43 protein-coding genes (1 of these 43 running past the window's edge) are annotated in these 57,671 nt (G+C 65.0%); 24 read left to right on the forward strand and 19 right to left on the reverse strand.

The features are described from left to right. The 7 genes from R2834_17990 to R2834_18020 form a co-directional block, all read left to right on the forward strand. Nucleotides 1-322, forward strand: a 322-nt coding sequence (locus R2834_17990) for a hypothetical protein (GenBank protein ID MEZ4702230.1), incomplete at its 5' end; no start/stop codon positions are given. A gap of 92 nt (nt 323-414) precedes the next feature. Beyond that, nucleotides 415-1,461 carry a hypothetical protein gene (locus R2834_17995; GenBank protein ID MEZ4702231.1) on the forward strand — a complete coding sequence of 349 codons (1,047 nt, stop codon included), beginning with the start codon at nt 415-417 and terminating at the stop codon, nt 1,459-1,461. Nucleotides 1,462-1,609: 148 nt separating this feature from the next. Next, nucleotides 1,610-3,130, forward strand: coding sequence for a magnesium chelatase (locus R2834_18000; protein MEZ4702232.1), 1,521 nt, complete (start codon nt 1,610-1,612; stop codon nt 3,128-3,130). Nucleotides 3,131-3,292: 162 nt separating this feature from the next. Then, nucleotides 3,293-3,790 (forward strand): GNAT family N-acetyltransferase, encoded by a 498-nt coding sequence (locus R2834_18005; protein MEZ4702233.1) that lies wholly within the window; start codon nt 3,293-3,295, stop codon nt 3,788-3,790. Next, nucleotides 3,783-4,526 carry a glycosyltransferase family 2 protein gene (locus R2834_18010; protein ID MEZ4702234.1) on the forward strand — a complete coding sequence of 248 codons (744 nt, stop codon included), beginning with the start codon at nt 3,783-3,785 and terminating at the stop codon, nt 4,524-4,526. Before R2834_18005 ends, R2834_18010 begins: the two co-directional genes overlap by 8 nt. A gap of 141 nt (nt 4,527-4,667) precedes the next feature. Beyond that, on the forward strand, nt 4,668-5,591 hold the full coding sequence (locus R2834_18015; protein ID MEZ4702235.1) for a branched-chain amino acid transaminase: 924 nt from the start codon (nt 4,668-4,670) through the stop codon (nt 5,589-5,591). A gap of 175 nt (nt 5,592-5,766) precedes the next feature. Further along, nucleotides 5,767-5,949, forward strand: a complete 183-nt coding sequence (locus tag R2834_18020; protein ID MEZ4702236.1) for a hypothetical protein — start codon at nt 5,767-5,769, stop codon at nt 5,947-5,949. A 419-nt stretch (nt 5,950-6,368) separates the two neighbouring features. Here the strand turns inward: R2834_18020 and R2834_18025 are convergent, their stop codons facing one another. From R2834_18025 to R2834_18035, 3 genes are all read right to left on the reverse strand, one after another. Further along, on the reverse strand, nt 6,369-7,103 hold the full coding sequence (locus tag R2834_18025; GenBank protein MEZ4702237.1) for a queuosine precursor transporter: 735 nt from the start codon (nt 7,101-7,103) through the stop codon (nt 6,369-6,371). A 69-nt stretch (nt 7,104-7,172) separates the two neighbouring features. After that, nucleotides 7,173-8,291, reverse strand: coding sequence for an ATP-binding protein (locus R2834_18030; GenBank protein ID MEZ4702238.1), 1,119 nt, complete (start codon nt 8,289-8,291; stop codon nt 7,173-7,175). Next, nucleotides 8,269-8,982: a response regulator transcription factor gene (locus tag R2834_18035; GenBank protein ID MEZ4702239.1), complete on the reverse strand. Its 714-nt coding sequence runs from the start codon at nt 8,980-8,982 to the stop codon at nt 8,269-8,271. The genes R2834_18030 and R2834_18035 overlap by 23 nt, the downstream gene beginning before the upstream one ends. A 258-nt stretch (nt 8,983-9,240) precedes the next feature. Here R2834_18035 and R2834_18040 point away from each other — a divergent pair, with 258 nt between their 5' ends. Together R2834_18040 and R2834_18045 are read left to right on the forward strand one after the other, a co-directional pair. Next, complete coding sequence (locus tag R2834_18040; protein MEZ4702240.1) at nt 9,241-9,576, forward strand: hypothetical protein; 336 nt, start codon at nt 9,241-9,243, stop codon at nt 9,574-9,576. 269 nt (nt 9,577-9,845) lie between these two features. Continuing rightward, on the forward strand, nt 9,846-11,882 hold the full coding sequence (locus R2834_18045) for a serine/threonine-protein kinase (protein ID MEZ4702241.1): 2,037 nt from the start codon (nt 9,846-9,848) through the stop codon (nt 11,880-11,882). A 5-nt stretch (nt 11,883-11,887) separates the two neighbouring features. Here the strand turns inward: R2834_18045 and R2834_18050 are convergent, their stop codons facing one another. Next, entirely contained in the window at nt 11,888-13,339 is a 1,452-nt protein-coding gene (locus tag R2834_18050; protein ID MEZ4702242.1) for a DUF1501 domain-containing protein, read from the reverse strand. Between the two features lie 13 nt (nt 13,340-13,352). Next, nucleotides 13,353-16,376 (reverse strand): PSD1 and planctomycete cytochrome C domain-containing protein, encoded by a 3,024-nt coding sequence (locus R2834_18055; protein ID MEZ4702243.1) that lies wholly within the window; start codon nt 16,374-16,376, stop codon nt 13,353-13,355. Between the two features lie 506 nt (nt 16,377-16,882). Between R2834_18055 and R2834_18060 the strand changes: the two genes are divergently transcribed. After that, nucleotides 16,883-19,951: a PKD domain-containing protein gene (locus R2834_18060; GenBank protein MEZ4702244.1), complete on the forward strand. Its 3,069-nt coding sequence runs from the start codon at nt 16,883-16,885 to the stop codon at nt 19,949-19,951. A gap of 132 nt (nt 19,952-20,083) precedes the next feature. On the opposite strand, the gene R2834_18065 is transcribed toward R2834_18060, so the two are convergent. Both R2834_18065 and R2834_18070 read right to left on the reverse strand, forming a co-directional pair. Next, on the reverse strand, nt 20,084-20,764 hold the full coding sequence (locus R2834_18065; protein MEZ4702245.1) for a hypothetical protein: 681 nt from the start codon (nt 20,762-20,764) through the stop codon (nt 20,084-20,086). Nucleotides 20,765-20,811: 47 nt separating this feature from the next. Next, nucleotides 20,812-21,018: a hypothetical protein gene (locus R2834_18070; GenBank protein MEZ4702246.1), complete on the reverse strand. Its 207-nt coding sequence runs from the start codon at nt 21,016-21,018 to the stop codon at nt 20,812-20,814. A 344-nt stretch (nt 21,019-21,362) separates the two neighbouring features. On the opposite strand from R2834_18070, the gene R2834_18075 reads away from it, so the two are divergent. After that, nucleotides 21,363-24,692, forward strand: coding sequence for a carboxypeptidase regulatory-like domain-containing protein (locus tag R2834_18075; protein ID MEZ4702247.1), 3,330 nt, complete (start codon nt 21,363-21,365; stop codon nt 24,690-24,692). Nucleotides 24,693-25,103: 411 nt separating this feature from the next. On the opposite strand, the gene R2834_18080 is transcribed toward R2834_18075, so the two are convergent. From R2834_18080 to cmoA, 3 genes are all read right to left on the reverse strand, one after another. After that, nucleotides 25,104-25,394 carry a GIY-YIG nuclease family protein gene (locus R2834_18080; protein MEZ4702248.1) on the reverse strand — a complete coding sequence of 97 codons (291 nt, stop codon included), beginning with the start codon at nt 25,392-25,394 and terminating at the stop codon, nt 25,104-25,106. A 542-nt stretch (nt 25,395-25,936) separates the two neighbouring features. Further along, nucleotides 25,937-26,914: a tRNA 5-methoxyuridine(34)/uridine 5-oxyacetic acid(34) synthase CmoB gene (gene cmoB / locus R2834_18085; protein ID MEZ4702249.1), complete on the reverse strand. Its 978-nt coding sequence runs from the start codon at nt 26,912-26,914 to the stop codon at nt 25,937-25,939. Next, on the reverse strand, nt 26,911-27,648 hold the full coding sequence (gene cmoA, locus R2834_18090; protein MEZ4702250.1) for a carboxy-S-adenosyl-L-methionine synthase CmoA: 738 nt from the start codon (nt 27,646-27,648) through the stop codon (nt 26,911-26,913). The genes cmoB and cmoA overlap by 4 nt, the downstream gene beginning before the upstream one ends. Before the next feature lie 190 nt (nt 27,649-27,838). On the opposite strand from cmoA, the gene R2834_18095 reads away from it, so the two are divergent. Next, complete coding sequence (locus R2834_18095; GenBank protein ID MEZ4702251.1) at nt 27,839-29,461, forward strand: sodium:solute symporter; 1,623 nt, start codon at nt 27,839-27,841, stop codon at nt 29,459-29,461. 13 nt (nt 29,462-29,474) lie between these two features. Here the strand turns inward: R2834_18095 and R2834_18100 are convergent, their stop codons facing one another. Genes R2834_18100 through R2834_18115 form a run of 4 tightly spaced genes read right to left on the reverse strand, consistent with a single transcriptional unit; the run spans nt 29,475 to nt 34,709 of the window. Then, nucleotides 29,475-30,425 carry a FecR domain-containing protein gene (locus R2834_18100; protein ID MEZ4702252.1) on the reverse strand — a complete coding sequence of 317 codons (951 nt, stop codon included), beginning with the start codon at nt 30,423-30,425 and terminating at the stop codon, nt 29,475-29,477. Next, nucleotides 30,422-30,946: an RNA polymerase sigma-70 factor gene (locus tag R2834_18105; protein ID MEZ4702253.1), complete on the reverse strand. Its 525-nt coding sequence runs from the start codon at nt 30,944-30,946 to the stop codon at nt 30,422-30,424. The genes R2834_18100 and R2834_18105 overlap by 4 nt, the downstream gene beginning before the upstream one ends. Continuing rightward, the gene (locus R2834_18110; GenBank protein MEZ4702254.1) at nt 30,946-31,977 is read right to left on the reverse strand and encodes a DUF4249 domain-containing protein; all 1,032 of its coding nucleotides are present in this window, start codon (nt 31,975-31,977) and stop codon (nt 30,946-30,948) included. Before R2834_18110 ends, R2834_18105 begins: the two co-directional genes overlap by 1 nt. After that, the gene (locus R2834_18115) at nt 31,977-34,709 is read right to left on the reverse strand and encodes a TonB-dependent receptor (protein ID MEZ4702255.1); all 2,733 of its coding nucleotides are present in this window, start codon (nt 34,707-34,709) and stop codon (nt 31,977-31,979) included. Before R2834_18115 ends, R2834_18110 begins: the two co-directional genes overlap by 1 nt. 111 nt (nt 34,710-34,820) lie before the next feature. Here R2834_18115 and R2834_18120 point away from each other — a divergent pair, with 111 nt between their 5' ends. The 3 genes from R2834_18120 (at nt 34,821) to R2834_18130 (ending at nt 38,223) form a co-directional block, all read left to right on the forward strand. After that, complete coding sequence (locus tag R2834_18120) at nt 34,821-37,097, forward strand: hypothetical protein (GenBank protein MEZ4702256.1); 2,277 nt, start codon at nt 34,821-34,823, stop codon at nt 37,095-37,097. A 48-nt stretch (nt 37,098-37,145) separates the two neighbouring features. Continuing rightward, nucleotides 37,146-37,640, forward strand: a complete 495-nt coding sequence (locus tag R2834_18125; GenBank protein MEZ4702257.1) for a hypothetical protein — start codon at nt 37,146-37,148, stop codon at nt 37,638-37,640. An 85-nt stretch (nt 37,641-37,725) separates the two neighbouring features. Beyond that, complete coding sequence (locus R2834_18130; GenBank protein MEZ4702258.1) at nt 37,726-38,223, forward strand: hypothetical protein; 498 nt, start codon at nt 37,726-37,728, stop codon at nt 38,221-38,223. 117 nt (nt 38,224-38,340) lie between these two features. On the opposite strand, the gene R2834_18135 is transcribed toward R2834_18130, so the two are convergent. Next, nucleotides 38,341-39,750: a sulfatase gene (locus tag R2834_18135; protein MEZ4702259.1), complete on the reverse strand. Its 1,410-nt coding sequence runs from the start codon at nt 39,748-39,750 to the stop codon at nt 38,341-38,343. A 74-nt stretch (nt 39,751-39,824) separates the two neighbouring features. Continuing rightward, on the reverse strand, nt 39,825-40,628 hold the full coding sequence (locus R2834_18140) for an SDR family oxidoreductase (GenBank protein MEZ4702260.1): 804 nt from the start codon (nt 40,626-40,628) through the stop codon (nt 39,825-39,827). A gap of 351 nt (nt 40,629-40,979) precedes the next feature. On the opposite strand from R2834_18140, the gene R2834_18145 reads away from it, so the two are divergent. The 7 genes from R2834_18145 (at nt 40,980) to R2834_18175 (ending at nt 50,786) form a co-directional block, all read left to right on the forward strand. Continuing rightward, the gene (locus R2834_18145) at nt 40,980-41,411 is read left to right on the forward strand and encodes a response regulator (protein MEZ4702261.1); all 432 of its coding nucleotides are present in this window, start codon (nt 40,980-40,982) and stop codon (nt 41,409-41,411) included. Nucleotides 41,412-41,604: 193 nt separating this feature from the next. Further along, complete coding sequence (locus tag R2834_18150; protein MEZ4702262.1) at nt 41,605-42,621, forward strand: Gfo/Idh/MocA family oxidoreductase; 1,017 nt, start codon at nt 41,605-41,607, stop codon at nt 42,619-42,621. 138 nt (nt 42,622-42,759) lie between these two features. After that, nucleotides 42,760-44,349 (forward strand): acyl CoA:acetate/3-ketoacid CoA transferase, encoded by a 1,590-nt coding sequence (locus R2834_18155; protein ID MEZ4702263.1) that lies wholly within the window; start codon nt 42,760-42,762, stop codon nt 44,347-44,349. 211 nt (nt 44,350-44,560) lie between these two features. Continuing rightward, nucleotides 44,561-45,328, forward strand: a complete 768-nt coding sequence (locus R2834_18160) for an enoyl-CoA hydratase-related protein (protein MEZ4702264.1) — start codon at nt 44,561-44,563, stop codon at nt 45,326-45,328. A gap of 594 nt (nt 45,329-45,922) precedes the next feature. After that, complete coding sequence (locus tag R2834_18165; GenBank protein ID MEZ4702265.1) at nt 45,923-46,237, forward strand: hypothetical protein; 315 nt, start codon at nt 45,923-45,925, stop codon at nt 46,235-46,237. A 67-nt stretch (nt 46,238-46,304) separates the two neighbouring features. Then, on the forward strand, nt 46,305-47,795 hold the full coding sequence (locus R2834_18170; protein MEZ4702266.1) for an aldehyde dehydrogenase family protein: 1,491 nt from the start codon (nt 46,305-46,307) through the stop codon (nt 47,793-47,795). A 120-nt stretch (nt 47,796-47,915) separates the two neighbouring features. Then, a complete protein-coding gene (locus R2834_18175) occupies nt 47,916-50,786 on the forward strand; it encodes a hypothetical protein (GenBank protein MEZ4702267.1) in 2,871 nt (956 codons plus the stop codon). Here the strand turns inward: R2834_18175 and R2834_18180 are convergent. Both R2834_18180 and R2834_18185 read right to left on the reverse strand, forming a co-directional pair. Further along, nucleotides 50,783-51,439: a TrkA family potassium uptake protein gene (locus R2834_18180; GenBank protein MEZ4702268.1), complete on the reverse strand. Its 657-nt coding sequence runs from the start codon at nt 51,437-51,439 to the stop codon at nt 50,783-50,785. The two genes, R2834_18175 and R2834_18180, sit on opposite strands and share 4 nt — an antisense overlap. A 36-nt stretch (nt 51,440-51,475) precedes the next feature. Beyond that, nucleotides 51,476-52,867 carry a TrkH family potassium uptake protein gene (locus R2834_18185; GenBank protein ID MEZ4702269.1) on the reverse strand — a complete coding sequence of 464 codons (1,392 nt, stop codon included), beginning with the start codon at nt 52,865-52,867 and terminating at the stop codon, nt 51,476-51,478. Between the two features lie 159 nt (nt 52,868-53,026). Here R2834_18185 and R2834_18190 point away from each other — a divergent pair, with 159 nt between their 5' ends. Together R2834_18190 and R2834_18195 are read left to right on the forward strand one after the other, a co-directional pair. Next, the gene (locus R2834_18190; GenBank protein MEZ4702270.1) at nt 53,027-54,757 is read left to right on the forward strand and encodes a GMC family oxidoreductase; all 1,731 of its coding nucleotides are present in this window, start codon (nt 53,027-53,029) and stop codon (nt 54,755-54,757) included. Between the two features lie 49 nt (nt 54,758-54,806). Further along, nucleotides 54,807-56,318, forward strand: coding sequence for a GMC family oxidoreductase (locus tag R2834_18195; protein ID MEZ4702271.1), 1,512 nt, complete (start codon nt 54,807-54,809; stop codon nt 56,316-56,318). Between the two features lie 177 nt (nt 56,319-56,495). Here the strand turns inward: R2834_18195 and R2834_18200 are convergent, their stop codons facing one another. Continuing rightward, nucleotides 56,496-57,671, reverse strand: the 3' portion of a protein-coding gene (locus R2834_18200; GenBank protein MEZ4702272.1) for a serine hydrolase domain-containing protein. Its footprint extends 102 nt past the window's final position; 1,176 of the gene's 1,278 nt are visible here — the last part of the coding sequence; the start codon falls outside the window, past its right edge — the gene reads right to left on this strand; it ends in the stop codon at nt 56,496-56,498.

A 57,671-nucleotide genomic window follows, 5' to 3' on the forward strand; every position in this document is an offset into this window, starting at 1 on the left:
GATCGACAGGCAAACGCCGGCGGGCGCGAGCGACGAGCTTCCCCGGCACATCGCGGTCCATAGCGCGATGACTTTCCTTTATTTTTTGTTGTTCGCCGCGCTTTTCATCTTCGGGATGCAAGAGGTCCTGCAGCACTATATCCTTCGGCGGATGCTCAGTAAAAAAGGGATGCTCCCGTTCAGGCTGGTCGCCTTCCTGGACTATGCCGCGTCCGAACTGAACTTCCTCCAGAAAGTCGGGGGCGGCTATATCTTTCTGCATCGCTACCTGCTCGAATACTTCGCCGAGATCGAGGACGACACCCTCGAGCCCCAGCCGTAACCTGTTCGAGGGGCCGGCGGGCGGCGGGAACGAACCCTCCCTCCAACCTTACAAGGGCCGATTCAATCGATCACTCCGGCGATCACCCCGGCATGGCCCGCTCTTCCGCGCACTCTACGTTCTTCTTCCTCGTTACCACGCTGACCCTGGCCGGCTGCCTGCCGTCGTCGTGCAATCGCACCGAAAGCCGGGCGCTGTTTCCGTCGGACTCCCTCTCGCGCGCCATCGCCGAGGCCACGCCGGTCGACACCCTCGTGCAGGTCTGGGACACCGGCGGCCCCGAGGCCCGGCCGTTCGAATACCCGCGCACGGTTTTTTTCGACGCCGCCGGCCGGCTGTTCCTGTCGGACGCCGAGGCCAACACCATCCATGCCTTCGACGACGGGGGCCAGCCGCTGTACCAGGTCACCGACGACGAATTCCCGGTCCCCTTCCTGGCCGGCATCGCCGGCGACACCCTCGCAGTATTCAGCCCCTCCAGGCGGGAAGTCCGCCTGATGGTGGGCGAGCGCGTTGTGGCCACGGTGCCCACGCCGGCCGACGCCTCGAGCCGCCAGCAGCTGCAGTATGCGGCTTATGGTCCGGGCGGGGTGTATGTCAAGATTCTGGGGGAGTCGTTCGACAATTTCGCGGGCCGGCTCGACGAGACCGGCCGTGTGACCGAGCGCTGGCCGCTCGAGGGGCCGATCTGGCGGTATGCGGGCAAGATGCTCGCGCAGGGCGACACCCTCCTCAGTGCCTGCGGCTATCGGCCGGTGATGGACCGTTTCCTGCCGGCGGCGCGTCGCGACACCCTCGCGCTGGTGGGATTCGATTCGCCTATGCTCGCCCGGAGCCGCTTGTTCATGCTGGGCGACCAGTACGACCCGCCGCTCCTGACGGCGTCGTTCGCCGTCGCCGGCGACCGGCTGTTCGTCCTCAACATCCGGCCGGGCTGGCTGTGGATCGACGCGTACGACCGCACCGGCCGGCTCGAGCGGCAGCTCGTCCAGCCTTCGCCCTCCTTTGCCAAATCGTTTTATCCCGTCGATCTCGCCGTCCGTCCGGATGGCGACGACTATGAGATAGCCGTCGCCTTCGTCGAGCCGCAACCCCGGCTCGCCCTGTATCGGTGGCGCAACGCGCCGCCGCCGCAGTAAAGCCGATCCGGGGGGAACTGTGCTCGAACGCTTCGCGTGCTAGATGGCCAGGTTTAAAGGGTTCAGGTTCTCCGTTCGATGCGCCGCGGTCGCGGCCACCCGACGCCTCCTGTATCCTTGAGCCGTGAACCTTGAACCCGACTCCATCATGACCCTGTCTCGCCTCACCGATATCCATACGCTCGGACAACTCAAGACATCCGGTTACCGGGTGCTGGGGGTTAAGGACGAGCTGCGCAAAAACCTCATCGAGAAGCTGCGCAAAAAAGAGCGGGTGTTCACGGGTATCATCGGCTACGAAAGCACGGTCATTCCCCAGATCCAGAACGCCATCCTGGGCCGGCACGACCTCATCCTGCTGGGGCTTCGCGGGCAGGCCAAGAGCCGCATCATCCGCATGCTCCCGCAGCTGCTCGACGAATACATCCCCATCGTCAAGGGCAGCGAGATCAACGACAACCCGTTCGACCCGATCTCCAAATACGCCCGCAACCTCATCGCCGCCAAGGGGGACGACACCCCCATCGCGTGGCTGCACCGCAACGAGCGGTACAACGAAAAGCTCGCCACGCCCGACACGACGATCGCCGACCTGATCGGTGACATCGACCCGATCAAGGCGGCCAACCTGCGGCTGACGTATGCCGACGAGGAAGTGATCCACTTCGGCATCATCCCGCGCACCAACCGGGGCCTCTTCGCCATCAACGAGTTGCCCGACCTCCAGCCGCGCATCCAGGTGGGGCTGCTCAACATCATGGAAGAGCAGGACATCCAGATCCGCGGGTTCAACATCCGGTTTCCGCTGGATGTCATGATGATCTTCTCGGCCAACCCCGAGGACTACACCAACCGCGGCAGCATCATCACACCGCTGAAGGACCGCATCGACAGCCAGATCATCACGCACTACCCGAAGACGATCGACATCGGCGTTCAGATCACGCGGCAGGAAGCGTGGCAGGATCGGGGCGAGGGCGTAAAGGTGCACGTGCCGGCGTATTTCAGGGAGATCATCGAACAGATCGCGTTCGAGGCCCGCGCCAGCGAGTACGTCGACCAGAAATCCGGCGTCTCCGTCCGCCTCACCCGCGCCGCGCTGGAGGATCTCATCTCGGCCGCCGAGCGCCGGGCGCTGGTGCATGGCGAGACCGAAACGACCGTGCGCATCAGCGACTTCGTTTCGGTGGAGCCGGCGATCACGGGGAAGGTCGAACTCGTCTACGAAGGCGAACAGGAAGGCGCGCAAAACGTGGCCCGGCTGCTGATCGGGCGCGCGATCAAGTCGATCTTCAACGTCTATTTCCCCGACCCGTCGGATAAAAAGACGGGCCGTTCGCCCTACCAGCTGCTCCTGACCTGGTTCACGCAGGGCAACAACCTCGTGCTCGGGCAGGACATGCCGTTCGAGGCGTTCCAGCAGGCGCTGTGCGGGGTCGCCGGCCTGCAGGAGATCGTCGCGCGCCAGATGAAGCCGGCGACGCCGGGCGAGGCCGCCTCGGCCATGGAATTCGTCCTCGAAGCCCTCCACCAGAACTCCCTCATCGGGAAGGATTTCGCCGACTCCGCGACATCGTACAGCGACATGATGGGCTCCATGTTATCCTCCCTCGGTTCGATCGAGGACGACGACATCGACCCGGACGATGACGATCTGTACCGTCGATGACGATGCGGCTGGTGCTACGTCTGCACCTCCCCGAGGCGATGTCGATGGCTCGACGCCAGATCCTGCCCCTGCTCCCGAAGCGGGGCCTGGCATCCATCGGAACCGCCTAGATCCATCTACAGGGCGGTACCGGTATCCACTTTACGATTTGCGAGATACATTTTGCCATCCGCCTTCACCATCCGCCCCGCCACGCCGGCCGACGCCGAGCGGCTCGTCGACCTGATCATCGGGCTGGCCGAGTACGAGCGGCTGCGCCACGAGGCCGAGCCGGACGCCGCGGCGCTCCGCCGGCACCTCGCCCCGGACGCGTCGCCGCGCTGCGAAGCCTTCATCGCCGAAGACGCGGACGGCCGCGCGCTCGGCATGGCGCTGTATTTCTATAACTACTCCACCTTCCTCACCGCCTGGGGCATCTATCTGGAAGACCTGTTTGTGCTGCCCGACTACCGGGGGCATGGGGTCGGCATCGGGCTGTTTCGGGCCGTGGCCCGGCGCGCGGTGGAACAGGGCTGCCGCCGGCTCGACTGGAACGTGCTCGACTGGAACGCGCCGGCCATCGACTTCTACCACCGCCTCGGCGCCCGGCACATGAAGGAGTGGAACACGATGCGGCTCACCGGCGAGGCCCTCGCCGCACTTGGACACGTCGATGGGTGACCGCCGGCTCCGGGTGATGGTCATCATCCCCGCCTTCAACGAGGCCCGTTCGATCGGACTCGTCGTGGGCGACCTGCCCGGGCACGTCGTTGAGGAGGTCGTGGTGGTCAACAACGCATCGACGGACGAGACCGAGGCCAATGCCCGCGCCGCCGGCGCGACGGTGCTTCGCGAGGGCCGGCAGGGCTACGGCTGGGCCTGTCTGCGCGGGATCGCCTACGCGAAGGAGAAAAATCCCGATGTGGTCGTCTTCCTCGACGGCGACTACAGCGACCATCCCGAGGAGATCGTCCGCCTCCTCGCGCCCATCGAGCACGGCGAGGCCGACTTCGTCATCGGGTCGCGGATGCGCGGAGAGCGGGAGCCGGGGGCGATGCTGCCGCAGGCGCTGTTCGGCAACCGACTGGCCTGCGGCCTGATGCGCCTGATCTGGGGGGCGAGATACACCGATCTGGGGCCGTTTCGGGCGATCCGGTTCAGCGCCTTGCTGGCGCTGGGGATGCAGGACACCACGTACGGGTGGACGGTCGAGATGCAGATCAAGGCGGTGCGCGCCGGCCTGCGGTATACCGAGGTGCCCGTGTCCTACCGCCGGCGGGTGGGGGTGTCGAAAATCACCGGCACCCTTGCCGGGACGGTCAAGGCGTCGTACAAGATCCTGTACATGATCGGGAAATACGCGCTGCAGCGGGAGCCGGCGAGGGCAGCCCGATCGGCCCCAGAAAGTTCACGCTAAACGACGAACCTTTCGCGATTCGGGCCGTTTTTGGTACTTCTTCCAACCGCGGGTGTGCTGCTGCCCGGCCGTCGCCGACACCGATCCGGCGCGTCGCGCTGCGCCCGCGTTCTCATATCGATCCCTAGCTCGGGCCCTGTTATGCATCACGACATCTGGTTCAACGGAAAACTCGTTCCCTACGAAAAAGCGACCATCCACGTCCTTTCGCACGTCGTACACTACGGCTCTTCGGTATTCGAAGGCATTCGCTGCTACAACACGGACCAGGGCTCCGGCGTATTCCGGCTACGCGAGCACATGCGCCGGCTGTATGACTCCGCCCGCATCTACCGGATGGAGATTCCCTACACCATCGAGGAGATTGAAGCCGCCACGATGGAGACGATCGCCAACAGTGGCCTGAAGTCCTGCTACATCCGCCCCGTCGTCTTCCGCGGCATGGGCAGCCTGGGCGTCAACCCGATCAAGAACGACGTCGAGACCGTCATCGCCGTGTGGGAATGGGGCGCGTACCTCGGGCCGGAGGCGCTGGAGAGCGGCGTCGACGTCCACGTCGCGTCCTGGAGCCGCATGGCGCCGAACACCTTCCCCGCGATGGCGAAGGCCGGCGGCAACTACCTCAACGCTTCCCTCGTGAAGATGGACGCCGTGCTCAACGGCTACAACGAGGGCATCATGCTCAACAAGGAAGGCTATGTGGCCGAGGGCAGCGGAGAGAACCTGTTCGTCATCCGCGACGGCGTGCTCTACACCGCCCCGCAGAGCCTCTCGATCCTGCCCGGCATCACGCGCGACGCCGTAATCACCCTCGCGAAAGGCCTCGGCTATACCGTCGAGGAGCGGCTGATCCCGCGCGAGGCGCTGTACATCTGCGACGAGCTGTTTTTCACCGGCACCGCAGCGGAGGTCACGCCGATCCGGTCGGTCGACAAACACGTGATCGGCACCGGCAAGCGGGGTCCGATCACGACCGAGATCCAGAATGCCTTCTTCGACGTCATCAAGAAAGGCGACGACCCGCACGGCTGGCTGACGCCCGTGCCGGCGACGGCGACGGTGTGACGAGATTCGATCCTCGTTTTGTTGAAAGCCTCCCGACGGGTGACCGTCGGGAGGCTTTTTTGTACGTGAACAATGCATGATCTGATGGAGTGTTCTCTTTTCCCCGCATGAACCAAATCCCCGCCGGCCCCGTATCGCGAACCATCGACCTGCTCATTCACACCGACGACAGATCATGACGGGAAAACGAAACAAGGCCAGGGGCCAGTCCATCGGGGTCGGCATCGCCCTCGGCGTAGCGCTTGGCGCCGCGTTCGGCAATATCGGCCTCGGACTGGCGCTGGGTATCGCCATAGGCGCGGGTTACGATCAGGTACGCAGCCGGCAAACGACCGACGAGGCCGGCGAGGAGGATTGAGGTCTGGCGGGAAGGTCTGACCGCCGGCTACCCCCCACGCTTCAGCGTGGGGAGCACTCTTTACGCATCGCCATGAAAGGCTCACGCGTGGCTTGGATTCCCGCTTTCGCGGGAATGACGTGGGCGCGGGAATGACGCGTCCCCGTTCATCGTGCCGTTCCCCCACGCTTCAGCGTGGGGAGCACTCTTTACGTACGCATCGCCGTGAAAGGCTCACGCGTGGCTTGGATTCCCGCTTTCGCGAGGATGGCATATGCGGGCGTGGGGAGCAACTTGACGCATCGCCGTGAAAGGCTCAGGCGTGGCTTGGATTCCCGCTTTCGCGGGAATGACGTGGGCGCGGGACTGACGCGTCCCCGTTCATCGTGCCGTTCCCCCACGCTTCAGCGTGGGGCATCGATCAACCGCACAACGATCCGTCACCCCATCTCCTCCGCCTGGTGGATCAGTGCTTCGGACGTCTCGCGGCCCAGGTACATATCCATCAGCCAGTGCGCGAGGTAGATGACGGGCGTGATCACGATGGCGATGATGAATTTGTAGATGTAGTTGAAGAGCGTGATCGCGAGGATCTCCTGGAACGAGAGCTGGCCGGCGAAAGCGACCATCAGCACGATAAACGTATCCAGGAACTGCGATCCGAACGTAGAGCCCGTCGCGCGGAGCCAGAGGTGCCGGCCCTCGGTGAGTTTGCGCAGCCAGTGGAATAGCGTGATATCCGCGAGCTGACCGACGAGATAGGCGATGAGGCTCCCGAAGATCACCCGCCCCGTCGCGCCGAAGACCATGTTGAACGCCTCGCCGCTGACCGGGGAGATGGAGGCGGTGGGCACGGCCATGGCGATCTGGACGAGCAGGAACTCGAACAGGATCATCAGCATCCCGATCACGGTGACAAACGCGATGCCCCGCCGGCCGAAGTATTCATTCATCAGGTCCGTCACGATAAACGTGACCGGGAACGCGATGACGCCGGCCGTCATCACCACCGTCGTGAACTGCTGCCCCAGGATGCGGATCGTGAACGGCAGGTCGAACGCCGTAAAAAACTTGCTCGCCGTGGCCTCGGCGACGACGAGCGCGGTCAGAAAGATAGCGGTGCAGACCACAAAGAGTTTTTGCGGCCGGCTCAAAACGTAGGCGTCCTGGATCATGCTGGGAGATGGAGGTTGCAGCGACCGGCGTAATCTCCAACCGGCCGGCGCGAATAGCAAGCCCTCACCCTATTTTGAAGTGGGCGCCGGCGCGGCGGGACCCTTCACGGTCTTGAGCAAAAAGCCGAACGTCGATCCTTTGTCGGGTTTGCTCTCGATCATCATCTGCGTGTCGTGGGCGCCCAGGATGTGCTTTACGATGGCCAGACCGAGCCCGGTGCCGCCCTGCAGCCGCGAGCGGCTTTTGTCCACCCGATAAAACCGCTCGGTGATGCGGGGGATGTGCTGCGGGGCGATGCCGATGCCGTTGTCCACCACCGACACCTTGACGTGCCCGGAGGGCAGCGGCCGGCATACGACTTCCACAAAACCACTCGGATTGCTGTATTTGATGGCGTTATCCACCAGGTTGATCAGCACCTGGCGCATGCGTTCGCGATCGCCCTTGACGCGGGGAAGCGGCTCGGCGATGCGGGATCGCAACGTAACCGACTTGCTCTCGGCGATGTCCTCCAGCCCTTCGATCACTTCGTTGACGACTTCGCTAAGGCTGAAGTCGCTCATCATCATCTGCAATTCGCCCGTCTCGATGCGTGAGATCTCGGACAGGTCGTTGGTGAGGTTGCGCAGCCGCGTGGCGTTGTTGAGGATTTTTTTGACGAACGACTGGTTGACGCGCCGATCCTCCAGCGCGCCATTCAGCAGCGTCTCGGCGAAACCCTGGATCGCGAAGATGGGCGTTTTGAGTTCATGGGACACGTCGCCGAGGAACTCGCGCCGGTAGTTTTCCACCTTCTTCAGCCCCTGGATCTCCTTTTCAAGCACCTGGCCGGCGCGATAGACCTGCCAGACCAGCGCATTGAGTTCGTCGCCGCGCGGCAGATGGGCGGCTTCCAGGTTCTCGAAACGATGCTTGCGAACCTGTTTTAGCGTCGTCCGCGCCAGATGCAGACGATGGGCCAGCAGGGCGTAGGCCGTGAAATAGGCCGCGACGAGGATAAAAAGCGGCAGCCCCAGGAGCACGCCGAGCGGAAACGGAGAGATCGTGTAGTGGAGGCCCCCCATGACCGCGAGGAGCATGCCGGCAATCGGCAGCGCAATCTTCAGGGAGAGCCGGCTGAAGCGGACCGGCATCCGCCGGGCGACGGCCGCGCCTGACTCCGGCTCAGGCTTTGAATTTGTAGCCAATCCCCTTTACCGTTTCGATGATATCGTTACCCAGCTTTTCGCGGATCTTACGAATATGCACATCAACGGTTCGGTCAACGACGTACACGTCATGACCCCATACTTTGTCCAGCACGTCCTGGCGTGAGAAGACCTTGCCGGGATAGGAGGCCAGGAAATAGAGCAGTTCGAACTCCTTGCGGGGCAGCCGGTGCTCGATGGTTTCGCCGTTCGACTTCTGGAAGACGAGGTAGCGATCGCGGTCGATCTCGAGATCATCCAGCGAAAGAAACGCCGGCTGCTTTTCGGTGCGATGGGCCGTCCGGACGAGCGCCTTGATCTGGCTGATCAGCACCGGGATGGAGACCGGCTTGGGCAGGTAGATGTCCGCCCCGATGTCGAGACTTTGCACCTGCGCCTCCTCTTCGGTCCGGGCGGTCAGCATGAGGATCGGCGTGTTGCGGAGTAGGGCATCGCTGCGGAGCCGGCGGCACACCTCGATGCCGTCGAGCCCTGGCATCATGATGTCCAGCACGATAAGATCCGGTTTCTCCCGGCGCGCGACGTCGATGCCCTCCAAGCCATTCGGGGCCAGCAACACGCGAAATCCCTCTTTTTCGAGGTTGTACTGGAGCAGTTCGAGCAAATCCTCCTCGTCGTCCACAACGAGGATGGTCAGGAGTTCGGCCTCAGGGCGCGTCCGCGATGGCATAGCAGATAGGATAATAACGGCAGGCACCCGGGGGCACGATCAGGGGCCTCAACGAGCTTTTTGGATGCGCAAAGTATACGGCGCATCCCGTGAAGCTTCGGACAAGCCGGTGTTATGTCATTATTAAATGATGCCCGGAGCGCCGGCGTGTGCGCACTCAGATCGTCGGGTTTACGGTTAAGAATCGGCCCGTCTGACCGATCGTTAAAGTGGGGACTCTCCCCTGGTGTACTCGATTAACCAGAAAACACACTCGCAATGACGCATTACGAGCGCTGGTTCAAACGCAACGCAATTGCGGAACAGAAAGAAAGCGAAGGCAAGTTCGAAGATGCCATTCGCATCTATGAGAGCAACGTGGATGAGGATGCGGACACCATGTTTCCTTACGAGCGTCTCGCCATTCTCTACAAACGCAAGAACGATCGGGCGAACGAAAAGCGCATCCTGCAGAAGGGTCTGCAACTGCTCAAGATGCGCTCCGAGCAGGGACGGCTCGATACGAACCAGGAAAGCATGATCAAGGAATTCGAAGACCGCCTGGAGAAGATCACGGGGCGGAAACGGAAGAAGTCCTGGTTCAGCCGCGCCTGACCCCACGCGCGGCGCATCAATATGCGCCAAAAGCCTATAGCCAAGAAGCACTTAACGGTATGCGTTTTGCCAGACGTTTCCCGTTATTTGGTGCATTCGTAAGCAAAGCGTGAATTCCAGACTTCGACCCACGCCGGCTTCTTCGCGCCTCACCGTATCGCTCGAGACGCGGCCGGCGAACCACACGTTACGCTGAGCCCTGGCTGTGCCATTCATCATGAGCCCCCCACACTCGCGGCATGCATCCGTCGCGAGTTCAAGGGATTCGTATGAGCCTGCAACCCGGTCTGGCAAGAGGGTATGAGATCGACGGCCACCGCATCGAGGAGGCGCTGGATCAGGATGTCCTGGGCACCCTGTATCTGGCGACCGACATCGGCGTGCAACGCCCCGTCGCACTTCGCGTGATCAATCCGATCCTCGCGCAGGATCCCATTTTCGTCCAGCAGTTCCAGATCGAAGCCAGCCGGCTCGCTCAGCTCAGCCATCCCAATATCGTCACCATCTACGATATCCGGGACACGAACCAGGCGACCTACATCTCCATGGAATATGTGGAGAGCGAAACCCTCTCGGCTTACCTGGATCAGGTGAAGGGGCCGCGCTGGCGTCTCGGGGTCCCCCTCCTCCAGCAGGTGCTCGAGGCGCTCGACTACGCGCACCGCCTGGGCATCCTCCACGAATCGCTCAAGCCGGATCGCATCCTCGTCACGGAAGACGGCCGCGTCAAGCTCAAGGATTTCGGGATCTCGCGGATGCTCAAGAAGGTGAGCCTGCTGCCGCTCTCCTACAACGATTCGGACATCCGAGGCTATCCTTCCCCCGAACAGCTCGACTCGCAGGCCCGCGTCGACGAGCGGTCGGACGTGTACAGTATCGGACTCATCCTGTACGAGATCCTCACCGGCACGCTTCCGTTCGATAAGCTGGCGCCCGATTTTGTCGTTCGCAATACGCTGAACGACGCCATGATCCAGAATCCCGCGCGGCTCAACCCGAACGTGCCGCGCCGGCTTGCCCAGATCACGATGAAGGCCCTGCGCAAGCAGCCGGGCGATCGGTATCAGACGGTGCGGGAGATGCTGCAGGATCTGACCGAGGCGGATCGCAGCCATAGCCAGCCGACCCGCCCACCGAGGCACAACCGGCTGCGGTCTACCCTGCGCCGGATGGTCACCCCGGTGGCCGCCGCCTACACCTTCGTCGGACTCCTCTTCGCCACCGGATCGCTCTACGCGTTTCAACAGCCGGACGCCGATCCGTTCAAGATATTGAGCGTCGACGGGCCGGCCATGGCGGCCGCCGCCGTGCCGCGCCCGCTGCCGCCGCCCGAGCGTCCGCCCCGGACCGCCGTCGTCGACCCGGCGCAGGGCCCCGTCCTGCCCTTCGATCCCCCGGCCGATCCAATCCCGCCCGACCCGGTCCCGGCCAACCTGCCCGCGATGGATCCGCAGGCGACGACGGCGCCGACCGCCCCCGTCGTGGCACCGGTGGCACCGCCGCCGGCCGATCCGGTCGTCGCCCCGCTTCCTGCCGGCAACCCGGTCGCCCTGGCCTCGCCGGCCGACCCGGTTCCCGCCGACCCCAGGCCGGTCAACCCGGCCCCCGCCGCCGCCGCGCAGCCGCGCAAACCCGCCGTGGGCTGGCTCGCAATCACCTCGCGCCCCGCAGGGGCCGTGGTCCTCATCAACGGTAAGCTATCGGGCAAGACGCCGAAAAATGGGGCGGCGCTGCCGCCGGGGCCGGCAACCGTCGCGCTCACGCTGGAGGGTTATGAAGCCGTCACAACCGACATCGACATCAGCGCCGGGCAGACGCTGCCGATCGACCAAACGCTGAAACCTCGCGACGGAGCGATCAAACTGCACATCACGCCGCGCGGCGATGTGTACCTGGACGACGAGCTGGTCATCCCGAGAGCGGAGGGGCTGCACACGCTCATGGCATCGCCGGACTCCCATCTGGTCACCGTACAGCATCCCGCCTTCGGCAAATGGCAGCGCATGCTGCTGCCCCGCTACAATGAGGACCAGCATTTCACCATCGACTTCACCAGGGACGCCACGGTCGACATCAATTCGTTCGACGAAGACGGCTCGTTCGTGATCGGCGAGATCTGGATCGATGGCAAGGCGACGGGGCAATACACCCCGATGACGATCCAAACCCCGGTCGGGGTACGCTCGATCGACGTCCGCGCGGACGGCTACCGGATGCTGCGGCCGATGCGCGTCAATGTCGACGGCACCGGCCAGGACGTTGTCGAAATCATTCTGGAGCGGGTGTCCGCCGCCGACGTGCACTGAAGGGATCAGGCGGAGAGGATGTCGTGCACGACATGGCCGTGCACGTCCGTCAGGCGGATGTCGCGCCCGCCGAAGCGGTAGGTCAGCTTTTCGTGATCGAGGCCGAGGAGATAGAGCATCGTGGCGTGGAGGTCGTGAATGGTCGTCGGCTTGTCGACCACGCGGTACCCGTACTCATCCGTTTCGCCATAGATGGTGCCGCCCCGCACGCCGGCCCCGGCCAGCCAGATGCTGAAGGCCGACGGGTTGTGATCCCGCCCGTCCGACCCCTGCGCAAACGGCGTGCGCCCGAACTCGCCGGCCCACACGACGAGCGTCTGATCGAACAGCCCCCTCGCCTTCAGGTCCCTCAGCAGTCCGGCGATGGGCTGGTCGACGGCGTGGGCGTTCAGTTCGTGCCCTTTTTTCAGGCTCGCATGTTGATCCCAGCGGTCGGCGTCGACGCGGGGGCAGGTGAGTTCGATGAAGCGGACGCCACGCTCGACGAGCCGGCGGGCCAGGAGGCACTGCATCCCGTAGCTGCGGGTATGCGGATCGTCCGAATAGAGCCCGTACAGCCGGCGCGTCGCCGCCGATTCGCCCGAGAGATCGGTTAGCTCCGGCACCGAGGCCTGCATCCGAAACGCCAGCTCGTAATTCGCGATAGACGACTCGATGGGGTCCGCCGGCCCGAGTTTGCCCAGCAGCGCATCGTCCATTCGCCGCATCAGCGCGCGCTTGCTCGCCTGGATGCGCGGGTCCTCCTCCAGCGGGCGGACGTTCGCCAGCGGCGTCTCGCCAGCCTTGAACACCGACCCCTGGAACGCAGCCGGCAGGAACCCGCTGTTGAAGTTGTCGAGTCCGCCTGGGGGCACCAGTCCGCCATCGATCACCACATACCCAGGCAGGTTCTGGTTCTCGCTGCCCAGCCCGTACGTCACCCACGCCCCCATGCTGGGCCGGCCCTGGATGCCGATGCCGGTGTGCAGAAAATAGTTGGCGTTCGTGTGTTCGGGAAACTGGGACACCATCGAACGAACGAGCGCCAGGTCGTCGACGCAGGTGGCGATGTGCGGAAACAGATCGCTCACCGGCATCCCGCTCTCGCCGTACTGACGGAACCGCCAGGGACTTTTCAGGATGGTGCCCACGTCGTCGAACTGGGTGTTGTCGACCTTGAACTTGGCGTACGGGCTCTGGCCATGTTCGCGGTCGAGGCGCGGTTTGGGGTCGAACGAGTCGACCTGCGAGACGCCGCCATCCATGTAGAGAAAGATGACGCTGCGGGCTTGCGGGATGGCGTCGGGCCGGCGGGGCGTCATAGGCATGGTCGCGCCGGCCGGACCGCCGCTGGTCACCTGGCAGCCGAACGCCGCGCTGCCGAGCAGCGACGTCAGGGCGACGGATCCGAACCCGTTGCGGCACAGCGCGAGCATTTCGCGGCGGGACAGATGGCGGCAGGGTCGATGCGGCTTCATACGCGGCGGCGGGTCAGACGAGGTGGATGAATTCCTTGAGGTTGAACAGGGCATGCGCGTAGTCGCGCCAGACGCGCGGGTCGTTCAGCGCGGCGCTTTCGTCCAGTTCGTACAGCGCGGCCTGCGCCGCGATGAAATCGAGCGCGGCGTGCAGCTCTTCTTCCGCCGGCGCGCGCGCCAGCGCCATCCGGTACATGCTCCGCACGCGCTGCGGCGCGTCCAGCTCACGGAGCGCCACCATCCGGCGGCCCCAGGCCTCGGCCTGCTGCGCGACGAAGGGGTCGTTGAGCAACGCCAGGGACTGGGCCGGGACGTTGGAGGCGTTCCTGCTCCCGAACGTGGAGAACGGGATCGGCATATCGAACACCAGCATCAGCGGCGACAGAAAATTGCGCCGCACGGCCTGATAGATGCTGCGCCGGCCGTCGCCATCGAGCGGTCCGGACTCGCCCGGTCGACCGCGACCGGTCATGAAGTCGGACAGGTACACCGGCACGGGGGGGCCGTACATCGCAAGATCAAGCTCGCCCGACGCCGCGAGCATGGCGTCGCGGATGGCTTCGGACTCGAGCCGGCGCACGGGATATTGGTGCCATAACCGGTTGTCGGGGTCGCGCTCCTGGGCGCGCCGATCCGGCGTGGTGGCGCGCTGGAACGCCTCGGACGTCACCATCAGGCGAATCATCGCCTTCATCGACCATCCTTCCTCGACGAACCGCACGGCCAGATAGTCCAGCAGCTCCGGATGGGTGGGCCGGCTTCCCTGGAGGCCGAAGTTATCGACCGTATCGACGAGCCCGCGTCCGAAGACGTGGTGCCAGATGCGGTTGACCATGACGCGGGCCGTGAGCGGGTTGGCGGGGTCGACGACCGCCTCGGCGAAGGCGAGCCGGCCGCTGCCGGCCTCCTCGAACGGCGCGTCGCCACGCTGGAGGGCATGCATGAAACGCCGCGGCACCCGCTCGGGCGACGGCATGCCCACGCTGCCGCGCACGAATACCGGTTGATCCTCACCGTCGCCATCCAGGATGGCCATCATGAGCACCGGTTCCGGCAGCGACGCCTCCCGCTCGGCGCGACGTCCCTGCTCCGCCGCCAGGTCGATCCCTTCGGAGGACAGATAGCCGGCTTCGATGGCGCCGTTCAACAGGGCGACCTCGGTATAGTCCGCCAGCCCATCCACCCAGCGACGCACGGCGTCGGAGAGCGCAGCGCGCAGCGCGGCCCCTGCCAGGGGCGCCGGCGAGGTTGTTGCGCGCTCAAGGGGTGCATCGTGCATCCAGGCCCCTTCGGCTTCGATATACGCGCCGGCTTCGCGCACCGGCGTTTGCTGCTTGAAATACCCGGGAAACAGCTCGATATACGCCGGCCGGCCTTTCCAGCGGGCGACATCGAACGTGTAGTTCTGCATCGCGGCGCTGTCGGGCGCCTGTTCGAGCCCCCCGTAAATGGGGTACTGGATCAGCTGGAAATTGTCGATGATGAGCCGCACACGGGACGCCCTGCCGGCGGCGCGCACGGTGATATGGTCGGCGTCGATCACGAAAGTCGGCGAACGCAGCGTGCCGAAGATTTTCGTGGAGATCGCTGCGCTGGACGCGCGGGGCGACTTCAGGGTGAGCAGCCGTTCCCCCTCGAAAACCGGAGCACCGGCCACGGGCTTCGTGCCGAAGGCGAGGCCATCGACGCGCCACCCATCGAAACCCCGGCCCGCGCTAAAGTCGCCAAGCGACCGGGCCAGCGAATCGGCCGGCTGGAAGGCCTCCCCGGGGGCGAGCGGCGGCAGCGCATCGCCCACGGCGACCAGCTCATCCATCCACCGACGGCCGAGCGCGGCGCGCACATCATGATCCAGCGCGGCAATTTCCGTGGTCTCGTCCTCCAGCGCCGGCGTCTCGTGGGCATCGCGCAGCGCGAAACGCGAACTCTTGACGATGCCGTAGAGGCTGTAGTAGTCCGTCGTCGGGATCGGGTCGAATTTGTGATCGTGGCAACGGGCGCAGGCGACCGTCAGCCCCATGAAGGTCTTTCCCGTCACATCGATGATGTTGTCGATCCGGATCGACTCGTCGATCTGCAGATCCACCGGGCTGTGGGTCCCCTCGCCGAGCGTAAAAAACATCGTCCCGATGGCCGATTCGCTGTACCCCTCGTCGGGATGGCGCCGCGGTTGGTCCAGGAGGTCGCCGGCGAGCTGTTCCAGCACGAACCGGTCATAAGGCAGGTCCTGGTTGAACGCGCGGATGAGATAATCCCGGTACGTCCATGCGCCTATGACGGGGTAATCGAACTCGTGCCCCTTGGTGTCGGCGTATCGAACGACGTCCATCCAGTGCCGGGCCCATCGCTCCCCGAATTGGGGCGAGGCGAGCAGGCGGTCGACGAGGCGCTCGTAGGCCTCGGGCGACGCGTCCGCAAGAAACGCATCGATGCCCTCGGGCGTCGGCGGCAACCCGGTCAGTACAAACGAGAGCCGGCGCATCAGGCTCTCGCGGGACGCCGGGGGCCCCGGACGCACGCCGGCGGCGGTGAGGCGGGCTTCCAGAAAGCGGTCGATCGGGTTTTCGGGCGCGACGAGCCGGCGGACGAACGGCGGCTCCTGTCTTTCGGGCGGCACGAGCGCCCAGTGGGGACGGTATTCCGCGCCCTGTTCGATCCAGCGTTCGATCAAGGCCCGCTCGCGGGGAGATAACACCTTTTTCGCTTCGGGCGGCGGCATACGCTCCTCGGGATCCTCCGAACGGATGCGTTTGATCAGCTCGCTAGCGTGGGGATCGCCCGGCACGATGGCGGTTGTTCCACCCTTCAACACGACAAGGGCCGAATCCCGAAGATCGAGACGGAGGCCTGCCTCCCGCGTGCTGACATCGGGGCCGTGGCAGACATAGCAGTTGTTCGACAGGATCGGCTGGATGTCTGCGTCGAAATCGACCACGTCCGGCAGGTCCGATTCTCCCGGCGCGCGACACGCCGCATAACAGAGCATCACCATGATCCACACGGCGCAACGGATAGGTAGAGCGGCGGCTACGGACATGTCGGTCACATTTCGCTGGGCGTCGACGATATACGTAGTGTACCAAAACCCGGGCACAGAGAAAAGATCGACGCCCAGATGCCTGGTGAAGTGACGTTTTGCGCCCGGGATGCGATGGGGGACGGATCTCTGCTGCAACATGGGACGCGCATGAGGTCCGTAAAGAAAAGCGCGCCGCGCATGATCCCATGCCGGCCAAAAATCGGTCTATAGCTGTGTACCCGCTTCATTGACAGCACACGAACAAGCCCGCGGGCTTCCCAGGCACACCTAGCGGACCCTCTCTCCTCGTCCGCCCAGCATCTCCTCGTGCCCACCGCGTTGTTCAGTTTGATCAGTCGCCTGCAACGGGTCTCCCCTCAAATCACAGCTACTTATGACCTTTAATGTGAGGAGACATCATGTATCCGAAAAATTTCCACCCGTCCGCGGTGCCAGACCGCTGCCGCCGCGCATCCCATCCTGACGCCAACGCATTACTGCGATGGATCGGCGGCCTGTTTGGGATGTTTCTGCTGCTGAGCCCGCCGGCCAACGGCCAGACCCTGGATTATTTCGCCCGTATGGGCAGTAGCAGTTACGACGCCGGCGAAGACCTCGTGCTGGACGCCGCGGGTAACACGTACCTGACCGGGCGTTTTATGAACACGGTAGACTTCGACCCCGGCCCGGGCATTTTTAACCTGACCAGCGCCGGCGGAGAGGACGTCTTCGTGGCCTCCTACGACGCGTCGGGCGGTTTCCGCTGGGCCCTCGGGTTCGGCGACACCGGCGCCGACCTGGGCCATGGGATCGCGCTCGATGCCGCCGGCAACGTCTACGTCATGGGCCGCTTCACCGGCACGGCGGATCTCGACCCCGACGGAGTTCATACGATCACCAGCAACGGCGAACTCGACACGTTTGTCGCCAAATACACCAACGACGGGCACTTCGTGTGGGGCTTCTCGTTCGGCGGCGAGATCGACGATGCCGGCGAGGACATCGCCGTCGATCCGTCTGGCCAGGTTTACCTGACCGGCGGCATCCAGGGAACCGTCGACTTCGACCCGGGCCCCGGCGTCGCCGAATTCACGAGCACGGGGGATCTGGACATCTTCCGCGTCAAGTACTCCACGGACGGCGAATACCTCTGGGCCTACGTCGCCCCGGATGCGCAAATCGACAACCAGCGGGGCTTCCGGATGGTGGTGGACGACGCCGGGTACAGCTATGTCACCGGGTGGTTCAAACGCAACCCCGTCGTCGGCACGACGGGCGGCGAGCAGATCCACAGCAACGGCGAATCCGATGCCTGGATCGGCAAGTTCGATCCGGACGGTCAATACCTCTGGGCGTTCAACCTCGGCGCCACGGCGCGCGACCTCGGAACCGCCATCGCGGTAGACCGGGCCGGCAACACCATTGGAGCCGGCTTCATCAAGAACACGGTCGACTTCGATCCGGGGCCCGGTGTCTATAACCTCCCGGGCAACGCCCTGAACAATGGCTATCTCGCGAAATACGATCCGGACGGCAACCTGGTGTGGGCCTTCCTTCTCGAAAACGTGAGCACGAAGGCTTCGACCCAGATTTTCAACATCGGCGTCGACGACGACAACAATTACTACGCAGCCGGCTTCCTACAGGGCACGGTCGACTTCGACCCCAACGGAACGTTTGAGTTGACGGGAAACGGCCCGTACGATGCCTTTCTGGCCAAGTACGACGCCGGCGGCAACCTCATCTGGGCGTTTAAGGTCGGCGGCACCAACAACGACTTCGGCCAGGGCGTCGACAACACGGCGGACGGATCGATCATCGTGATGACCGGGCGATTCCGGGGCACGGCAGACCTGTCGGTCGCCGGCGACGGCTCCGCCACGGTCGCCAGCGCCGGGCTGGACGACATCTTCCTGGCGCGCTACAACCAGGAGGTCGGCAACGCAACACCCATTGCAAGCTTCACCGCAACCCCTGGAGCCGGCGCGCTGGACCTCGACCTGGATGGCTCGGCCTCCTTCGACCCCGACGGAGCGATCGTCCTCTGGGAATGGGATTTCGGCGACGGCCAGACCGGAGCCGGCGCGTCGACGTCGCATACTTATGCGTCGATCGACCTGTACACGATCACGCTGACCGTGACCGACAACCAGGGCAAAACCGCCTCCTCCGTACAGACGATCCTGGTGGGCAATCCCCCTCCGGTGGCCTCGTTCGTCGCCGCGAACGTGGCCGGCACGCGGGACATCGACGTCGACGCGAGCGCCTCGACGGACAACGGGACGATCGTTTCCTGGGACTGGGACTTTGGCGACGGGAGCACGGGGACGGGCGAAACCGCCAGCCATAGCTATCTCGCCGACGGCACCTACCAGGTCACCCTGAGCGTCACCGACGATGGGGGCGCCACGGACCAGGACACGCAGGACATTACCGTCGTGGCCGGCGCTCTGCCGCCGACGGCGAGCTTCACGGCAACCCAGACGGCCGGCACGCTGGAAGCGAGCTTCGACGCGTCAGCATCGAGCGATAGCGACGGAGCCATCGTGGCCTGGAGCTGGGACTTCGGCGACGGCGCTTCCGGTTCCGGTGAAACGACGACGCACACCTACGCAGCCGCCGGCGCCTACACGGTCGTCCTCACCGTCACCGACGACGACGGCCTGACCGACACCGACACCCAATCCCTCGTCGTGGTTGAGCCCGGCGGCGACGGCGCGTTCATCGAATCGGGCGGTCTGGTCGTCTTCGAAGCGGAGCACTTCCACACGCGCATCGCGCGGAGCGGCCACGAGTGGATCGAAAACACGGCGCATGCCGGCTACAGCGGGGCGAGCGCGATGGAGGCCTACCCCGACGACGGCAGCCAGATCAAGAATAACGCCGAGACGACCAGCCCCGAGATCGCCTTCAACGCGACGTTTACGACCACGGGCGACTATTACGTCTGGGGACGGCTCTGGGCGCCGGACAAAAACGGCAATTCGGTCTATGTCGGTTTCGACGGCACACTGGGGGGGAAATACGACATCTTCCAGACCAACCTTTACGGTTCCTGGGAGTGGGTCGTCTTCCAGAGCAACAGCGTCACGACGCCGTACGCCATCGCGTCCGCCGGCCTGCACACGATCCATTTCTGGCTGCGCAAGGACGGCTTGATTCTGGACAGGGTCGTGATGACCACCGATGCCGGGTATGTCCCCTCCGGAACAGGTCCTGACGAAAGCCCGCGCGGCGCCTCGGCGCCTGTGTTTGCCGCGCGGGGCGCGCAGGGCGATGCGCCCGCGTTCGTCCTGCTCGACGATCGCCTGCCCGACAGCTACGCGCTGGAAGGCGCCTATCCCAATCCCTTCAACCCGACCACCACGCTGCGCTTCGCGCTGCCGGCCGATTCGCCTGTTCGACTGATCGTGTACGACGCGATGGGCCGGCACGTATCGACCCTGATCGACGGCGAGCGCGGGGCCGGGCTTCATGAAGCCGTCTGGGACGGAACCACGGACGCCGGCGGCACCGTCGCCAGCGGCGTGTATCTGATCCGCATGCAGGCCGGCGCGTTCGTGGCGACGCGCAACGTCCTGCTGCTGAAGTAAGCGCTTCCCCGGGGAGCGACTCGAGGAACTAACCGTTGTGGAGGAGAGCAGCGGTTAGCACAGGCCGCCGGCGTCGTTACAGCGACGCCGGCGGTTTTTTGCATCCGCGCGCGGTGCGGGGATGCCGGCACGTTACAGCGTGCTCATCGCCTTGAGCTGATCCAGAGCGTGCTCGATCTGCATCAGAAAGACATCTTCGCCGGCCTGGACCTTCGCGTTGATCGCAGGACTGTGCTGCTTATCGGCGCAATCAGGACAGGTGCGTCTGGCGAGGAATGCCTCAATCCCGACCATACCACCCTGGGCAGCATCGGCAATCTGTTCTGGCGTCCAGTATCCCTTGAGCGTCTGAAGCGCCTGCACCAGAAGCGCCCCTTCCGGAGACCGATTCTTTGACAGCAGCTCGGTGTATTGTGCGATCGCGGCCATCGCGTCCGCGTCCCGCTCAGGACCGGACAGGATGAGCTGAAGCATGCGTACACTCACGATCTGCTCGCGGAGATAGGACGGCGACTCGGTGTCCGCGCGAAGATAGAGTTGTAGCGCAGCATGGGCTTCGCGCCAATTCGACGCGTTTGCAATGGTCCTGTGGATAAGGACCGTCGCATTCAGTCCGGTCTCCGCCAATTGGCTGCGTTCTTCCGGTGTCAATTTTCGACCCTCCAGCATCGCAGGAGTCATGGAGTGAGCGGTCGCATCGATGACACTCATCACCGGCATCTCTGGCGATTCGCTGACTGGCGATGGGGATTGGGCACAGGAATTAAAAACCAACGCAAACACGAGCGTTAGCTGGGTACAAATCCTCTTCATAGGATCCTCCTTGATCGAATCAGTTTGCAGGTGCGGGGCTTGAGCAATCAGACGCCACAGATACCGGGAATGGTGTTTCCACCGATGGCGCCGAGAAAAACACCACCATCTTCGCAAGCGGAGGTCCAGTAGGTCTTGTTCTCGCTCGGATAGTAGGTGGCCATCACATCGCAGTCACCTTCCTTGTTATAGCAGAAGTTGACAGCAAAGACGGCGGTCAGCACGAGTGCGGACAGATAAGACAGTACATGCATAGGGGAGCTCGTTTGGATTGCAAGGCCGAGCACACCCACTGTCAGCACCATAGAAAGCAAAAAGACCGGCCAGAGAGGCACGAACGTTGCCGATCTTCGATCGTACTGATTGTACTAGATCGACTCACGATACAAAACGCGAACCGGGCCTGGCAAGGGGCGCTGCAGGGTCTGTGCTCTTTTCCTTACTAGACAGGCCGGCTTGCCTCCGCATAACGTCAGACCGGCCCCTATCCCGTAACGAACATGTAACGAAGGAATAGCACTCCCGCAGGCGGGGTCTAAAAATCGCCTTTCGACGCCGGCCTATGCCGCGTTCTCATCGGATCAAAACCCACATCGCCATGCGACATCTAGCCCTTGCTCTTCTTTTCCTGGCACTGCTCGGCGGCCGGGAAGCCTCGGCGCAATCCACGCCGTCAATTGACCCCGCACAACGGCAGGAGGCCATGCGCGCCCTGCACGTCATCCGAGCGGAACTTGCCGGCATGCCGGCCGCCAACGACGCCGCCAAACAGGCCGCAGACGACTCGGTAGGCGTCGGCGTCGTCGCCGGCATCGTGCAGGGGCCGGCCGACCCGGCCAGCGCCTGGGTGCTGGTGGTGGCGGCGCGGTTGCTGGACAACCCGACCGCCTGGCAGCTCGTGCCGGTAGACGCGGACGGGGCGTACCGCGCCATGAACCTGTCGCCCGGCGAATATTACCTCATGGCCGGCGCCGACGGATACCAGGCCCAGTTCTTCCGCCAGTCCTACGACCTCTTCAACGCCGAGCAGATTCCCGTAGGGCCCGACCTCGTGATGGAAGGCATCGACTTCTTCCTCGAGCCGCTCCAGGTGGGCTCGGGCGCCATCGAAGGGACCGTCTTCGCCGCCGACGGAGCAACGCCGCTTGCGCGCGCCGAGGTCGTCGTCTATCCGCGCGATCAGCCCTATCGGGGGACGACGGTCACGACCGACGCCGACGGCACGTACCGCATCGACAACCTGTACGCCGGCAACTACATCGTGGAAGCCTGGGCGGCCGGCTATTTTCACCAGTTCTACGACGGCGTCGAGCGCATGGACCTCGCCACCGCCGTGCCCGTTGGATCCGACGCGACGGTCTCGGGCATCGATTTTCGGCTCGAACGCAGCGGGTCCATCTCGGGCACCGTCTCTTCCCCGGACGGCAGCCCCATTCCCAACGCCTCGATCTACGTACAGACCGACTTCACGATGCCGCCGGACTCGATGTATATCGATCCCATTTACTGGGCCGGCACGGACGAGGAGGGACGCTTCACGGTGACCGGCCTGAGTGCCGGCCAGTACCTGGTGCAGGCGCAGGCATACGGCCAGTGGTTCACTGTCTATGCCTGGTATGACGGCGTGACGCGGATCGAGGACGCCACGCCGGTCGCCGTCGAGAACGGACGCGATACGCCCGGCATCGACTTCGAGCTCGACCTCGTGGGCACCACGGGTAGCATCTCCGGCACGGTGACCACCGCCGACGGCGAGCCGGCGCGCGAAGCGTATCTGCGCCTCGAACCGTTCAGCGACGTGCCCATCTACCTCTCCGCCTTCGCCCGCACCGACGAAAACGGCACCTATACGTTCGAGAACATCCCCGTCGGCTCCTATCGCGTAGCGCTCGATTACTGGACCGACGTGTTTTACACGACGATCTGGTATGATCAGGTCTACCGCTGGGAAGAAGCCACGCCGGTCGACGTGCAGGAGAATGAGACGACCGCCGGCATCGACTTCACGCTGCCCCGCGCCGACGGCGTCATCGAGGGGCGAGTCGTGGATCAGGATGGCCATCCGGTCGCGGGCGCCTACGTCTTCTCATCGCCCGGAAGCTACGTCTATCCCATGGATATCGGATTCGGGATGGCCTTCGGGATGACGGACAGCGACGGCCGGTACACCATTCAGCGGCTGATCGATGGCGAATATTATGTCTGGACCTCATCCTGCCTGTTCTGGCAGTGCATCGAACGATGGTGGCCGGACTCGCCGTCGTTCGTGGGCGCGGAACCGGTCGTTTTGAAGGACGGGATGTCCGACCCGGCGGAGGTCGACTTCAAGCTGCCCCTCACCCAGGGCGCGGCGTCGATCTCGGGCACCGTGCACCATGTGGACGGCCGCGCGCTGGCCGGCGCCTACGTGACGGTCTCCTGGGCCAGCGACGCGGCGCGTCCGGACGATCCGGTCTGGTATGCCGAACAGCAAACGCAGACGGACAGCCTGGGCGCCTACCGGTTCGACTACCTCCCGGCTGGCACCTACACCGTCAATGCCTCCTACTGGGAGGAAGGCGGCTATGCGGCGCAATGGTTTGACGGCGCGGACACGCCGGCCGACGCCACGCCGATCGAACTGGCCGACGGCGATGTACGCGACGAGATAAACTTCAAGCTCGACGTGCGTTCGATCTACGGCACGCTGGCCGGCGTCGTCACCTTCGACGACAACACCCCGGCCGGCGGCGCCTATGTCGAGGTATCTCCCTACTACTGGGACTACGCCGCGTGGCCCATAAACCCCGTTCCGTATTACACGCTTACGCTCGACTCGGGCGAGTTCGAGATTGCCGGCCTGCCGAACGGGACGTACTTCGTGAATGTGTTCGCGCAGGGCGGGCGGATGATCGAAAACATCGACCCCGCCGGCGTATCGGGGTACATCGTCGAGATCGTGGGCGGTGAGACGACCCGTGCAGCCCTCGCGCTGATGCGGGTGGAAGAGGGTGAAGGCGCCATCGCCGGGCAGGTCACGACGCAGGACAGCGTCGCCCTCGACTTCGCCATCGTCCAGGCCATGGTGGATGACGACCCGAACCGCATCTTTACGGCGATCGCCGACACGCGGGGCGCCTATGAGTTCGCCGCGCTACCGGAGGGCGAGTACGTCGTCTGGAGCTTCGCCCCATACCATGCCCTCGAATACTTCGACGACACCTACGAGCCGTCCGACGCGACGCGGCTTTCCGTGCGCAACGGCGCGCAGCTTGCCGGCATCGACTTCGACCTGATGCCGGTCTATTACCGCGCATCGCCTGAAGACGATGGCGCGAGCCCGGAAAACAGCAGCTACATTTTCGGCCAGGTGACGGACGCGAGTGGTGACGCGATCGACGGCGCGACGGTTTACGCGCTTAATGCGTCGGGCGATGTGCTGAGTTCCGTCCGCACCCATGCCGACGGGATGTACGAGATCGCCGGCGTTACACCGGGCGCGGGTATCCGCCTCAAGGCCGCGCATCCCGGCTACGCCAGCCGATTCCACGACGGCGCCGCCACCCTCGACGCGGCGGCCAACCTGGAACTGAGCGCGGGGCGCTTCGAGATCAACTTCGCGCTCGTCGCGGGCACCAGCGTGGGGGTTGACCGCGATCCCGAGCTTCCGGCCGGCATCGCGTTGCGAGGCAACTACCCGAACCCGTTCAACCCGGAAACGCAAATCGCCTTCTCGGTCGCCGAGCCGATGACCGTCACCGTCACGATCTACGACGCGCTGGGCCGCCGCGTAACCGAACTATTCCGCGGCGCGGTCTCCGCCGGCGACACGCAACTCCGCTGGGATGCAACCGGCTCCGCCGGCGAGGCCATGCCGAGCGGGATCTACTTCTACCGGATAGAAGCCCAGGGCAGCGCACAGACCGGCACCATGACCCTGCTGCGCTAGCGTTGGCCCCCTCCCGTCATCCCGAGCAGCGCGAGCGCGCAGCGAGCACTTGACAAGGGACCTCCCGGCATGGCAACACGCTGTGCTTCGCCGGGAGGTCCCTCGGGTTTCCGCGCCCCCGTCATCCCGAGCAGCGCGAGCGCGCAGCGAGCGCTTGACGAGGGACCGCCCGGCATGGCAACACGCTGTGCAAGGCCGGGGGGTCCCTCGGGTTTCCGCGATTCCATCGCGGCTCGGGATGACTGGGTTTTTTACCGCACCCCGTCATCCCGAGCAGCGCGAGCGCGCAGCGAGCGCTTGACGAGGGACCGCACGGACTGGCAACACGTGTGAAAGGCTGGGGGGTCCCTCGGAATTCCGCGATTGCATCGCGGCTCGGGATGACGGGGTTTAAGAGGAGGCATCGGTCGCTCAAATCAGGTCCCCCTTTAAATCATTCATGTGGGGGTTTTCCTTCAGTATCAATGCGAGCTTTTTCTCTCGCCGCCATGACTTGATCTGTTTCTCCCGTGCGATGGCTTCACTCGGATTCTCGAATGCCTCGGCGTAGACCAGGTCTGTCGCCCGGTATTTGGATGTAAAAGCACTTCCTTTTCCCGAGAGATGTCTCTGCAGCCGGTATGCCAGATTGTTGGTGATACCGGTGTATAGCACCGTGCGCCGGCGATTGCTCAGGATGTACACATAAAAGCTGCGGGCCATGTCTTTACCAGGGTTTTTGCACCTGCTAGACACAAAAATGACCGCCCGCGTACCGTGTGCATTAAAAATGCGAGGCTTTGCAAGGCCGGGGAGTCCCTCGGATTGCCGCGCCCCGTCATCCCGAGCAGCGCGAGCGGATAGCGAGCGCTTGACGAGGGACCTCCCGGCATGGCAACACGCTGTGCAAGGCCGGGGGGTCCCTCGGATTGCCGCGCCCCGTCATCCCGAGCAGCGCGAGCGGATAGCGAGCGCTTGACGAGGGACCGCACGGCATGGCAACACGCTGTGCAAGGCCGGGAGGTCCCTCGGATCTCCGCGATTTCATCGCGGCTCGGGATGACTGGGTTTTTTACCGCCTCCCGTCATCGCGAGCGGATAGCGAGCGCTTGACGAGGGACCGCCCGGCCTTGAATTCGGTCTGGCGGGACGCTGTGCAAGGCCGGGAGGTCCCTCGGATTTCCGCGATTCCATCGCGACTCGGGATGACTGGGTTTTTTACCGCCTCCCGTCATTGCGAGCGGATAGCGAGCGCTTGACGGGGGTTATGATGGGGTTTCGGCTAGCAGTACGGCGCGGATGGGGGCGGGGTGGCCATCGATGGTTCGCGTCGCGTCGTGGGGATCGAGGGCTTCGGCGAGGGAATCGAAGCGCATCCAGGCTGTGCGGCGTTGCTCTTCGGTGCGCGTCGGGGCGACATCGACTACGCGAACGTGGCGATACCCGCAGCGCCGCAGCCAGCCGGCCAGCGTCTGCGGCGTGGGCAGGAACCAGATGTTGCGCATCCGCGCATACCGGTCCACCGGCACCAGCGTGGCGCCGTTGGGCCCTTCGATGACCAGCGTCTCCAGCACCAGCTCGCCACCCGGCCGCAGCAGCGACTTGAGTTGCAGCAGGTGATCCATGGGCGAGCGGCGGTGGTGCAGGACGCCCATCGAAAACACCGTATCGAACCCGGTCAACCCCGGGGGCAGCTCCTCGATGCCCAGCGGCAGCACGTGAACGGGAGGTTCCGGCGCATACCGCCGCATCGCGGCAAACTGGGCGACAAACACCAGGTACGGATCGATCCCCACGACGAGATCCGCGCCTGCGCCGGCCATCCGCCACGCGTGATACCCGTTGCCGCAGCCGACATCCAGGATGCGCCGCCCCCGCAGCGGCGCGACATGCGGCGCGAGGCGATCCCACTTCCAGTCGGACCTCCACTCGGTGTCGATCCGCACGCCGAACAGGTCGAACGGCCCTTTGCGCCACGGATGCAGTACCTGCAACCCGTCGACGAGGCGGCGCCGGCCTTCGTCGTCCAGATCGTCCGCCCCGCCGATGCGGACGCTCGCCGACGTCAGATCGATCGACGAGGGCCGGGCCCGCGGCAGCGCGTCGAGCGCGGCGATCCAGCCGGCCAGGTCGCCATGCCGCTCTTCCGCCAGGCGCTCTCCGACCTGCGCACGAAGCGTATCCAGCCAGCCGGCCATCGGCGTGGTCATTAGCCGTTCGTAGAGCGGGGCGTAGTCGATCATGGCAGCGCGAGCATCGAGACGAAGTTGAGCGCCTGGTGCCAGACAAAGCTGGCCGAGAACCCGGCGCGCGCGAGGCGTTCCCGGTGCGTGTCGATCGTCTCGGGAATCAGCACCCGCTCCAGCGCGGCGCGTTTCTGGCTGATCTCGAGGTCGCTGTAGCCGTTGGCGCGCTTGAAGTCGTGATGGAGCGCCGTCATGATCTCCTGCTGCCGGGCGTCGGCGAAGGCGACTTTTTCAGAGAGCACCAGCGCGCCGCCGGGCACCATGCCGGCCCGGATGCGCCGCAGCAGCGGCTCCCTCCGATCGAGGGGAATGAACTGCAGGGTGAAGTTCATCACCACCAGCGAGGCCTGTTCGATCGCGACGTCTTCGATGTCGGCGCAGCGCACCTCGACCGGCACCCCGCGCTCCGCCTCGACGGCCTTCCGGCAGCCGGCCGCCATCGACTCGGCGTTATCCACCGCCACGATCCGGCACGCCGCGTGGGCGATGCCCCGGCGCATCGCCAGCGTGGAGGCGCCGAGCGAACATCCGAGGTCGTAGCAGACCGACGCCGGCAGCGCATGACGCCGCGCCAGCAGCGAGAGCATGGACAGGATGCCGGCGTAGCCAGGCACCGAGCGCGCGATCATATCCGGAAAGACGGCCGCGACGGACGCATCGAAGACGAAATCCGGCACCTGCCCGAGAGGGGCGGCGTAGATGCGATCCGGTTCGGACGCGGGCGAAGTCATGTCGATCTTGCGTTGTTTCGGTAAACGTTCGGGCCGGCGACGCCGGGGGATGCTCTACCAATCTTCACCGGCCGTGATCCGCTAAAACGTAGACTTACTGGCTAATAATCTGTAAGATAGAGGCGCTTCAAGCCCCCCTAGCGTTACGAACCGCGCATCCCGATCCACCCGGTGCGCTTCTGAGATCATCATGGAGATCATTAGCACCCTGGACTGGGTGATCATCGCCGCCTACTTCGTGGCCGTGTTCGCCGTGGCCTTTGGCGTAGGCCGCAAAGAGAAGCAAGGCGAACAGACCTCCGCCGGCTACTTCCTCGCCGGTCGCAACGCCGGCTGGTTCGTCATCGGCGCCTCCCTGTTCGCCTCCAACATCGGCGCCGAGCACATCATCGGGCTCGCCGGCACGGGCGCCGCAAGCGGCGTGGCCGTCGGACAGTTTGAGATTCTCGCCTCCATCATCCTCCTGTTGCTCGGCTGGGTTTTCGTCCCCTTCTACCTCAAGAGCGGCGTGTTCACCATGCCCGAGTTTCTGGAGCGCCGGTACGACAAGTGGTCGCGCGGGTACCTCGCCGGCATCTCGATCGTCGGGTATATCCTCACCAAGATCTCGATCACCATCGCCGCCGGCGGCATCGTCTTCGAGGCGCTGATGGGCATCGACATGTGGACCGGCGCCATCCTGATCACACTCTTCACCGGCATCTACACCGTGTTCGGCGGGCTGCGTGCGGTGTTGTATACGGACATGCTGCAGATGTTCGTCCTGATCGGCGGCGCCCTCACCGTCACCGTCGTGGGCCTGAACGAGATCGGCGGCTGGGACAACATGTACGCCGCCGCCGGCACCGGCTTCTTCAGCGTCTGGAAGCCGATGACGGACCCCGACTTCCCCTGGACGGGCATCGTCTTCGGCGCGCCCATCCTCGGCGTCTGGTACTGGTGTACCGACCAGTTCATCGTGCAGCGTGTCCTCTCGGCGCAGAATGTCGACAACGCGCGGCGCGGCACCATCTTCGGCGGCCTGCTGAAGCAGTTGCCCCTGTTCATCTTCGTGGTCCCGGGCATCATCGCCTACGTGCTGGCGCAATCGGGCGAGATCCAGCTGGAGCGTTCCGACGCCGCCCTGCCGACGCTGATCGGCGTCCTCCTCCCCGCCGGCTTGCGGGGTCTGGTCGTGGCCGGCCTGCTCGCCGCCCTGATGAGTTCCCTGTCCTCGGTCTTCAACTCGTGCTCGACGCTCATCGCGTGGGATATCTACAAGAAGTGGAAACCCGAAACGCCGGATCACGCCCTGGTGCGCGTCGGCCAGGTCGCGACGGTGCTGATGGTGATCCTGGGGATGGCGTGGATTCCGTTCATGGGCAAGATCTCGGGGCAGATCTTTGTGTACCTGCAGAGCGTGCAGGGCTATATCGCCCCGCCCATCGCCGCCGTCTTTCTGATGGGGATCCTGTGGAAGCGCGTCAACGCCAGAGGGGCGATGGCGTCGCTGCTGACGGGGTTTGTGCTGGGGATGGGCCGGCTCGTCGCCGAGCTGTCCAAGGATAGCCTCGACGGATTCCTGTTCACCTTCGCGGACATCAACTTCCTCCACTTCGCGGCCTTCCTGTTCGTCATCTGCGTGGCCGTGCTCGTGGGCGTCAGCCTGATGACCGATCCGCCGCCGGCCGACAAGGTGCACGACCTCACCTTCGCCACCGTCGACCACACGACGGCGCTGCCGTCGGACGAAGGCTGGCGCCGGCGCGACCTCGGGTTCACGATGGTGCTCGCCGTCATCGTTATCGCGGTATGGACCTACTTCACGGGCTGAGAGCGGCTGATCGTCAGGGGGTCCTGGTGAGGATGTAGCCGGCCGGTGTCGATTCTACCGCGCAGCCGCTAAACCGGCACAGGTCGTCCAGCACGATCGCCGGCGACGTGGCCTCCGGCAGGAGCAGCGTGATCCGCAGGCTGTCTGCCGCGAGTGGCGGAGTCAGCTCGATCGCCACGCCAAACCGCCGCGCGAGGGCGCCGGTGATCTCCGCCAGCGTGGCGCGGTCGAAGGCGATGCCGCCGGTCCGCCACGCAAACGCCATCGCCGCGTTGAAGGACGCCGGCTCCGACGGCGGCCCCTCGCCAGCGACGCGCGTCGATCGGCCGGGCGTCAGATCCACGGACCCGCCCCCCGACCGCACGCGGACGGCGCCTTCCTCCAGCATCACCTCCGTCATCGCCTCTTCCGCCCCCCACGACGACACGCCGAAGGCAGTGCCCATCACCTCGATTTCGGCGTTGGCGGTCGTCACGGCGAACGGGCGGCCGTCGTGCGTCACGTCGAAATAGGCCTCCCCGTCGAGCGCGACCCGGCGGACGCCGCCGAGCAGGCCGCGCCGGTAGCGCAGCGTCGAGCCGCCGTTGAGTTCGGCCCGGGAGCCGTCGGCCAGGGTGACGCGCAGGCGCTCGCCCGCCGGCGCGACCAGCGTGTGCGGCCGAACAAAGAACCAGAGCGCCAGGAGGACGCAGGCGACGAGCATTACGCTCCAGCCGGCGAGGCGGACGCCGCGACGCCGGGTCGCGGGAGGCCGATCCGCCGGAGACGACGTGCGTTCGAGTTCCTGCCGGAAGCGGGCTGTCGCCGCGGCGACCTGGGCCTCGGAGGGGGGAGGCTCCTCCGCCAGGCTCGCGAGTGCCCAGGCCTGTTCGAGCTCGCCCCGTTCGGCGGGAGCCAGTTCGCGGAGCCAGACGTCCATGTCGGGCGGGATCGAGGCGTCGGGGCGTTCGTCGGTTGCTTTCATGTGCGGAGCAGGTGAGGATCGAACTGGTGCAGGCGGTCGCGCAGATGCTGGAGCGCGAGGCGGATATGGTTTTCCACCGTCTTCTTCGAGACGCCCATGATGCCGGCAATTTCGTCGTAGCTGAGTCCGTAGAACCGGCTGAGCTCGAAGGCCTCGCGCCGGCGTTCCGGCAGCTCGCCGATCCAGCCGCGCATCCGGTCGCCAATGAGTCCGGCGCCGGCGGCCGCGTCGGGCATGGGCGCGTGTCCGTTCGGTTGCATGTCCTTGAGGAGGTCGCGATGAAGGGCCGCGTCGCGGGCCTCGTTCAGCACGAGGTTGCGGACGGCGCGGTAGAGGAGCGAGCGCACCGAGCGCTCGGGGTCGATCGTTTCACGCCGTTTCCAGAGCCGCAGGAAGGCATCCTGCACGGCATCCTCTGCTCCCCCGGCATCGCCCGCGATGCTCCGCGCATAGCGCACGAGATCCGGGTAGTGCTGCGAGAACAGCGCGGTGCAGGCGTCGATATCGAACAGGTTCGGCATCAGGGATGGGAATCGGCCCGGCCGAATTCGCGGTCGAACGAAAAAGGAGTCAGTTCGAGCCGCTCATCAAAAACGGTATGGAAGCCGGCGAACAGACCGAGTCCGTCCCGAACATTGGTAAAGATCGGGACCGGCTCCGAAAACGGGTTGTCGCGCTGCTGATCCTGCAGGTCGCGCGAACGCTCGGCGCGGTAATCCGCCTCCGTGATCGTGTCGACCAGCAGCCGGACGAATCCGGGGGAGCGGGAGCCTTCGTCCCCGGCGAACGAGAGGCCGAACAGATCGGTCGTAAAGAAGCGTACCTGCAGCTCGTACGTCTGTCCATCGAAAAAAGCATCGTCGAACACGATGCGCTCCGTGAGGGGCAGCACGTACTGATCCGATCCGAAACCCAGGTTGGCATCCCGACCGTAGGCGCTTCGGATGTCCTGGTTCACATCGAACTGTGCGGGAAAGAAGCCGGCGCCGTCCGCCGTTTCCACCTGCACGCGCAGCCGGTAATAGGTGCGCGCGTCGCCGGGATCGACGAGGCGGATCCGCATTTCGCCGATGCTCGCTTCGGGGCCGTTCTGATCGAACAGCACGGAATCCTGAAAGGTATGCGAGGCGATGGCCACGGGCGCCGGCACCGCGCTGATGGCCTCGACCGACGCATAGCCTGGCGCAGAGACGCGCAGCGTGTACGGCACGCCGACCTGCGGAGACGGGGCATCGGCAATATAGTAGCCGGCGAAGGACGTTTGAAAAAGCGCGACATACCGGGGCGTGTGGGGAAGCAGCGCAAGGCGGGTATCTCCCTGCCAGATCTCCACGGTCGCGTCCGCAATGGGCTCGATCAGCGCGGAGTCGAGGACCGCCACGCTGTGCGTGACCTGGACGTCCCACGGGCCGCCCGGGGAGAAGGAACCGATGACGACGAGCTGAGGATCGTACGCCGGCAGGTCGATGTCGACGACGGACTCACAGCCGGCGAGCAGGGCAACCGCCGCCGCCAGCGTGGCAAACCGGATGGATAGGGTCGGGCGCTTCATCAGAAGGAAAGACGGTAACTGACGGAAGGAATGATGGGAAACAGGCTCTGTTGCTTGATCTGGGACTTCGTGATCACATTCAACCCGTCGCCCGGACCGCCATCGCCCGCCGCGAGGACGTAGTCGTCGTCGCGATAGTAGAAAAACGGGTTCTGGCGGTTGTAAACATTAAAGACGGAAGCGCTCCAGGCCTGTTTGACGCGACGCTTCTGCCAGGTGTACTCGACCCCGAGGTCGAGGCGATGGTAGGCCCGCATCCGCAGGCCGTTGCGCCGTTCGATGTAGTCGTATTGCGTGTTGTTGTCGATCGAGGCGGAGTTCGGCAATTCGAAGATGCGGATGCCGTCTGCCAGATACCGGGCGGTCGGGAGGGTGATGGCGTTGCCCGAGCCGTAGACCCAGGATCCGGAGAGCCGCCACCGCCTCGTGAGGTCGTGGGCGAGGGTGATGGCGAGGTCGTGCCGGCGGTCGAACTTGTAGGGAAACGTCCGCCCGAAATTCAGCGCCTCGAACGCCCGGTCCGACCAGGCCAGCGTGTAGCCGAGCCATCCCGTGGTGCGCCCCGTTTTTTTCTGCAGGAACCATTCGACACCGTACGAGCGGCCCTCCCCCGACGTAACGTTTTGCTCCCAGCCCTTGCCGACGCCCAGAAAGCTGGCGCCCTCGCGGTATTCGATCAGGTGGGACATCCGCTTGTAGTACGACTCGATGCTGACCTCGTAGCCTCCCCGCATCGTGTGGGCGAGCCCGAGCGCCGTCTGCTGCGAACGCTGGGGGCGCACCAGGGTGGTGGATGGCACCCAGAGATCGGTCGGCAGGCCGAGGCCGGCGTTCGTCAGCAGGTGGAGGTACTGCGTCATGGCCGCGAACGACGCCTTGACCGACCACCGCTCGGCCAGCGAAAACCGGAACGAGAGCCGGGGCTCGACGGACGCGTAACCTCCGTCCTGGACGTCGAACGCCGAAGCGTGCACGCCGGCGTTGACGCTCGCCCGGGGCCCCACGGTCCAGTCGTCCTCGGCATACACCTGAAACTCGCCGGCCGCGACGCGGGGCGCGGCGATCAGGGAGGTGTCGCGCGCGACCTCGCCCACCTGCTGCTCCCTGTACTGCAACGCGCCGGTCAGGTACCGGTGCAGCGTCCCCGAGGCGCCGAAGCGGACATAGTGTGCCGGCGCCGGCTGGTATTCGAAATCGATGCGCGTCGAGACATCCCGCACGCCCGAAGCATATCGCAGCAGCGACCGGTCCGTCACGGTGCTGCCGGCCCGCGTCAGCGCGAGCCGCTCCTCTTCCGAGATCCGGAAATGATAGTCGCTGTGCAACACCAGCACATTGCTGAACAGCCGGTTGCTGAACAGATGATTCCAGCGAAACGTGGCGAGCGTATTTCCCCAGACCAGCCCGCTGTTCGTGACGTCGGTCAGGGTGCCATCCGCCGTGTTCGGCGCGGAGTACTCACTCCGCTGCGTCTGGTGGAAGACGTCGTTCCCGGTATAGAAACTGCCGTACACGCGGTCGCGGCGGGAGAAGGTGTAGTTGACCTTGGCGTTGACGTCATAGAGGTAATAGCGCGGTTGGTCGGTCAGGAGCGACGCCGTGAAGAGGTCGACGAAGCTGCGCCGCGCGGCGACCATGAACGACGAGCGGTTCCTGACCAGCGGCCCTTCCAGCAGCGCATGCGCGCTGACGACGCCCACGGCGAACTGCCCGGAATAGACGCGTTCGTTGCCTTCTTTCATGCTCATCTCGAGCACGGACGACAGCCGGCCCCCGTAGCGCGCCGGAAAGCCGCCTTTGGTCAGTTGCACATTGCGGATCGCATCCGCGTTAAAGACCGACAGAAAGCCGAACAGATGGCTTGCGTTGTAGACCGGCGCCCCGTCGATCAGGATCAGGTTCTGGTCCGGGCTACCGCCGCGGACATACAGGCCGGTGCTGCCCTCGTTGCCCGACTGCACGCCGGGGAGCATCTGGATCGCGCGCATGACGTCTACCTCGCCGAGCAAGGCCGGCATGGACAGGATCTGCTCCACCGGCACCCGGCTGACGCTCATCTGGGTCGTCGTCTCGAGGGCTTCCGAGCGCGCCGCCTCGACGAGCAGGGTGTCAAGCGAGATAGAGGACGGGCTGAGTTCGATGTTGAGTTCGCGATCCGCGGCGAGATCCAGATCGAACGCCACCGGATCGAATCCGAGATACGAAACGACGAGCCGGGCCGGGCCGGCCGGGAGCGTGAGGCTGTAGAACCCGTACGCGTTGCTCGTCGCCCCCACCTTCCGGTCGATATCGAACACGGCCGCGCCGATGAGCGACTCGCCGGAGGCCACGTCGCGGACATAGCCGCTCAGGGTCGATTTACGCACCGGGGTCTTCGACCCCGTGGCGTCCGATTCGGTGGATGCCGGCTTCAGCGTATAGGTCCCGCTGGCGTAGCGTTCGAACGTCAGCCCGGTGCCGTTGAGGATGCAGCGGAGGCCCTCCGCCGCCGGCGCGTTGTCGATGGCGCAGGTTGCCCGTTTGCCGGCCACCAGCTCCGAGGCGAAGATGACGCCGAGGTGCGTCGCGTCCATGAAGGTCGCCAGCGCCTCATCCAGCGGGCGGTCGACGATCCGGAACGTGTAGCGCGCCGGCGCCTCCTGCGCCCGCAGGGGTCTGCCGGCCGTGCCCTGAAGCAGCCCGACGAGCGACAGGATGAAGATGAAATAACGATATCGCCCCGGTACCGGCATGGCCTCTCACGCGATTATTTGGGTGCTTCTTTTTTCCTTACCTATTTTGTGGGCGCTAATACCCGTACCGTGCCCTCCGCCCCTAACGCAGCCCACCCTTTTTTTGACCGCATGAAATACGCTTCATTCCCCGCGTCTCCGCTTCGTCCCGCCGCCGTGTGCGCGCTGCTGTGCGCGCTGCTGGCGACCGCCGGCACGGCCCTCGCCCAGAAAGCCGATTACCTCCGCTACATCGAGGAAGCGGCCGAACAGGGATGGCGCGACTATCCCCAGGCCGTCGCGCGCTGGAAATCCAACATCGACCCCAGTCCGCTCTGGGGGTACAACTCGACGGCCCAGCCGATCTATCTGGCCGATATCCTCGGATTCCTCTACCAGCAGACGGGCGACGAGACCCACGCCCGCCGCGCCGCGCAGCTGCTCGCCGAATACGGCGACCTCCGCGACGCCTATCCCGACGACTACTACCGCACCCGCATCGAATACGGCGACGGCGTCCCCTCGCTGGCCAACTTCTTCTTCCTGCCCCCCTACAGCCGCGCCTATCTGCGCATCAAGGACAGCCCGTCGCTCGACGCCGGCACCCGCCAGAAGATCGAGGAAGACCTCTCCTTCAGCCTCGACTTCCAGTTTTCGTTCCCCGAGTGGGGCGCGCACAACCGGGCGATGCTACGGGCCGAGGGCTGGTACTACGGCTATCTCGCCATGCCGGACCACCCCCACGCGCTCCGGTGGAAACAGATGGCGGACAACATCGCCCGCGACAATCTGTCGCAGTGGGAGATCGAGGACGCCTCGTCCTACAACCCCATCTGGCTCGTGTCGCTGTTTTCCTACGCCGAGATCAGCGGCCACGAGGCCCTGCTGCACGGCCCGATCATGCGCTATTACAACGAATATTTCAAACGCCTCGTGACGCCGGCCGGCACCATCCCCGATTTTGGCGACGCGACGTGGGATCCGTCGTGGGACCGCTATACGGCCGCCTTCGAGTGGTTCGCGTCCCGGTTTGACGACCCCGAATCCAAATGGGCCGCCCAGATGGTCGGGGAACGCTCCATGGCGCGTCCGGGCCGCGGTACGAGCGCCGCATCCCACCTGGCGCTCGCGTACGAATGGGCCGACGAGTCGCTGCGTCCGGTGAAGCCGGATTCGCGCTCCCAGGAAGTGCTCGAAGACATGGTCGGCAAAAAAGTCGTCTTCCGGAACGGCTGGGAGCCGGCGAGCAGCTACCTGCTGCTCAATTACCGGGACGAGGGCGACGGCGGCTTCAACCATCGCGAGTTCCTGCGCAACACCCTGTCGGTGGAAGAGGAGAAGATGCACCACGGCCACGCCGACGAGAACAGCATCAGCCTGCTGATGGACGGCGGCTCCGTGCTGCTGCACGACGGCGGGTACCGGAACGGGCTCCCGAGCGGGCCCTACGGGAGCTACCGGGCCGACTACTTCCATAACCGGGTCGTCGTGCGAAAGGACAAGCGGGACACGCTCCAGGCCGTGCGGGACTATATCCGCAACGCCGGCGCTTACCGCCCGGTGCGGACCATGAAAATCGACTTCCTGACGGGGTCCGAGGCCGACATGAGCCGCACCCGCCTGATCGACGCCACGATGGGCTACGCCTGGGACCGCAGCATCACCTACGTGAAGGACGAGGGCATCTATCTGGTCGTCGATGCGATCAAGAGCACCGTAAACGACTACTTCACGCACACCCAGCTGTGGCACACGCGGCAGGTCCACGCCCGGGGGCCGGGCTGGTACGACACCTCGGTGGACAGCATCCAGGGGACCGCGCTCCCCGCCGGCCGGCGGCTCCTCATCCAGTTTCTCCAGACCGATGCCCGCCAGGACGGCGTCTACGAGGAAGAGCGGCACGGCCAGCAGGAAAAAGCCGTCTACCAGAGCCAGTCGAGCCACTACCGCCCGGGGGATGTCGAAGTATTCGTGACCGCGCTCATCCCGCACGAGGCCGGCGCTTCGCCGGAGGCGCTCTCCCAGCGTATCGAACTGCTGCCCCCGGACTCCCGCGGGCAGGGCGTCGGCATCCGCATCCGCCGGTCGGACGGCCGGGTGTCGACCCTCGGCGTCAAGGTCGACCTCGACGCCGAGGTGGTCTCGGCCAATATCCGCCCCCGCTACACCTGGGAAGCCGGGCGGACGGTTTATGGCCCGTTTGAAACCGATGCGCACTTTTTCTTCGCCACCGAAAGCACCGATGAGGTAAACTTCGCGGCATCGGAATTTCTGAATGTGTACTATAAGAATCGGCCGGTCCAGGAAGCGTTGCCCAACACGCACGGGCTCCAACTGGATGGTCACGAAGCCCGGGTGGGATACGACAAGTGGCGATACTGGGAAGACCGGTTCACCATCCAACCCTGATGGACCCTCGTAGCCGTCCATCGGAAAGCCTTTCGCTGAGAGAAGATTATGCGTCCACTATACCTGTCCGCCATCCTCTTCCTGGCCGGCTGCGCCACGTCGGCGCCTCCGCTGCCCGAAGAACTCGCCGCCGCCATCCCGCCGGGATCCAATACGATCGTCGTCCACTCCGACCTCTCGCTCGACGAGATTTTCGCGGAAGCGCGCCGGCATTTGATCGGCAAGGGGTTCGACTTTGTCCGATACAGCACCGAGATGCATCTGATGGCGACCGACCAGGTCGAGATCGGCCAGAGCACGGCGCTGCGCATCGTGCTGCAGGCCGGCTCGATGGGGGACGCCTCGCAGGTGGAAGCGGCCGGCTTCTGGGCGAATGTGTCCGCCCAATCCATGATGAACAGCGGCCCCGGGTCGACCGGCGAAATGGAGCACTGGGAGCAGGCCGTCTGGCAGGGCTCGGAGCGCGCCACGCTCGCCTTCGGCCAGCTCGCGCTCATCCTCAACGACCTTCCGCACACGCAGGTGCTCTACCTGGTCAAATAAGCGCCTGGCCAAAAAGCCGGTTTTTGTCTATCTTGCGGACCCTGCGTGCCGCGCTTTTCGCCCACCCCGTAAAACGATACGCACCATGCGTTTGATTACCCTGTTCACCCTCGCTCTGCTGGCCGGGTGCGCCGTCTCGGCGCCGCCCCTTCCCGAGGAAATCGCCTCCACCATTCCGGAAGGCGCCAACACCGTCGAGCTGCACACGGCGATGCCGGTGGACGACCTCTACGAAGAGGCGCGCAATATGCTCGTCAAAAAAGGCTTCAAGATCCGGGACGATGACGACCGGTCCTGGCGCATCGAGACCGAGCCGATGGAAGTGGGCAGCCGGACCGACATGCGCATCACGCTGCGCGCCAGCCCCATCGGGAACGGGTCGCGGATCGAGGCCATCGGCCACTGGTCGTCCGACACCGGCGACGCCGGATTCGCCGGCGCGGGAGCCGGCGTCAGCAGCACCAACGAGAACTGGTACCAGGCCGTGTGGGGCGAAAACCAGCGCTCCTCCAGCGCCTTCGGCCAGCTCGTCCTCATCATGAACGACCTGCCGCACGTGGAAGCGGTGTACGCCAAGCGTTGAAGGGTTGAAGGATCGAGGATCAAGGTTTAAGGGAGCTTCGCCTTTATCCTTGATCCCTAATCCTTGATCCCTAATCCTTGATCCTTGATCCCTAATCCTTGATCCGCCCCCCCCACGTCACGGCCGCATCGCGGCTTCCCCGGTGTGGGGGCGATAAGGACCTCCGTAGCTGTCGCGCAGGGCGTCGCAGCGGGATCGGAGGGTCAGGAGCGTATCGTGGAAGGCGGGGTCGTCCACCAGGTTGCGGGTCTCCATCGGATCGGCGACGAGGTCGTACAGCTCTTCATAGACCGGCTCTTCCTGGAAATACCGCGCATATTTGAAGCGCTCGTTGCGAACCCCCTCGTGCTTGACGATCTGGGGGTGTTCCATGAGGTGCTCGAGGAAAAAATCCGTCCGCCACGTCGCCGGCTCCGGGCCGCGGACGAACGGCGCCAGACTGCGTCCCTGCATCGAGGCGGGCGCCGGCACGCCGGCGAGGTCGAGCAGGGTCGGGGCGATGTCGATGTTGAGGGCCATGGCCTCGGGGCGGCGGCCGGCGGCGGCCGGGGTGCGCGGATCGTAGATGAGCAGCGGGACGCGCAGGGAGAGGTCGTGCGGGAGCCATTTGCCGGCGTAGCCGCGCTCGCCGATGAAGTAGCCGTTATCCCCCATCATGATCACGACCGTGTTGTCGGCCAGACCCAGCCGCTCGAGCGCATCGAGAACGCGCCCCATGGCGGCATCGACCCCGCTGATCATCCGGAAATAGCCTTTCGTCATCGCGCTGGCCTTTTCGGGCGTGTCGAACCGCCAACGCCACCGGTACCGGTTCATGAGCGTATCGGCGCGCAGAAACGCCGGCTGCGACGCCAGAAACGCCGGATCGGAGAGCGGCGGCGTGGGGATTTCGAGATCCGTATAGTAGGTGTCCATGGCCGCCGGCCAGATATACTGCCGCGGATCGCTGTCTTCCGCGTGCGGCGCGTTGAAGCTGAGCGTCAGGGCGAAGGGCGTGCCGGCCGGGTTCGATTCGAGAAAGGCGATGCTGCGGTCCGCCTCGATGTCCGTCAGGTGGCGCTCCGTCCCGTCCGCCTGCTTCTTGAAATAGGGATTGCGGTCCAGCGGCTCGAACACGGAAAACATGCGTTCCGTGGCCCCTTCGGCGGTGACGACGCCGAATTTGCCGATATGGGCCGTACGGTATCCGGCATCGCGCAGCAGCGCCGCGTAGCTGGCGTCGGTGAACGAGGCGTCCAGCGCCGGCGTGTTGAAGGTGAACCGATGGGTTCGCTCGACGACCCCGGAAAGCAGCGTAGCCCGGCTCGCCGCGCAGATCGGCGTCGTGACGAACGCCCGCTCGAACCGGACGCCCTCGCGGGCCAGGCGATCCATCACCGGGGTTTGCAGATAGGGCGTCATGTTGCCCATCATATCGAACCGCTGATCGTCCGTGATGATGAACAGCAGGTTCGGCGGCGCCGGCGGGTTGGCGCATCGGATGGGCAGCAGGAGCAACAGGATGGGGAGAAGTCGGAATAGGCGCATCGCTACAGGAAAAAGAGGAGGGATCCATCCGTGATCGACGGAACCGGGGGATACGAAGAAGGCTGGACGGTGCGTCAGGGCTCTTCCGGGGTGAAATTGACGGTGCGGATCATCTGCTTGAACGTGTCCGGAAAGAGCCGGCTGAAGTACACGTAAAACCGCTCGAAACCGCCAATATATACTTCATTTTTGCCCCGTTCGGCGGCCCAGAGGATCAGATCGGCGCATTTGGCCGGCGACATGCCCTTTTCCTGCCCCTTGTCCATCGTACCCTGGGGGGTCCCGTCGCCCGTCAGCGCGTTGAGCGAGACGTTCGTGCGTACGTACCCCGGGCAGACGACCGTCACCCGGATGCCGTCGCGCCAGACTTCCATGCGCAGGGCGTCGAAGAAGCCGTGGAGCGCGTGCTTCGACGCGGCATAGCCGGAGCGGAGCGGGGTGGAGAATTTGCCGGTGAGGCTGCTCACGGTGATGATATGCCCCCATTTCCGCGCGCGCATCGAGGGGACCAGCGCTTTCGTGAGCGCGATGGGACCCAGCAGATTGGTATCGATCAGCTGCCGGTATACCGCCATCGATGTATCCTCCACCAGCGCCCGCTGACTCACGCCGCCGTTGTTGATGAGAAAATCGACGCGGCCATGCAGCGCGAGCCCCTCGCCGGCGACACGCTCGACGCCCCCGATGTCCGAAAGATCGAGCGGCAGCACCTCGACCCGATCCGGGCGCGCGCAGCGCTGGCGCACCGCTTCGAGCTTCTCCCGGTTACGGGCCGACAGAATGAGGATGGCGTCGCGCTGGCTCAAGTCCAGCGCCAGCGCCTCCCCGATGCCCGACGACGCGCCGGTGATCCAGACAACCTGATCCTTAAAGTACACGTTTACCGTATTTATGGTGGGGATGATTGCGAAAGGTAATCATCCAACAGGGCAAGTTGCCACTTTTCATCCTCGCCCCGTCCCGTGGCCCACCTCCGCGCCCTGTCGCCCTCCCACCGGGCAAATTGGACGATATGTGCCTCTTTTTTACCGATCGGCACACGCGCCCCGCCCCCTGGAGCACGGTCTATCCAGACAAACCCGACGAAGCCAGTCTACGGTGGCGGTAAAATTTAAAGCCCTTTGGATTTAGAGTCGGGGCATGTCAGACGATACACCTACAAACGGGGTAGCTATGCTGCGCCCGGATGTAGAAAGAAGCTTCATGTGCTCTGGCTTACACCCGAAAGTATGGAAACACATCGATCCACGACACCGCCTGAAGTAACGACTGCAGAAGAGCAGGGGTTGCGGATGTTGCTGGTAGAAGATAATCCTATCAACCAGAAAGTCGCGTTGCGTTTCCTGGCGAAGGAAGGCCTGAAGGCGGACGTTGCCAATAACGGGCAAGAGGCGCTCGATCTGTTTGCGAAGCAGACGTATGACATCGTTCTGATGGACATTCAGATGCCGGTCATGGACGGTGTGACCGCCACGGAGAACCTGCGCCGGATCTACGGCGCGGAACGCCCCTACATCATCGCCGTGACGGCCAACGCCACCCCGGCCGACCGCCAGCGCTGCATGGAAGCCGGCATGAACGATTTCGTCACCAAGCCGATCGACGCCGTCAAGCTCATCGGCGCCATTGCCAAGTCGGGTATCGGCCAGCATCGCGCCTGACCCCCGTCGCTCCGTACGCCTTCCCGGTCTCCGCGTCCCGTCCGACGGGACGCGGTGCATGTATGCAGGTCGCATCGCGCCGGCCGCCCCCGCCCCTCCATCCGTTGCGGCTCGCTCGTCAAAAAGGTTCATCAGGTTTTCGGAAGTTCGTGTATCTTCCGGCTGACCCTGCACCAACCCGTTTTGATGAACGATGCCCACCTCTTCTTCGCTCGGCTGGGGCCTGATCGGCGCCAGCACCATCGCCCGTGAGTGGATGATCCCGGCGATCAACGCGCAGCCCGACAGCCACGTAGCCGCCGTCATGAGTTCGAGCGCCGAACGCGGAGCCGCCTACGCCCGCGACAACGGCATTCCGCGCAGCTACGATTCGATCGACGCCCTCCTGGCCGACCCCGAGGTCGATGTCGTCTACATCAGCACCACCAACGAGAAACATCGCGACGAAACGTTGCTCGCCGCCCGCGCCGGGAAACATGTGCTGTGCGAAAAGCCGCTGGCGCTGAACCTGGCGGACGCCCGCACGATGGTCGCCGCCTGCGCAAAGGCCGGCGTGGTGATGGGCACCAATCATCACCTCCGCAACGCCGTCACCCACCGCGCCATACGCCGGCTCGTGCAGGACGGGGCGGTGGGCAAACCCCTCGCCGCGCGCGTCTTCCACGCCGTTTTTCTTCCCGAACACCTCCAGGGATGGCGCATCGCGCATCCCGAAACCGGCGCCGGCGTCATCATGGACATCACCGTCCACGACGCCGACACCCTCCGTTTTGTCCTGAACGACGAAGCCGTCGAGGTCACCGCCCTCTCCGCCCAGCAGGGCATGGGGCATGGCGACATCGAGGACGCCGTGATGGGCGCGATACGGTTCGAGAGCGGGCTCCTCGCCCAGTTTCACGACGCCTTTACCATCAAACACGCCCTCACCGGGCTCCAGGTGCACGGCACCGACGGCTCTATCTACGCCAAGGACGTGATGACGCAGCAGCCCGTAGGAAACCTCTACCTGCTGCGCAACGGCGTGCGCGAGCCGATCGACCCGGGGCCGGCGGAGGACCTGTACGGCCACGCCGTCCGCCGCTTCAATGACGCCGTCTTCCACAACGGATCGCCGTGGGCCACCGGAGAGGATGGCGTCCGCTCCCTCGCCATCGCCCTCGCCGTGCTGGAGTCGACAAAAACGGGCCGCAAGGTAGCCGTTGCGCGTTGAGGTAACGCTCCGTTTTTGTCGTCCCAACGAAAGCGGGGATCCATGCAAGGCCTGTTAGTTGCAAAGGTCCCGGATCAAGTCCGGGAGAACGGACAGCAAGGTCGCCATTAACCGTTAAACCTCGATCCTTAAACCTCCGTGTCCTCCTCCAAACTCCTCACCCTCGACCAGGCCGCAGCGCTGATCCCGGACGGCGCCGTCGTCTCCACCAGCTCCTCCAGCGGCCTCGGCTGCCCGGACGCGCTCCTGCGCGCCATCGGGAAACGCTTTGAAGCGGAAGGATCCCCCAGAAACATCACCTCGATCCATCCCATCGCGGCCGGCGACATGTACGGGATCGATGGGATCGACCATATCGCGCGGCAAGGACTGCTGAAACGCGTCATCGCCGGCTCGCTGCCGAGCGGTCCATCGAACAGGCCTTCGCCTAAGATCTGGCAGATGATCTACGCGAACGAGATCGAGGCCTACAACATCCCGAGCGGACTGCTCTTCCATATGCACCGCGAGGCCGCCGCGAAACGCCCCGGGGTGCTCACCAAAGTGGGGATGGAGACCTACCTCGACCCCCGGCAGTCCGGCGGCAAGATGAACGATGCGACCACCGAGGACCTCGTCCGCCGCGTCGAATTCGACGGCGACGAGTGGCTTTACCTCCGCTCCATCCCGATCGATGTGGCGCTGATCCGGGGCACCACGGCCGATGAACTCGGCAACATCTCGATGGAGCACGAGGGGGGGTACCTGGGGGGGATGGACCAGGCGCTGGCCGCCCGCAACAACGGCGGGATCGTGATCGCGCAGGTCAAGCAGATCGCGGCCGCCGGCACCCTGCCGGCGCAGTCGGTCCGCATCCCCGGCATCCTGGTCGACTACCTCGTGCTGGACCCCGACCAGATGCAGACCACCCAGACCCCGTTCGACCCGGCCATCAGCGGCCTCATCCGCCGGCCGGCGGATGCGTTCGACCCGGTCCCGTGGGGTACCGACAAGATCATCGCCCGCCGCGCGGCCATGGAGCTGCGCGCCGGCGAGGCCGTCAACCTCGGCTTCGGGATCTCGGCCCTCGTTCCCCGAATCCTTCTCGAAGAAGGGCTGGGGGATGCCGTCACCTGGGCCATCGAGCAGGGCGCCGTTGGTGGCATCCCGCTGCTCGGCTTCCAGTTCGGCTGCGCCGCGAATCTGCAAACCATCGTGCCGTCACCCGACCAGTTCACCTACTTCCAGGGTGGCGGGTTCGACCGGACGTTTCTGTCGTTTATGCAGATCGACGCCGACGGCAGCGTCAACGTCTCCAAACTCGCCGCCAAGCCGCACGTCACCGCCGGCGTGGGTGGGTTTGTGGATATCACCTCGAACGCCCGCCGGATCGTGTTCGGGGGGTATTTTACGGCGGGAGGATTGGATCTCGCCGTCGAGGACGGGAAACTGGTCATCAGGAAGGAAGGCAAGGCCCGGAAGCTGGTGCCGGCGGTCGAACAGGTCTCCTTCAGCGGCGCCCGCGCCCGCCGGACGGGGCAGGACGTGACCTACGTTACCGAACGCTGCGTCCTCCGCCTGGAGCCTGACGGCCTCACCGTCACCGAAATCGCCCCCGGCATCGACCTCCAGACGCAGGTCCTCGAGCAGGCCGACATCCCCCTGCGCGTGAGCCCGGCGCTGAAGCTGATGGACGAGCGACTGTTTCGGGAGGAGAAAATGGGGCTGAAGATAGGGCAAAGGGCATAGTGAAAAAGGCAAAATGTCCTTATGCCATGTCATCTCGACCAAAGGCCCGATTCATCGGGCCGCAGCGGAGAGGCCTCCAAAATCAGGAGCTGTGCGCAGCTCAGGGAGGTCTCTCCGCTCCACCGCCGGCAAGCCGGCGTTTCCGGTCGAGATGACAATTCCCCAACCCCCATCGCTATCAGCTATTCGCTATTCGCTAATCAAGACTCTCATGATCTCCCTCTCCCTCACCGCCCCCATCGCCACCCTCACCCTGAATCGGCCGGAGAAACTCAACGCGCTGACGATGGAGATGCTGCACCAGCTGGAGGCCCATATCGCGGCGCTGGAGGAGGCGAAGGACGTGCGGGTGGTGCTGCTGACGGCCGCCGGCGAACGGGCGTTCTGCGTCGGGGCGGATATTCATGCGTGGGCGGCGCTGGGGCCGCAGGATATGTGGCGGACGTGGATCCGCGTCGGCCATCGGATCTTCGACCGGCTGGCGGCGCTGCGGATGCCGGTCATCGCCGTGCTCAACGGGTTTACGTTTGGGGGCGGATTGGAACTGGCGCTGGCGGCGGACATCCGCCTCGCGGCCGAGGAAGCGGCATTTGCGCTCCCGGAAGTGGGCCTCGGCACCGTGCCCGGCTGGGCCGGCACGCAGCGGTTGCCGGCGGTGGTGGGTGTGGGGCGGGCGAAGCAGATGATTTTTGCCGGCGAACGGATCTCCGCCACGAAGGCCGAGGCATGGGGGCTGGTGAACGAGGTGCATCCCCGCGAAAATCTTCTCGCCCGGGCGCAGGAACTGGCCGAGACCATCGCGCAAAAGGCCCCGCTTGCGGTGCAGATGACGAAGCAGTTGGTGGATGGAGGATTGGGCAGGAACGCCGGCGTCACCCTGGAATCCCTCGCCAGCGGCCTCGTGGGTTCGTCGGAGGATGCGGCGGAGGGGCTGGCGGCATTCCGGGAGAAGCGGGAGGCTCGTTTTAAGGGCGTGTGAGCCTTGGAGAGACGCTCCGGCGAGGCGCCTCTACAGAAAACCATGTCGATCGCGCGCTACGAGCTCTTTTCATCGCTGGTTTTACCCAGGCTGGACAAGGCACCACTTTTCACCCCGCGATCATGTTCAGTTCGCCCCTCTTCGATACACTTCTCCGAACATATCCTTTTCGCGTCACGAAGCGCCAAAGAGATTTGTTGATCGGCGTGCTCGACAGAACCTCTCATCCAATGTAGCGTAGACGCTACAATGTTTAATGGCGTTACCGATCAGGCCTCGCACACTCGTCGTTTACGTCACTGACGCTGGCCGGGTGCCTTACAACGAATGGCTCGAACACATTCGAGACATTCGCACCCGCGCGCGTATCCGCCGATACACGGACCGTTTGGAGACGGGAAATTTCGGCGATCATCGAAGTGTGGGCGCCGGAGTACTTGAGATGCGGCTGTTTTTCGGATCAGGTTATCGTATCTATTTCGCGGAAGACGGCGAATCGGTAGTTGTGTTGTTGTGCGGAGGCGACAAAAGCACACAGGATCGGGACATTTTGCAGTCGGTTGCCTATTGGGCCGATTACCAAAAGAGAACAACATGAAACCATCCACACCCTATCACGCCACCTTGATCGATGCCCTGAAAAACCCGGAGGAAGCGCGTGCCTACCTGGAAGTTGCTATCGAGGAGTTCGAGGCGGATGGGGACAAGGAGCACTTCCTGGTGGCTTTGCGCAACGTGACCGAGGCACAGGGCGGCGTTGGCGCGCTGGCGCTCCGCACCAACCTGAACCGGGAGCATCTGTATCGGGTGCTCTCAAAAAATGGCAACCCGCGCCTGGACAAGATCGCGGCCATTTTACAGGGGCTCGGGTTCAGGTTGTCGGTGGAGTTGATTTCGCCGGCGGGATGATTCCACATACGGATGCTTTTTCGACCGCACATCGTATACTCCCTCGACCAACCAACCCCGCAACCCCATGTCACTCCCCGCCACCCCCTACACCTACCAGATGCTGATCGCCGGCCAATGGGTCGAGGCACGCAGCGGCAAACGCTACACCTGGAACAGCCCCGCGCACGACATCGCCGTGGGCGACTACCCCGAGGCCGGCGCGGAGGATGTCGACGCCGCGGTCGCTGCCGCCCGCAAGGCGTTCGACGAGGGGCCCTGGCCGCATACGTCCGGCGCCGAACGGGCGAAGATCCTGCAAAAGGTAGCCGATGCCATCCGCGACGACGCGGGGGAGCTGGCGCGGATCGAGGTCCTGGAAAGCGGCAAACCCATCTCCCAGGCGCGGGGCGAGATGGAGGGCACGGCCGGCCTGTGGGAATACGCCGCCACCCTCTGCCGGCATCTATACGGGGACACCTACAACAGCCTCGGGAAGGACATGCTCGGCCTGGTCCTGCGCGAACCCATCGGGGTCGTGGGGATGATCACGCCGTGGAATTTCCCCCTGCTGATTATCTCCCAGAAACTCCCCTTCGCCCTCGCCGCCGGCTGCACGGCCGTGGTGAAACCCAGCGAATGTACGCCCGGGACGACGCTCCGTCTCGGCCAGATCCTGATGGACGCCGGCGTGCCCGAAGGGGTCGTCAACATCGTCACCGGCTTTGGCAACCCGGCCGGCTCGCGCATCGCCGACCATCCCGACATCGACATGATCTCGTTTACGGGATCGACGGCGGTCGGCAAAAAGATCGTCGGGGCCTCGCAGGGCAACCTCAAGAAGGTGTCGCTCGAACTCGGCGGCAAAAACCCGCAGATCGTGTTTGCCGATGCCGACCTCGAGGCCGCGCTCGACGCCGTCGTCTTCGGGGCCTATTTCAACATGGGCGAGTGCTGCAACGCCGGCAGCCGGCTGCTCGTCCACCGCGCCATCGCCGAATCGTTTACGAAGTCGGTCTACGAGCGCGCGCGGACCGTCCCGGTGGGCGATCCGCTCAACGAGGACACGAAGGTGGGCGCGATCATCAACCAGGCGCAGTTCGACAAGATCATGCACTACATCGACGCCGGCCGCGACGCCGGCGCCGATCTGATGCTGGGCGGAAACCGCAAAACGACCGTCCAGGGCCGGTTTATCGAACCGACCATCTTCCAGAACGTAACGGCGGAGATGCCGATCGCGCGTCAGGAGATTTTCGGTCCGGTCCTGTCGGTCATCCCGTTCGACACGGTTGACGAAGCCATCCGGATCGCCAACAGCACGACCTATGGGCTCTCGGCGGCGGTATGGACCCGGAACGTCGACAACGCCTTTCAGGTCGCCCGCGGCGTGCGCGCCGGCACGATCTGGATCAACACGTACATGGACGGATACCCCGAGTTGCCGTTCGGCGGGTACCGGGAGTCCGGCCTGGGCCGCGAACTGGGTCGATTCACGCTGGACGAATTCTGCGAATTAAAAACCGTCCAGTTACACCTCGGGCCGCGGACGAACTGGTGGCACAGGCAATCACCCTGAGTGTCTTCCGAGCAGCCTCCCAACATGTCATCCCGAGCAGCCTCTCGATGGAATCGGGAGGCTGCTCGGGATGACGTTAGAATGGGGACGGCTCGGGATGACGTCAAAAAAAGCATAGGCATGGCTCAACGGATCCTGATCGCGATCATTCTGGGTTGGGCGTTGCCGGCGGCGGCCCAGCCATCGGATGCCAACCTGCTGCAATCATTCCGGTGGCGCAACATCGGGCCGGCGAACATCGGGGGGCGGGTGGTGGACATCGAGGCCGCCGAGGCGGATTTCGCGACGGTCTATCTAGCCTCCGCCTCCGGCGGCGTGTGGAAATCGGAAAATGCCGGCACGACGTGGACGCCCATCTTCGACCACTACGGCTCCGCCTCCATCGGCGATATCGGGCTGTTCCAACCCGATCCGAACATCCTCTGGGTGGGCACAGGCGAGGCCAACAACCGCAACAGCGTCTCCTGGGGGGACGGCGTCTACCGCTCGACCGACGGCGGCGCCACCTTCACCCACATCGGCCTGGCCGAGACCGACCACATCGCCCGGATCCTCACCCACCCCGCCGACCCCGACCTCGCCTACGTCTGCGCCACGGGGCCGCTCTGGGGCTATACGGGTCGCCGGGGCCTGTTCAAGACGTCCGACGCCGGCGCCATCTGGATCCCTCTGACCGACGGCCTGCCCGACGACGGCCGCACCGGCTGCACGGACGCCGTCATGGACCCGTCCGATCCCGACATCCTCTACGCCGCGTTCTACGAACGCCTGCGCCGACCCTGGCACTTCCATAGCGGCGGGCCGAACGGCGGCATCTTCAAATCCACCGACGGCGGCGTAACCTGGAAGAAGCTGACGCGCGGCCTGCCGGCCGGCGATACCGGGCGGATCGGGCTCGCGATCTACCGCGCCGACCCCGACATCCTGATGGCCATCGTCGAGGCCGAAAAATCGGACGACCTCGACCTGCCGGGCTCGGGCATCTACAAATCCACCGACGCCGGCGAAACGTGGACCTACCTCAACACCTACAACCACCGCCCGTTCTACTACAGCCAGATCCGCATCAACCCGCAGGACGACCGCCGCGTCTATGTGCTCACGACGAACTTCATGGTGTCGGACGACGGCGGCGTCACGTTCCGCAACGGCAGCGAGGACCAGGAGGTGCACGGGGATTTTCATGCGCTCTGGCTCGACCCCTCGAATCCGGATCGGTACTACCTCGGAGCCGACAAGGGCGCGTCGCTCACCCACGATCACGGCCGGCATTTCCAGCTGTTCGACAACCTGCCGATAGGCCAGTATTATCGGATCGGGGTGGATATGCGGGACCCGTACTACGTCTATGGCGGGCTCCAGGACAATGGCGCCTTCGCGACGCCGAGCTTTGCGCGCGAGGCGCGCGGCATCCTGAACGACCATAGCTGGAAACTGCACTGGGGCGACGGGCAGGACGTGCAGGTGGACCCGACCGACTGGCGGACCGTCTACACCTCGATGGAAAATGGCGCGACGTTTCGCTACGACGCCCTGACCCATGAGATGACAGCCATCCGGCCGACGGCCGCCCATATCGTCAACTACGCGGCGTCGATCCCGGAAGACGAACGCGAACGGGGGCTGGAGTTCCGGTTCAACTGGTCGGCCCCGCTCGTGATGTCGCCCCTGGACCCGCGGACGCTGTACGCCGGCGCGGAACGCGTCTTCATGACTTCCGACGGCGGGGAGACCTGGCGCATCATCAGCCCGGACCTGACCACCAACCACCCGGTCAAGTCCGCCCGCGGCCGCAGCGGAGGCCTGACGCCGGACAACACAGGCGCGGAGCACCACGGCACCATCACCACGATCGCGCCGTCCCCCGTGAGTCCGTCCGTGCTCTGGGCCGGCACCGACGACGGGAACGTGCAGGTCACCCGCGACGGGGGCGCCGCGTGGACGAACGTCCGCGCCAACCTCTCCGGCGTGCCGGACAGCGTGTGGGTGAGCCGGATCGAGGCCTCGCACTTCGACGCCGGCACGGCCTACCTCGCCTTCGACGGACACCGGAGCGACCTCTTCGAACCCTGGATCTTCAAAACGACGGACTACGGGGCCACCTGGGAAAACATCGCCGCAAACATCCCGCCGCACCATGTCGTCCGCGTCGTCCGCGAAGACCTCCACAATCCGAAGCTGCTGTTCGCCGGCACGGAGTTCGGCGTTTTCGCCTCACTCAACGGCGGCGCCCGCTGGACGGCGCTGGAGAACGGCCTGCCCACCGTCGCGACGCTCGACCTGGTGATCCATCCCCGCGACAACGACCTGGTCGCCGGCACGCATGGCCGCAGCCTCTGGATCCTCGACGACATCAGCCCCCTGCAGCAGCTGAACGACGTCATCCTGGCGTCGGACGCGCACCTGTTCGAGCAGCCGCCGGCGACGATCTGGGAGAACACGAGCCGCGGCGGGCAGCGGGGACACTTCTGGTGGGCCGGCGAAAATCCGCCCGAGATCGTCAACATGTCGAGCCTGCCCCGCGCCGGCTTCCGGAGCGCCGCCATCATCAGCTATTTCATCGGGCGACCGATGGAGAGCCCGGTGAGCCTGGAAATCGTGGACCCCCGCACGGGCAACAGCCACCGCGCCACCCTGGAAGGGCGTCCGGGCATCCACCGCTACCGGTGGGATCTGGCGTTCGACCCCGAGTGGCTGACGGACGAGGAACGCGAGACGGCCGAACGGGCCTTTTCGCAGATGTTATCCGAAACGGACCACGAGCAGCTTCGGGGCGCCTACGACCGCTTTCGCCGGGCCGACTCCCCGCGCGCCCAGCGCCAGGCGCTCCAGATCCTGAGGTCGGGCTTCTTCGACGCCGGCCTGGGCGAAGCCTTCGACCTGCCTACCGCGGGTCCCGGCGAATACCAGCTCCGGCTTCGCATCGACCGCAGCGTCTGGGAGAGCCGCCTCGTGGTGCGCGCGGACCCGCTGTCGGACGCCGGCCGCTAGCGCAGCCGAGAGAGCCGTTCGAGGTTCTTTTCGTTGCCGGCGACGAGGAGGGTATCCGATTCGAGGAGCGCCGTGTCCGGGTCCGGCGGCACCCGCATCGTGTTGGTGAGCACGTCGTGCACGGCCACCACCGATACCTTGAAATGCTCCCGCAGCGACAGGTCGCGGAGCGTTTTCCCCTCCCAGTCGTCCGGCACCGCCATCTCCTGCAGGCTGACGCCGTTCCCCAGGTTGACGTAGTTGAAGACCGTTTTCCGGGCGAGGCGCGTGCCCAGGTTCAGGGCGGCCTCGCGTTCCGGGAAGATCGATTCTGTGACGCCCATCCGGGACATGACGCGGGCATGATCCTTTGAAACCACCTTCACGAAGATCTCCCGCGTCTCCAGGTCGCGCAGCGCCATTGCCGCGAGGATGCTGGAGGTGATGTCGTCGCCGGTCGAGATGATGCCGGCGTCGCATCCGCGTGCGCCCAGCCGATCGAGCGTCTCGAGCACGCGCCCGTCGCCGACCGCCGCGCGCGTCACGTGTGCCGCCATCCGGTCGACGGCATCCTCGTTCATATCGATCGCGATCACATCGTGGCCCTGCACGTACAGCGCCTCGGCGACGCTCGACCCGAAATTTCCCAGCCCGACGACGATAAACCGTTTCATAGATCCACGTGGGTTATTTCTGAACAGACCTGCGCGTCAGCCGACGAGCACTTCCTCGTAGGCGTAGCGAAACCCGCCTACCGGTTCCAGCGCCCGTCGCGCCAGCGAGGCCGCGACCGTCAGCAGGCCGACGCGGCCGACGAACATGAGCGTGATGATGGTGAGCCGGCCGGTGACCGTGAGGTCGTCCGTCACCCCCATCGACAGCCCGACCGTGTTGAACGCGCTCACCGTTTCGAACGCATAATGCAGAAACCCCTGATGCAGCCGCGCATCCGTCGTTTCCGTTGAGGTAAACACAAAGATCGTGGCGGTGATGATGACCGCCGACAGTGCGAACAGGCCGACGGCCCGCTGCGTCGTTTCGGGGGGGATCGAGCGGTCCCAGATGCTGACCACCTCGCGTCCGCGGAGCCGGCTCCACGCCTGCAGCGCGATGAGGGCGACGGTGGTCGTCTTGAGCCCGCCCGCCGTCGACCCCGGCGAGCCGCCGATCGACATGAGGATCATCGTGAGAAAATTCGTGCTGTCGGACGCCTGGGCATAGTCGATCGTGTTGAATCCGGCCGTGCGGGCCGTCACGCTGATAAACAGGCCGTTGAGCACGCGCGCCCAGGCCGGCAGGTCGGTCAGCGTATTGTCCCACTCGAACAGGGTAAAAAACACCCAGCCCCCGCCGATCAGCAGCCCCGTCATCGTCAGCACCATCCGGGAGTGGAGGGTCATCCGGAAGCGCCGGCCCGACTTCCGGTACAGCATCAGTTCTTCGAGCGTCAGAAACCCGATCCCGCCCACCACGATGAGGCTCATGATCACGCCCTGCGTGAAGGGGGCCTGCTGATAACCCACCAGCGAGTCGGAAAAGACGGAAAAGCCGGCATTGCAAAACGCGCTCACCGAATGAAACAGCGCCGGCCACCAGGCATCGACCGCCCCCATCTCCGGGAGCCAGAACAGAAAGAGCAGCGCCCCCCCGACGAGTTCGATCAACACGGTGAAGACGATGACGCTGCGCACAAGCTGGCGATAATCCACCTGCGGCGCGACGTCGAGGGTCCCGGCAGCGAGCTGTTCGTGACGCAGCGAGAGCCGGCGGCCGAGGGCGACGAGCACGACCGTCGTAAACGCGATGATCCCCAGCCCGCCCAGCTGGATGAGCACGAGAATGACACCCTGGCCGAACGGGGTAAAAAAGGTGGCCGTATCGACCACGATAAGCCCCGTGACGCAGACGGCGCTGGTGACGGTGAACAGGGCATCGAGCAGGCTCAGCCGTTCGCCGGCATAAACGCCGGGCAGCCCTTGCAGCGCCGCCACACCCAGCACGATGAGCAACAGAAAGGAACCGACAAACAATTGAGGCGGGGAAAGTCGGCGCCAGATCGAATCGTGCCGGCGCATGCCCGGATTCCAGAGCTCGGATCGCATAGAGGCCTCGAATGATTCGACTCCCACACGCCAGCATCGGGCGTCGGTTCCGAACCCGGAGGTTCACGCCCTCCCGGGGTTTCCATTTTCCACGCCGTGGCCTATCGTATGGGCGGAACGCCATCCATCCCCAATCCACACCACGTTACGCATTCGTTCATGCCAACGACCTCCCCTACGCACGCCGGCACCGTCCACATCGCGCGCCCCGCCGAGCCGTTCGACGCGATCGTCGTCGGCTCCGGCATGTCCGGCGGTATCGTAGCCAAGGAATTGACCGAGCAGGGGCTCAAGGTGCTCCTGCTGGAACGCGGCCGGCACTACGAACATGGCGCCGGATACACGACCGAACACCGCGCTCCCTGGGAATTTCCCTACCGCGGCGAGGTGCCGCCGGCGGAGGAGCGGCGCGATTATGCCGTCCAGAGCCTCCACTACTCCTTCAGCGACGCCACCCGGCGCTATTTCATCAAGGATAGCGAGCGGCCGTACGTGCAGGAAGCGCCGTACCGCTGGATCGCCGCCAACATCGTCGGGGGGCGCTCGATCCTCTGGGCCCGCCAGTCGTACCGCTGGAGCGACCTCGACTTCGAGGCCAACGCCCGCGACGGGGTGGGGGTAGACTGGCCGATCCGGTATGCGGACGTCCTGCCGTGGTATGAATACATCGAGCGGTTTGTGGGGATTACGGGGTCGGCCGAGGGCCTGCCGCAGCTGCCGGACAGCCTCTTCCTGCCGCCGATGGAGATGAACGTCGTCGAGAAAGCGGCCAAGGCCGGCATCGAAGCCCGCTTCCCCGAGCGCAAGCTGATCATCGGCCGCGCCGCCGTGCTGTCGCAGGCGCACAACGGCCGCGCCGCCTGCCACTACTGCGGCCCCTGCGAGCGCGGGTGCTCGACGGCATCCTACTACAGCACCCTCGGCGTGGCGCTCCCCGTGGCGATGGCGACAGGCAACCTGACGCTGCGCCCGGACAGCGTCGTCCACAGCGTCATCTACGACGCCGGCACCAACCGGGCGACGGGCGTGCGCGTCATCGATGCCAACACAAAGGAGATGACCGAGGTCTCGGGCCGGCTCGTCTTTCTCTGCGCCTCCACCCTCGGCACGGCGCAGATCATGCTCAACTCCACCTCGCGCACATTCCCGAACGGCATCGCCAACTCGAGCGGCGTGCTCGGGCACTATCTACTGGATCATCATGCCCACCTCGGCGCGTCCGGACAGATCGAGGGCTACGAGGATCGCTACTACTACGGCAACCGCCCGAACGGCGTCTACGTCCCGCGCTTCCGCAACGTCAACCGGGCGACGCGCCGGTCCGACTACCTCCGCGGGTTCGGCTTTCAGGGCAGCGCGTCGCGGTCCAGCTGGTCGCGCGGCCGATCGATGCCGGGCTTCGGGGCCGATTTTAAACACGCCCTGCGCGACCCGGGCCCCTGGCAGCTTGGCCTGGGCGGCTTCGGCGAGACGCTCCCGAACTACGACAACCACTGCCGGCTCGACCCGGACACGGTCGACGCCTGGGGCATGCCCATCCTGCGGCTGAATGTGACGCGCGGGGAAAACGAGCGCGCCATGCGCAAGGATATCCTCGCCACGGCCGGCGAGATGCTGGAGGCCGCCGGCGCGAAAAACATCCGCACCTATGAAAACGAAAGTCCGCCCGGTTTCGGCAACCACGAGATGGGGTCCGCGCGGATGGGCCGCGACCCGAAGACCTCCGTGCTCAACGGCAACAACCAGACACACGACGTCCCGAACCTGTTCGTGACCGACGGCGCCTGCATGACGTCCTCGGCGTGCCAGAACCCCTCGCTGACCTACATGGCGCTCTCCGCGCGAGCGGCTCACTTCGCCGTGGACGCCATGAAACGCGGCGATCTGTGACGCAGCGGTCCGCTGATCGGATTCGTCCACACACCCCCCGTACCCGCCCATGCCTTCCTACGATATCGCCATCATCGGCACCGGCGCCGGCGGCGGGACGCTGGCCTATGCGCTCCGCGACGCCGGCCTGTCGATCCTCCTGATCGAACGGGGAGACTACCTCCCGCAGGAGCCGGAAAACTGGGACCCCGAAGCCGCGTATTTCCGGAGCCGGTACAAGACCACCGAGACCTGGGAAGACGCTGCCGGCAACGCCTATCGCCCCGGCATCCACTACTACGTCGGCGGGAATACCAAGGTGTACGGCGCGGCCCTGCCGCGATTCCGGAAGGAGGATTTCGAGGCGCTGGAGCACGAGGGCGGCACCTCGCCGGCGTGGCCCGTCACGTACGACGAACTGGAGCCCTATTATGCCGAGGCCGAGCGGATCTTTGGGGTGCATGGCGAAGCCGGCGGCGACCCGACCGAGCCGCCGCGCTCCGGGCCGTATCCGCATTCCCCCATCCCCCACGAGCCGTACATCGCCGACCTGTCCGCTCGGCTCCGGCGTCAGGGCCTCCACCCGTTTTATTACCCTATGGGGATCGACCTGCGCCCCGGCGGACGCTGCATCCGATGCAAGACCTGCGACGGCTTCCCCTGCCAGGTCCTCGCCAAAAGCGACGCCGACACCCGGTGCGTCCGCCCCGCGCTGGAACGTCCGAACGTGACGTTATGGACCCGCGCCAGGGCGCGCCGGCTGCTCACCGACGCATCCGGCCGGGTGGTGACGGGGATCGAAGTGGAACGGGACGGCGCGGTGGACACCGTGACGGCCGGCACCGTCGTCGTCGCGTGCGGGGCCGTGAATTCGGCGGCGCTGCTGCTGCGCTCGGCCAATGGCGCGCATCCGAACGGGCTGGCGAACAGCTCCGGACTCGTCGGGCGCAACTACATGGTGCACAACAACGCCGGCCTAGTGGCGATCGACCCGCGCCGGCGCAACGACGTCGTCTTCCAGAAAACGCTGGCGATAAACGACTTCTACCTCAGCAGTCCGGGCTTCCCCTACCCGATGGGCAACCTCCAGCTGGTGGGCAAGGTGCAGCCGGCGATGATCGCGCCCGTCAAACCCCACGTGCCGCGCTTCGCCCTCAAGATGATGACGGACCGGAGCATCGACTGGTGGGTGATGTCCGAGGACCTCCCCGACCCGGCGAACCGCGTCGAGGTGACGCCGGCCGGCGGGATTCGGATTCACTGGAAGGCGAACAACCTCGTCGCCCACAAAAAACTCCAGGAAGCCGCCACGACGATGCTCAAGGATGCCGGCTATCCGTTCGTCTTCATCGAGGAGATGGGCATCGCCACCAACTCGCACCAGTGCGGCACCGCCCGCTTCGGCGCCGATCCCGCCACCGCCGTCCTGGATCCCTACTGCAAGGCGTACGACCTCGACAACCTCTACGTGATGGACGCCTCGTTTTTTCCGTCCTCCGCCGCCATGAACCCCGCCCTCACCATCGCCGCCCAGGCCCTCCGCGTCGCCGAGACCATCGCACCCCGTTCCCCAAAACCGTAGGTCGGGTTAAGGTCCCCAACAGGGACCGAAACCCGACACCATCCATTCGAACCCGACACCATCCATTCGAACCCGACACCATCCATTCGAACCCGATGCCATCTATTCGAACCCAACCCCATCCATCCGAACCCGACGCCATCCATTCGAACCCGACGCCATCCATTCGAACCCGCGTCATTCAAGCAACGCCTGGTAAATCGCGACACGGAGCTTGTCGTGATCGTCGATCTGGCGCGCCGGGATGAGCTGGGTGAAATACACCACCACGAGATCCTCCTTCGGGTCGACCCAGTACGTCGAATGGTACGCCCCGCCCCATCCGAACTCGCCGAGCGTACCCGGCGTCCCGCGATCCCCCAGATCCTCCAGCACCGAAAACCCGAGCCCGAAGCCCACGCCGGGCGTGCCGTAGGGGATGTCGCGCAGGTGGCTCACCGTCATCAACTCGACGCTCTTCGGCGAGAGGATGCGGTGCCCGTTGCCCACGCCGCCGTCGAGCATCATCTGCAGAAAGGCCGCGTAGTCGCGGGCGGTCGAGAGCAGGCCGGCGCCGCCGCTGAAGCTCTTGCGCGGGCCCTTGACGTACATCCCCTGCCCCACCATGTGCCCCGGATCCGGCGCCTTTTCGATCCCCGAACCATCCTCCTTCGACGAATAGACCGTTGCGAGGCGGCCGGTCTTGTTCGTCGGGAGATAAAAATGCGTGTCGTTCATCCCCAGCGGCTCGAACAGGCGTTCGCGCAGAAACGCGTCGAGTGGCATGCCCGAGGCCTTCTCGACCACCGCGCCGAGGATGTCCGTATTGTAGCCGTAGACAAAACGCTCACCGGGCTGCGCGTCCATCGGCAGCGCGCCCATCCGTGCGACGGTCGCCCCGACCGGCTCGTCGCGATCGGCGAAATACCAGCCCTGGATGCCGGCCTCCTTCCATTGATCTGCCGCCGGCCCGCCGCCGTAGCCGATGCCGGCCGTGTGCGTAAGCAGGTCGCGGAGCGTGATCGGGCGCTTCGCCGGCACCACGTCGTAGCCGCCGCCTTCCTTTGGCACCGCCACCGTCGTGTTCGCGAACTCGGGGATGTAGGTGCTGACCGGGTCGCTGATGAGCAGCTTCCCCTCTTCCTGGAGCATCATGATGGCGACGCTGACCGTCGCCTTCGACTGGGACGCGATCCGGAAGATCGCATCCTCCGGCATCGGGGCGCTGGACTCCACATCGCGCTGCCCGAAGGCCTTGAGGTAGGCGATCTGCCCGTGCCGGGCCACAAGCACGACCGATCCGGACATCTGGCCCCGATCGACATAGCCCTGCAGGACATCCGTCAGCCGCTCCAGGCGCTGTGTCGAAAAACC

It is taken from the genome of Rhodothermales bacterium, from assembly GCA_041391505.1.
Lineage (GTDB): Bacteria > Bacteroidota > Rhodothermia > Rhodothermales > JAHQVL01 > JAWKNW01.

Excerpts from the sequence above, each read along its gene's own strand:
- R2834_17995 (MEZ4702231.1), top strand. The coding sequence starts at position 415 with ATGGCCCGCTCTTCCGCGCACTCTACGTTCTTCTTCCTCGTTACCACG.
- R2834_18000 (MEZ4702232.1), top strand. The coding sequence starts at position 1,610 with ATGACCCTGTCTCGCCTCACCGATATCCATACGCTCGGACAACTCAAG.
- R2834_18010 (MEZ4702234.1), top strand. The coding sequence starts at position 3,783 with ATGGGTGACCGCCGGCTCCGGGTGATGGTCATCATCCCCGCCTTCAAC.
- R2834_18015 (MEZ4702235.1), top strand. The coding sequence starts at position 4,668 with ATGCATCACGACATCTGGTTCAACGGAAAACTCGTTCCCTACGAAAAA.
- R2834_18020 (MEZ4702236.1), top strand. The coding sequence starts at position 5,767 with ATGACGGGAAAACGAAACAAGGCCAGGGGCCAGTCCATCGGGGTCGGC.
- R2834_18025 (MEZ4702237.1), bottom strand. The coding sequence starts at position 7,103 with ATGATCCAGGACGCCTACGTTTTGAGCCGGCCGCAAAAACTCTTTGTG.
- R2834_18035 (MEZ4702239.1), bottom strand. The coding sequence starts at position 8,982 with ATGCCATCGCGGACGCGCCCTGAGGCCGAACTCCTGACCATCCTCGTT.
- R2834_18040 (MEZ4702240.1), top strand. The coding sequence starts at position 9,241 with ATGACGCATTACGAGCGCTGGTTCAAACGCAACGCAATTGCGGAACAG.
- R2834_18045 (MEZ4702241.1), top strand. The coding sequence starts at position 9,846 with ATGAGCCTGCAACCCGGTCTGGCAAGAGGGTATGAGATCGACGGCCAC.
- R2834_18050 (MEZ4702242.1), bottom strand. The coding sequence starts at position 13,339 with ATGAAGCCGCATCGACCCTGCCGCCATCTGTCCCGCCGCGAAATGCTC.
- R2834_18055 (MEZ4702243.1), bottom strand. The coding sequence starts at position 16,376 with ATGTCCGTAGCCGCCGCTCTACCTATCCGTTGCGCCGTGTGGATCATG.
- R2834_18060 (MEZ4702244.1), top strand. The coding sequence starts at position 16,883 with ATGTTTCTGCTGCTGAGCCCGCCGGCCAACGGCCAGACCCTGGATTAT.
- R2834_18065 (MEZ4702245.1), bottom strand. The coding sequence starts at position 20,764 with ATGAAGAGGATTTGTACCCAGCTAACGCTCGTGTTTGCGTTGGTTTTT.
- R2834_18070 (MEZ4702246.1), bottom strand. The coding sequence starts at position 21,018 with ATGCATGTACTGTCTTATCTGTCCGCACTCGTGCTGACCGCCGTCTTT.
- R2834_18075 (MEZ4702247.1), top strand. The coding sequence starts at position 21,363 with ATGCGACATCTAGCCCTTGCTCTTCTTTTCCTGGCACTGCTCGGCGGC.
- R2834_18080 (MEZ4702248.1), bottom strand. The coding sequence starts at position 25,394 with ATGGCCCGCAGCTTTTATGTGTACATCCTGAGCAATCGCCGGCGCACG.
- cmoB (MEZ4702249.1), bottom strand. The coding sequence starts at position 26,914 with ATGATCGACTACGCCCCGCTCTACGAACGGCTAATGACCACGCCGATG.
- cmoA (MEZ4702250.1), bottom strand. The coding sequence starts at position 27,648 with ATGACTTCGCCCGCGTCCGAACCGGATCGCATCTACGCCGCCCCTCTC.
- R2834_18095 (MEZ4702251.1), top strand. The coding sequence starts at position 27,839 with ATGGAGATCATTAGCACCCTGGACTGGGTGATCATCGCCGCCTACTTC.
- R2834_18100 (MEZ4702252.1), bottom strand. The coding sequence starts at position 30,425 with ATGAAAGCAACCGACGAACGCCCCGACGCCTCGATCCCGCCCGACATG.
- R2834_18105 (MEZ4702253.1), bottom strand. The coding sequence starts at position 30,946 with ATGCCGAACCTGTTCGATATCGACGCCTGCACCGCGCTGTTCTCGCAG.
- R2834_18110 (MEZ4702254.1), bottom strand. The coding sequence starts at position 31,977 with ATGAAGCGCCCGACCCTATCCATCCGGTTTGCCACGCTGGCGGCGGCG.
- R2834_18115 (MEZ4702255.1), bottom strand. The coding sequence starts at position 34,709 with ATGCCGGTACCGGGGCGATATCGTTATTTCATCTTCATCCTGTCGCTC.
- R2834_18120 (MEZ4702256.1), top strand. The coding sequence starts at position 34,821 with ATGAAATACGCTTCATTCCCCGCGTCTCCGCTTCGTCCCGCCGCCGTG.
- R2834_18125 (MEZ4702257.1), top strand. The coding sequence starts at position 37,146 with ATGCGTCCACTATACCTGTCCGCCATCCTCTTCCTGGCCGGCTGCGCC.
- R2834_18130 (MEZ4702258.1), top strand. The coding sequence starts at position 37,726 with ATGCGTTTGATTACCCTGTTCACCCTCGCTCTGCTGGCCGGGTGCGCC.
- R2834_18135 (MEZ4702259.1), bottom strand. The coding sequence starts at position 39,750 with ATGCGCCTATTCCGACTTCTCCCCATCCTGTTGCTCCTGCTGCCCATC.
- R2834_18145 (MEZ4702261.1), top strand. The coding sequence starts at position 40,980 with ATGGAAACACATCGATCCACGACACCGCCTGAAGTAACGACTGCAGAA.
- R2834_18150 (MEZ4702262.1), top strand. The coding sequence starts at position 41,605 with ATGCCCACCTCTTCTTCGCTCGGCTGGGGCCTGATCGGCGCCAGCACC.
- R2834_18160 (MEZ4702264.1), top strand. The coding sequence starts at position 44,561 with ATGATCTCCCTCTCCCTCACCGCCCCCATCGCCACCCTCACCCTGAAT.
- R2834_18165 (MEZ4702265.1), top strand. The coding sequence starts at position 45,923 with ATGAAACCATCCACACCCTATCACGCCACCTTGATCGATGCCCTGAAA.
- R2834_18170 (MEZ4702266.1), top strand. The coding sequence starts at position 46,305 with ATGTCACTCCCCGCCACCCCCTACACCTACCAGATGCTGATCGCCGGC.
- R2834_18175 (MEZ4702267.1), top strand. The coding sequence starts at position 47,916 with ATGGCTCAACGGATCCTGATCGCGATCATTCTGGGTTGGGCGTTGCCG.
- R2834_18180 (MEZ4702268.1), bottom strand. The coding sequence starts at position 51,439 with ATGAAACGGTTTATCGTCGTCGGGCTGGGAAATTTCGGGTCGAGCGTC.
- R2834_18185 (MEZ4702269.1), bottom strand. The coding sequence starts at position 52,867 with ATGCGATCCGAGCTCTGGAATCCGGGCATGCGCCGGCACGATTCGATC.
- R2834_18190 (MEZ4702270.1), top strand. The coding sequence starts at position 53,027 with ATGCCAACGACCTCCCCTACGCACGCCGGCACCGTCCACATCGCGCGC.
- R2834_18195 (MEZ4702271.1), top strand. The coding sequence starts at position 54,807 with ATGCCTTCCTACGATATCGCCATCATCGGCACCGGCGCCGGCGGCGGG.